Source organism: Paenibacillus sp. J22P51 (assembly GCF_059692215.1).
This window is the reverse complement of record NZ_JCAUAZ010000001.1, coordinates 115,343-173,013: the sequence shown is the minus strand read 5'-3', so window position 1 is coordinate 173,013 and position 57,671 is coordinate 115,343. Positions and strand designations below refer to the sequence as shown.

Sequence of the window (57,671 nt, the reverse complement as noted above, 5' to 3'; positions counted from 1 at the left end):
CGAGCGTTTGCACGAGGATCTATCGTTGCATATATTGTCTGAGCTAGTTTCTTTGTCACCTTCCTATATTTCCACGATATTTGCAGATGTATTAAACATTCCTTTTACTGAATATGTGACGAAGGCTCGTCTTGAGAAGGCTGCAGAACTTCTGAAATCAGAACGCTCGTTGTCAGTTGCTGATATAGCCACAATGGTAGGTTATCGTAAATCTCAGTATTTTGCTACGAAGTTTAAGACGAAATTCGGTGTTACACCGATGCAATATCGGAACTCTTGGTGGACATAGAAGTTAATTAGCGCCTTCCCATGAGGGGAGGGCTTTTTCAGTTGTATACCCTAGCGATAAAAGGGGTAAATTTAATGGCATTCACTTGAAATAATATGAATATCAAATAAAAGTAGACAAAATCCAATGAAATTGGCATAGAATATGCGCTTTTAATACCGTAGCATAAGAATATAAATTTAATCATCACGTGGAGGAAAAGGATATGAATTATCACATAGACAAAGGTGTCATACATTCCGAAGAAGGATTGCCGCACGCGCCTCGCTGGTTTTCCGATGGAAGGTTGGCTGTACAATATGATGAGGAAGGTATTTCACAGATTGATTTTTTTAATCCCAAGGCTACGAACAATGCTCGAACAGTTTACATAAAAAAGGTGTTTGACGGGATTCGCTTTTTGGCGAATACAGGCTGTTCCATATTGAAACCGAAGTATCAGAATGTTTCCCTGTATCCGTTCGGCTATGAGGCAGAGTGGCAGGAATCTAGTGTCCATATTGAGCATGCCTTATACACGGCCCAGGAAGCCATTATCATGCGATTTAAGGTACGTGCCAGCCAAGAGCCAACAGTTCGGATACGGTTGACTACTTATGAAGTGAATGGCTTGATGGGCTGTGACCCTGTAGATTGGCGGTATTTGAACCGGAAATATGAGCGTACATGGAGCCCGTGGACGTTACAATCGGATGTTAACATGCTTCAAGGGAAGTTGGTTGATCGTCCAACGAACACTTTTGCGGAGCATTATACGAATAACGAGTCAATTGCCCAGGAAATATCTGAGGAAGAGATACCGTTATATTTCCACATCGGCTCGAACGTGGACATCCACCAGCCAAGGAAGCACATCTTGGAAACGGGTGATTTGAAAGTAGGAGACGAAGTTGTTTTCGTAATGACATTCAATCCAGACATGGTGAAAGGTCAGCAAGATTGCCGGCACTTATGTAACCATGCCGAAGAATCGATTAGTCAGCAGCTTCAACGTTATAACGAAGTGGCTTCCCGTATGCCTGTTCTCAAAAGTCCGTATCCGCAGCTCAATGATTTCTTTGCGCTTGCTCCCATGTATCATGAATCACTCAAGGCACCTGCTCACCCTGGAGCCATAAGGGCAAAGAGTACTTATTATTGGGTCTGGGGATGGGATGGGATGACGTCCAACCAGGCTACCAATTACTGGGGAGATTCAGCTTTCTTGAGGGATATGCTTGCCTTCTATGAGGATACTGCACACCCCGAGAAGGGGATTGGGCTGTTCTTTAATTATGATATGACGCTAGCAAGCATTAGCTCTCCGCCTTCTCAAGGGATGTACATTTGCTTATTGCAGTATTATTTTACAGATTCCGGTGATGAAGAGACGGTAAGAAAGCATTATGAATTTGCTAAGAAAATATTCAAATTGATCACTAATCTCGAATCAGGGGAAACAGGGTTTGGCAAGGGCACTTCCATGTTCCCTGATTATCCGAATTATATGAAGCAGACAGGTAATGACCTGAGCAGCTTCAATAACACCATCTTTTATTGTGCAGTACGATCGATGGAATACCTTGCTGATCTCATGGGGGATATGGAAACGCGAGAGCTTGCTGAGTCCATGTTTCGGAAAATGGAGCAGCACTTTCTTCCCTTATTCTATGATGAGGAGAAAGGGTTCGTTGTCTCATCGGTTGATGCATCCTCGCATGAGAAGCGCAATTGCTTTAATTCGAATTCGATTAAATGGGAGAATGCGTACTGCCGCGATTTGATCGAACCCATGTTAGAGGCGAATCTTTTGTTTTTCGAAAAGAATATTGTCAGCAAAGCTGGATTAAGAGAAATCCCGGTGTGGGACGATGCCTATGATCGCGACGGCAATCAACTACATTGCTGGTGGCCGGTTACCGGCGAATATTATATGCAGCTGATCAACCACCATAATCGCACGGATCTGATGGAACAATGGGTCGGATGGGTGAGTTATTGGACAGGTAAGCTGTTATGTCCAGAAGGAATCTCCTGTTATATTGACACGGATGAACCCGAACTGGATCGATGGAATTGTCTCTCGGGCACTTGGCAGGGCTACTCCATGAGAGGTTGGTACCAAGCAGCCGTACACGGAATAGTGGGCATTGAATCTGAGGCTGGTGGACTTTGTTTGAAGCCTCGTTCAGGCGAGGAATTGGCCTTACAAGGATTGCATTATCGTGGTCAACTGTATGATGTTGAGCTTATTGGCGAAGGATCGTTTATTGAAACGGTTGAAGTGCATGGCGTGCTCTACAAAGGAACGTGTAAGCTCCCTACAGAGGTATTTCAGCAAGGTGGTGCTATTAGAGTTCACCGTACGAATGTTAGGAGTACCCTACTTCAACTACAATCAGCAAATGGACTAGAATTGTCCGAGTATGTATATAGAGCTGACCATATCAGTGCCAAAATCAAAGGATACGGTACATGCCGAATTCGAATCGATGCGGATGTTGAACCTGTGTGCATGATTGATGGACAGCAATTGAAGGTTCAATATCATTCAGGGCGAAAAGCAGCGATTGTTGATGTCAAGCTGCCGGATCATGGCTATCATGAATTAAAAATAAGTCTTGAGAAGTAAAAAAGATGGTGTTTGAGGCTTGCTCTTGTACCTTGGTACAGGAGCAGCCTATCACATATGGCTTGACTAATGACTGAGAGGAGGAAATTAGGAACAACAAGACCAGTAAGACGGAAAGTTACAACAAGTAACTAAACACATCTTAGGAGGACAAAAAATGAGAGCGTTTACAAAAAGAGCGATTTCTTTACTTCTCTCGAGTGCAATGATTGTGACCCTATTTGTTGGAATCGTGCCAGTTCAAACCGTGAGTGCAGCGGTACAAAGCTCTTTCTATGTATCGACCACCGGCAGTGACACAACAGGTGACGGTTCACTCGGATCGCCTTGGGCAACGATTGGGAAAGCCCGTGATTATATTCGAACCAACGGATTAAATACGAATATGACGGGGGACATCGATGTAATTGTAGCAGCAGGGGATTATTATGTAGATAATACGATAACCTTTAATGAAAATGATTCCGGTAGCAATGGATATACTATTAATTACAAAAATAAAGATGCACTTGGCAGCGCACACCTTATAGGCGGACAGCCGATAACGGGCTGGACAGAGCATTCAGGCAATATTTACAAAGCATATGTCGGAACGGGAACGAATTTCGAAACGCTGTATGAGAATGGAAAGAGGGCTTGGAAAGCACGCTACCCGAATAAGAATCCTGGAAGCATTTACTCGACTTCACAAGCAAACTATCTGAGTAGTGAGGGAGTTAATAATTCAAGAACAGTTCTTCAATACAAAACCGGAGATTTAAATCCAACTCCTTGGAATTTAGCTGAGGCGCAAGTCTTTATTTGGTCAGGTGACTATTGGGATTGGTTTGCGGATACTGTGCCTATCTCCAGCATTAATACGACTACACGTCAAATCACACTTCAGCAGTCGACCAGATACCCTATATACCAGAGCGCCTTTCATCTAGACGGTTCTCGCTATTACATTCAAGGGGTACTAGATTTATTGGATCAACCAGGTGAGTTCTATCTGGATTCTTCATCGGGTTATATTTATTACTACGCCATGGATGGGGCTATTGGCAGCCAGACGATAATTGCTCCGAAAGTCCAAAGAGTGATTTCACTGATCGGTTCATCAGAAACGGCCAGAGTCCACCATATTCATTTTGATGGATTAAGTATAGAAGGTTCTGATTTTACAGATTGGTATCGCCATGCTTGGGTGAATGCCGGGGATTCGGGGGAATCACATACTTACCCTGGTTATGACCGCCAAATGACAATGCCGCAGCATCGAACTGGGATGTTGTATTTGGAAAATACCGATCATATTTCGATTTTGAATAATCATTTTAAGAACAGTGGTTATTCAGCGATCTACATGCTGTTCTATAACCAAAATAACTTGGTTTATGGAAACTTGATTGAACATACCGGACATTCAGGTATCTATCTTGAAGGCAGATATCCCGGTGAAGGGGATGTACTTAAAAATAATGTGTTATCGAATAACCTTATTCATGACATCGGAGAATTAGTGGGGCATCCATCAGGCGTCTATATCATGAACAGTGGTAATAATGAGGTCTCTTATAGTGAGATCTATAATAGTCCTAGATATGCAGTTGCAATCGATGCTTATGTGAGCATACCTAATGCTGATATTTACACGCGAAATAACGTAGTGAAGAACCTTAAGATCTATAATACGACACAGGATAGCGGTGACACGGGAGCTATCTATATGTTCTCCACATCACCCGTAAATTCGGCCCCATATAATACCAACTATATGGATCAAATTACGATAGATAACACGCGTGCGCATTCCTCTATGACGAATTACGCGCCAGACGGTGTATTCATGGATGGTGGTACGTACGGTCAATCCTTCTCTAATATGAAAGTTACTAACTCCCAGGGAATGGCATTCCACAACAGTTCTGGTTCTCATACCTTCTCCAACGTGAGTTGGAATGCGGGATTTAATGATTCTCTAATGGATTATGCGAACATCGGAATTAAGAGCGACTTTCCGTATGCCGTAGCTCCTACAGGATTGTCGGCATCCTCAGTATCAGGATCGCAAATTAATTTGTCTTGGCAAGGCGTGAAGAATGCTGTCAGCTATGATGTAAAGCGTTCAACCGTTCAGAGCGGTCCTTATACAACAACAGTATGTAGTTCAGTAACAACAACTTCTTGCATTGATACGGCAGTAACACAAGGAACAACGTATTATTATGTAGCTGTAGCTCGGACATCCGTTGGCTTAGTAAGTGACTTTTCTAAGGAATCCGCAATATTATTCGGTGACTTGGTTTCCGAAAGTTTTGAGAACGGAATGGCTATTTGGAACTCGGTGAAAGGATCCGCATCAACAAGTACTGCGCAGGCACACGCCGGCAGTAATAGTTACGTTGTAAATGAGGATACGGATCTCATAACGTATTCGTTCAGCTCGAATCTGAATAAAATCGTGAAGCTTTGGTATTATGACGATGCAGCCAATACGAACATGGCTGCGTTCAGTAAGGTCGATAACTCTATATGGAGTGACGGCACAGCGTGGAGAGGAATTGGGGTAGCAACCGGTACATCTACAAGCAAATATGTCGTTCGCGTTAACAGCACAGTTACAGCTACTGCAGTAAACCGTACAACAGGTTGGCATGAGTTCAAGTATGATTACTCATCTGGAACGAAAGTGGATATGTATATCGATGGGATGCTCGTTTCCTCCCCAACTGGCGTAACCAGTTTTAATCAGATCTCCATGGGAGATTGGTGGACAGGGAATAGTGTGAGTAATGGTTATTTCGACGATATAAGTGTGACTGACCCGCCTCCGCCTCCATCATATTTTGAAGATACGTTCGAAAGTGGGTTGGGTAACTGGTCATCGTCCAAAGGAACGGCTTCACTCAGCACTACGCAAGCTCATTCCAGTAGTAATAGCTATGTTCTGAATGAGGATTCGGATGTCATTACGCATTCGTTCGGCACGAATCAGAATAAAGTGGTGACACTTTGGTATTATGACAATGCAGCCAATACGAATATGCAAGTGTTCACCAAGGTGGATAATGCGGCATGGGACAACAGTTCGCTATGGAGAGGAATAGGGGTAGCAACCGCTACATCAACAAGCAAATATGCCATTCGCGTGAACAGCACGATTACAGCGACCACGGTAAACCGTACAACGGGTTGGCATGAGTTTAAGTTTGATTACACTTCAGGAACCAAGGTGGATATGTATATCGATGGGACACTCGTGTCTTCCCCAACTGGAATAACTAGCTTTAACCAGGTTTCCATGGGAGATTGGTGGGTTAACAGTCTGACTGCTAATGTGTATTTTGATGATGTGAAGGTGCAATAATCCATTAGATTGTTTAATAGAAGGAGTCACTGCTAACGTTGAGTTAGCAATGGCTCCTTCTTATTTTCATTGAATCGTTTCTTGTCCTGCCGTTCGCTTGATGTCGAATTTTCGAATATAATATATTGATATAGAAGGAGTATGGAAATTTCGAAGCCTTATCTTCGTTTAATATATAGTGCTGAAAATGGAGGATGTATGAAATGCAGAACATTCAACGTCATGTAGCGGTTCTTCTCACCATAATAGTGTTAGGTGGGGGGGGGGCAGGCTGTTCCAGTAACAAATTCGATAACTCAGCAACACCTGTACCTAGTGCCGTGGCTGCAAGTGATCCTCCTATAGAAATCACTTGGACTGGCCGTTATCCTCCGAATTCCGATGAAAATCTTGTTCAGCAATACTTGGAAAAGAAGTTTAATGTTAAGATCAAGAACATGAATCTGAATCCTGCAACTTGGAATGATCAGCTTAATGTGAAAATTGCTGCTGGTGAAATTCCTGATGTCATTACGGGTGATGCATCCATGGATATGATGAAGAAATGGGCCGATCAAGGGGTAATTGCCAGCCTTTCCGTGGATGAAATCAAAAAATATATGCCTAAATATTCAGCTGAAATGGAAAAGCTCGATCCAAATATTTTTGGTTATGGCTTGTACAAAGGGAAAAACTGGGGTATTCCAAAGGTGTATCTGGAGGGCAATAGTCCGTTTGTTCCGGCTTATAACAGCGCATGGCTCCAAGCAGTAGGTGTAACGAAAACGCCTGAAACCATTCAGGAGCTGGAGGATTTACTGACTAAATTTCGCAATAATGATCCGGACGGCAATGGGAAGAAGGATACATATGGCCTCTCTGCTCGTGGTAAGGATGTACCAGGACAGATGTTCAGTTCAATCTTTGCCGCTTACGGCATTCAGAGACGCGGATGGAACCTGGCTAAAGATGGTAAGGTTGTTTATGGTATGGTGACAGATGAGGCTAGGCAAGCTTTCAAGACATTGAGCAAATGGTACAAAGCTGATCTTATTGATCCTGAGTTTGTGACGGATGATTGGACGCGACTGCGTGCGAATTTCTTAAATGGTCGTACAGGTGCAATGGACTCCGCCCTTTGGTACCACATTCACGAAACAGGTGCAGTTGGTGCTGAGTGGAAAGCCAATGGCAAACAAATCACCTTCGGCAAAGGGTTTAAGGGGCTAAATGGTAAAGCATATCTCATGGCGGCAAATACCATTCCACAGGCTCCGAAAATGCTTAGTGCAGCTGTCGCTATGGACGAAAAGAAACGTATAAAAATTATGCGAATATTTGAAGATCTCTCGACTAATGATGTTTCCTATCTTTTAGCATCTTACGGTGAAAAAGGCGTTCATTATGATATGATCGGAGAAGCAGCGATTCCAAATCGAGAATTTACGGAAGTGGAAAAAAGAGGAGCACAGATTGGTGCAGGACTCTGGTTTGGTCCTCTATCGACAACAATGATGGAAAAGTACGATCGTCCACAAGATCAGCTAGATTTTAAAGATAAGGTCAATGGTGGAATTGAAACGATTAGAGACCCTATCATGCCGACTATACTTCCCTCTGCGTCTAAGGTTTCGGCGACGTTGGATAAGATCGTAGACGAATATATGATTAAATTTATTATAGGTACAATAGATACCGACAAGGGCTTTGATGAGTTTGTTTCGCAATGGATGAAAGCTGGTGGGCAACAGTTAACGGAAGAGGCAAACCAAGTGTATAAGGAGCGTAAGAAGAAGTAATGCGAATAGTAAAATCCTGAATAGAATTTGATATCCGGATTTGGAGTCTATACTCCCTTTCCGGATTTTTTCTATATCGTTCATTTGTGCAAAATATCAACAAAAAAGTGATAAGTAACGAAACTTTCCAGTCAAGTTATGAAGTACGATAAGGGTATAATTACGATCATAGGCATCTATGACTGGGGGATATTGAAATGAAAGAATATCAAATCGAAGAGCGGCCACATGCTGGCAAACTTGCCAATTGGCTTCTTTCTTGGGTACAACCAAGTGGAGAAATTCACGGGTTTCATAATCACTCTGTATGGGGATCAAATCCATACCGTTGGTCGGATTTCACGAGCGGTCACAGCACATGGGGCAGCCCATTATTGCCAACGCTAGCGCTACTTCTTAAGGATAGACGGGATACTAAACTCGAAAATCAACTTCTTCAAATGATTCGGTTTCAAACGACTTCTTTTCAAGAAGATGGCCAATACGACCATATCGGCTTTCAAATTGGAGATACGGCCAAATTTGGCTTAATACATAACGGGATTACGAATGTTTCACTTGGTCTAACCTTGCAATATGGGGAAGACTATTTATCTGAAGAGGTGAAAGGTCAAATTCTTGCTGCCATGGAACGCAACTTTGAAGCGATAGATAGAATCTATTCCTTTGGCATTAAGAATGCCAAAGGCAGAGCAATTAGCAACCAAGAATATTCACGAATTTGGGGTAAACTGCTACATCTTCGGGCTTTCGACTCAGATGGGGAGCGGCGAGATGAACTGCGACAGCAACTGGACTTCATGATTGAACAGTTCCACTTCAGGGGACTGCCGGATATGGATTGCGAAGCCTCTTACCGATACGGTGCAGATAAGACTAGTACCGAGCCAGGCGAATATTACGGCTTGTTAATCGGACCTCTCGTACTGGCTTATGAGCTTTTCGGAGACGAGCGGTATTTGAATCATGCAGGGGCACTTTGCCGCCACGTAGCAAGGAGCGTATGGTACGACAGCCGTGACAAGGTCAGGATGCACCGTGTCTGGTACCATTCGGGCAGCCAGTGGGTGAAGCTCGATGAACCGATGTTGATTGCAGGCATGGGGTGGACCTTATATGCAGTGGAGCAATACTTGAGGCATGTTCCTGACGCTGAGCTCAGCGTATATTTGGAAGGTAGCGACCGCACTTACGCTGCCTATCAGAACCCGCGGGGCTACTTTGCTTCCGCAACAGGTTGGAACAATGAGGCAGATGTCGCCCCATCGTCCGCATGGCATTCGTCTGATCTTCTTTATCTTGTTGCTCGCCACGGAGCTGATGAAACATTTTGGAATGAGATGCAAGATAAAGAGGCTGGTAAAAGGACATCCATCCTGCTCGGGAACGGCTGCATGTGGGTGGAACGGGATCAGCATTGGACGATCACGGATTACTTCGCACGCGATCAGTACCAACTGATTGGCCGCAAAGACGAAGGTCACTTCGGACGCGACATGAGTTGGGTAGGTGGGGATCGTACCTTGCCGGAGCATTTTGCATTTGGACCGAAGCCCATATTCATGAAGACGGGAGAAGGCATCTACTTGATGCCCGGTGAGTGGGAGGAATCCGAGCTGCAGATATCCAGTGTAGCGGATGTTCCTTACCTTGGAATTTGGCGATAATGCAAAGATACCCTTAACTCGTTCGATAGGAAAATCGAATGGAGGAAAGGGTGTTTTTTATGGAAGCTCAAAAAATGTGCTTTTACGTACATCTGAAGCTTTTTTTCCTGTAAATTGCTTGAACTGTCTACTAAAAAAATAAATATTTCGGTAACCTAATGCTTCCGCTACTTCAGTCACTTTCATGCCACTAAAACGCAGAAGATGTTCGGCACGTTCTATTTTCATTTGAATGAGAAAGATTTCTAATGTGACCTTCATGACCTCTTTGAATTTGATGGAGAAATATCGGGGAGATAGTTGAGCTCGTTCCGCGAGGTTCTCCATGCTATGTGACATACTGGGGTTTTGGCGAATAAAACTAGCAACCTCACGAATGGCTTGTTCAAGATGATGGCTCGCAGAAGATTCAATAGAATGGCCATCTTGATCGTCGCGGTGTAAATAAATGATCAGCAGATTTAACATTAACTTGGCTTCTTCTGTGCTCCCAAGCCTTGGATTGAGTAGTGTTTCTACATACCGATTCAAAATGGTTTCGAACATAAAAGAGTCTGAAACGATTCTGTATGCATTCGGCAACGCGACTTCTGAGGATGGAGTCGGAAAATGAATATAGGTGATGGTTAGCGGTTTGCGCGGATTATGCTTGGCTATTGTAAGATCGCCTGGTCGGAACAAAAAGCAACTGCCACGGGAAAGTGTATACGTCTGGCCGTTTAGAAGCATTTCGCCTTCACCGCTCCATACATACCACAAATCGCAATCTTCGAAAGGGCGATCGAGCCTATCCCATTTCCACGAGTCTTCGCAAGTGATTTTGCCATAGGATACACCAAGTTCAAAAGATGATGGTATTATTGACACTTACGTCCACTCCCATTTGTTTTATGTAGTATAGTATAAACGTTTTAAAGGTATAGTGCATTTATTTTATCATATTTATTAGCTAAACTGTATTTATATAAAAAGTAAAATAATATAAATTAGTTGGAGGCTATTAGATATGTTGAAACCGTTTATGGAGATCGAAGATTGGGATAGAATAGGACTATCTGTAGCAGAATCAGCGAAAAGATTGCAAAGAATTGCTTATATTGATCGGCAATTAATGAAAATTGAAGCGGGTCATATGATTGCGCGGCCTGAATATGAAATCAAAGGCGCTTTAGGAAGAATGGTCTGGGAGGACGCCAGCCATTATGATCAATCCCGCAATCGATGCAAGCAGATGCGTATGAGTACGGTAGCTTTTGATAAATGTCCGGATCCTGATTTAGAGCGTTTGATGAGCAAATTACTGGACTCTGGAAACACCTTGTCCTTGCTTACAGCGATGTTTGAGGTCATTAAACCGGCGCAAATCGATGCCATTCAAGATTATCTCTGTCTTGCTCAGCCAATTGCCGATTATCCAACCATTCATATGCTGAGACATCAACTGAGGGATCGAGAAAATCAAGTCCAGTGGGGGTTGGAGGCCATTACTGCGATCTCCGAACAGGCCACTGAAGAAGAACGCTTGCAGGCTGAGAACTGGAAAGCTTGCTTGAAGGATCACCTGCTAGCTGCCGGTGGCGTAAATGGGATGGGAGATCGCAAAGAACTGGACCCAGCTCATGAAGTAGCTTCCACCCCGTTTCAATTACCAGAGGAGAGTACGCGTGACCGTCGATTCAAAAAAACCGTCGCCAAATTTACGGACGTTACCTTTGAAGATAGCGATGCAGGGCGATTTAAAAGAATGATGTTCACTCGCTTTAATGAAATGACGCCGGCGGAAGCTGTTGCTTGTGTTCACTTTGCTTCCGAAGGGAAACCATGGTTATTTTATTATGATACCGCTCGTCATTTATGGGATGAAATAAGGCACTCGTGGTTTGGAGAAGCGGCTTTGCGTCTTCACGGTTATAATATTTATGAGTCAGCTAATTGGACAGGTTGGTATGATATGACCAAGAATCTATTTAGTATAGAGGAAGCCTACACCCATTTAACAATTGCTATTGAAAAATCAGCCATGAAATATCCTCCGGGGAAACGAGAGGAATGGGAGTTCTGCCGCGACGTTGTGAAGAACCCTATTATGACCACCTTTCAGGATTTTGACTGGGCAGATGAAGTTGTTCACGCTGGCTTTGGGCAGAAATGGGTCATTGACCATCAATACAATGGGGATAGCACGTTAGCCCAACAGGCAGCCGACCTAACAATGGAAAAGAGAAGTGAATTTATGGCTCGCTATGCGAACGATGGCAAGGAAATAAAGAGCTCTTTTGCTGGTGATTATTGAGATAGGTTGAATGACAGACATACTTTCGGAGGTACTGCATGTTTACAGCAAACGAAATGGATTATTTGGAAAGTTTATCTGGGCCTAGCCCGATTCAGAAACACATCGACACATTTAAACTGGAAAGTCAGATCGATAATCTCGAAGAAACCGGTTTATCTCGTGATAGTTATTTGGACTTTGCTGAAGCGCGAGTTCGCCAGTTCGCTCCCTCTATTAGTGAATACGGAGGGGTATTGGATCCCGGTGACGGGAAAGAACATGAATTTGCTACCGCAAGTTTTGCCAAAGCTGGAGCGATTCTCCTAGCAAACAACCGCTGTGAGGATCTAAAAGAACAGATTTTACTGGCAATGGATTGGGGCAGCACTTGTTTGGGTGAGAATAAAGTTCCCGACGATCATGCGGATTTCACCACGTATATGCTGGTTAGGGCGTATCAGCTGTTGGCGCCGATGGTAGGTACAGAGCGAAGTAATGCTTGGAAAAAGAATTTATCCAACGTTGAGCCAGAGTTAACGTATTGCCAAACGGTTCGAAATTTTCCTGACATCCGTACCATCCGCAACTGGGCTACTTATGCCATGCATGGCGAAATGATGAGGGTAAGCGAAGGTTTCACGGACTCTATGGCCTTTATTGATAAGTATTTGAAACCGCAAATGACACGGTTTACACGTGAAGGGTTGTATCGCGATCCTAATATCCCAGCCGCCTATGATTTGGCTGCTCGCCAACAACTTACCGGGTTAATAGATGCTGGTTATAACGGCGAATGGAAAGGATTTCTGGAATCTCAGCTTCGCAAAGGTGCCCAAACGATGCTGTTTATGCAGTCGACCACTGGAGGAACCAGCTGCGGCGGTAGGAGTAACCAGATTATTTGGAATGATCTCACCTTTGCCAATCTCTGTGAGAGGGAAGCCACGCTCTATGCTAAAGAAGGAGATCTAGCATGGGCAGGTATCTTCAAACGGGCTGCCCGAAAAGCGCTAGGATCCATTCTACGCTGGATGGAGGATCCGGTTGAATTTCGATTGTTGAAAAATCGCTTCAACAGCGAGCTCCGCAACGGTTGGGAGTTCTATGCCTATTATTCGACGTATGGCTTGTATGCCGCTCAAATTGCCGCTTCGTGCTTTGAAAGCGCTGATGAAAGTATACGCGAGAAGGCAACGCCTGCAGATTTGGGCGGATATGTGGTGCCCATTGCGTCTTTCAACCGGATCTATGCAACGGCGAGACCTCAGCAAGGTGCTTATCATCTCGTGATGGATACTGCCGCGCAAATGGGGCAAGATGCAACCGGATGGGTGCGGCTCCACAAGGCGGGCTTTCTGGAGGAGTCGGCACTCTCGATGGGAGTACCTGGGCTGAGCGGCAATGTTCACTTGAATTACTTTGTGGCCAAACAATCCATTCCGCGCCCTCATACACCAGCAGCTATCGGTCTGACTTGGAGGGATGGTCACGGTACGTGGCATAGGTTAGCTGGCTTTGGCAGAAGAAAGCACGAAACGTTCGCTTCTTTGAATGAGGACGGGGTACCAACCAATCCTGAAAAGCTGCACTGGCAAGCATTGTTAGAAAACGGAGTTGAAGATGTCGATGCGTTATCCTTCAAACTACGTTACGAGTCAACGGGGCTTCAGCTTCTAAACGATATGGATTTGCGTACACCCGATGCTGATCTGCACCCAGCTTATTTGCGAGCCGTCGCTGATATGCTGCCAAGACCTGGCATCGAAGGTGTAGCGTCGGTCACGGAAACCTATCGGATTGCTCAAGATGGCGTGTCAACGGCATGGTCGGTGGAGGCTGCAGAGGAGTCGGAATTATCCGCCATGGGTGTTACGGTTCCGGTGCTCGTGTCTAATGGAACCGATGAGACGGTTATCCGTGTGGAAGGGAATAGGCTTTTCGTCCATTATTCAAATGCCGTCTATGCGATTCAACCTGATGGTGCATCTGACGATGTGGAACTAGAGCTTCTTCCTGGGCTGATGCCGAATCGGAATGGCAACTATCGTCTTGCGCAATGGACTAGTAAGGATGCGAAGAAAGAGATCGCGCTTCATTTCTCCTTAGAACAGGCATAAGTCACGACCTCGAGCTCCACTAAGAGCCGCTTTATGGCGGCTCTTTTTCTCGTTGTATAGAAAAATAATGATTTTCTAAGGTGGATAAGTGCTCTGCGGTTAGCTGCGGCATGGAATTAAGCGAAAAAATCGATTAACTCGTTAGAAACGAGGCTTGTGGCATGGAATTACGCGAAAAAATCGATTAACTCGTGAGAAACGAGGCTTGCGGGATGGAATTGCGCGAAAAAATCGACTAACTCGTGAGAATCGAGGCTTGAGCATTTTTGGGAGTTCGGTGATCAGCTGTCAGCAATTTCGATAGGGTCGATGAACGTATGCATGTCGACTTCGGTAAAACATGGGGTCCCGAGCTTTACAAGCAAATCGATAACATTGTCACAGCCGCGGAAATGTCCGAGCGAGCACAGCTTCGTCGCATAGATGTGGTGGGTGCAGCCGTTCCCCCAGAGAAAAGCAAAGGAAATAGCCAAGAACTTCCCTGGTTTCTGTGGTATTTCCACGATTGAGCTGAACAATAAAAGTTATTAGACATTTTGGAAAAGTGTGGGATAGAATGGGGGAGATGATAGCGGATCTACGTCGGTTTGCTACGCTCACCCTCAACAAAAATTAGGAGGAAACCAGATGAAAATTGGGAATGGTACGCACGAATACGAAATCATAGAACAATGGGCTCAAATACCATCGCACGTGACCGTTGGTTATACGCACGGCATTGAAGTGGATTCACAAAATAATGTTTATGTATTTCATACTGGAAAACCATCCATGATCAAATTCAACAAAAATGGTGAGTTTATTTCGTCCTGGGGAGAAGAATTCGAGGGTGGAGCGCACGGTTTTTATTTGCACCAAGAAGCCGATGGAGAGTATTTCTACGTGACAGATACCAAAAAAGGACTCGTGGTAAAATTGACTTTAGAGGGAGAAACGGTGTTAACCATTGGAACACCTGAGCTTCCAAACGTTTACGATAGCGAGCGCAAATTTGTTCCAACTGACGTTTGCGTCGCACCAAATGGCGATATCTATGTCAGCGACGGCTATGGCCAACACTGGATCCATCAGTATGATGCCAAAGGTGAGCCAATCCGCTCTTGGGGCGGAAGAGGGTCAGAACCCGGACAAATGATTTGTCCACATGGTATTTCCATCAATCTGAGAGGTCCGGAACCGGAAATCTACGTGGCTGACCGCGGCAATAACCGCATTCAGGTGTTTACGCTGGATGGTGTACATAAGCGATTTATAACCGAGGATATGGATATGCCTTGTAATTTCTATTTCGATGGCGACGAAATGTTCTTTCCAGACTTACATAGCAGGGTAACCGTGTTTGACCGCAAAGATCACTTGATTACGCATCTCGGCGAAGATCAGCAAGCCTACAAGCAGCAGGGATGGCCAAATCTACCGCTTGATTATTTCCAATCCGATAAGTTCAGCTCACCACATGGCATTTGCGTCGATTCACAGCACAATGTCTATGTGGCGGAGTGGACGCAATTCGGCCGTATTACCAAGTTGGCTCGCAAGTAACGGCGTTATCTACATTATTCATTGAACTCTCCAAACGATCATTTATGTATCGGATGGAGAGTTTTTATCTTGTTTAGCACTGCACGCCAACATAATAACTGGATTACATACAGCTAATTTCGCCCGATTCTACACTTTATTTCAAATAACTGTAAAAAGTACAGTTATTTTCTCGATGTTGAGTCGGAAACGGAAAAATGCGGAGAATTAGCTGTATGTTTTCCATCTATTTTCAAAGTTTGGGTGGAATAAGCGAAAGTAGATGGAGTTTTTCCAGTTACTAATTTAGCATTGCGCATCCGTCATCTCATTGGTGAAGGCACGTTTATATTCCTGCGCCGACATCTTTACTGCTGATTCCGGAGCATAATGAAATTGCAGGGCACGGCGGCCCTTTGCGGACTGATTGGCAGGCGTGCCATGATGAATCAGACCATGGAAAAACATCGCCCCACCAGGTGATAAAGGCACAGCTACATCCTTATCTACCTGCACACTACGATCGCAGATCTGCCAGTCCCTCTCAGCATAATGAGGAATGAATCCATCCTTTTGAGAACCTGGAATAACATGCATACATCCGTTGTCAACCGTTGCTTCATCTACCGCGATCCACACACCTACTACAGACTTGTTAAACGCAAGAGGTCCATAGGCCATATCCTGATGCCATGGCTTTTCACCACCTCCATGGGGAGGTTTCATTAAGGCCATGTTCTGAACAAGAGCTGGCTTTTCTCCTAGTATTTTCTCCAAGATTCCCAATAAGGTAGGGTGATAGGCAATAGCTTGCATAGCTTCTTCAACTTCGACGAGATCATAAATCTTTCGAATAGCTAGCTCCCTATCTAAGTCCGTATGCAGTTGATCTTGCGGCTTAACAAATTGTAATTTAGCACCCTTTGAATCTTTCAACAATAAGTTCTTAAGTGCTTCACCAGCAGCAGTAACTTCCGTTGAGCTAAATAGAGGATCAATAGCGAAAAAACCAGTGTCTTTGTACTCAACTACCTGTTTATTCGAAAATTCTTGGATAGATTGAAGTGATGTGTATGTGTGATCGTACTTGTACATAAACTTAGAAATCTCTTCCTCTGTTGTCCATTTCATAGCTAATATCGACTCCTTTTATGAACTGTTTATAATCCAAATATACCATGTAAGGTTCCGGAACCAAATATACTTAGTCATAAAGGATTTGTATCTAAATACATAGCAATAGAAATTTAAATATATTATGATGAAGAAAATTAATTTGAAATGGGGCGTGAAAGTTGAATATACAACCGCCGATCGATTTTCTCCACCACGCGATGATCAAGTGCAGTTATAACTCAGGTAAAGTCAAATGCGAGCCGGGCTGGTCTTGGCATCCTCGTCTCCTCCCACAGGATTGGGATCTATGGTACGTCATTTCAGGCACAGGTACAATCAACATTAATGATGAATGCTTTTCAATAAACAAAGGCGCTTGTTTCCTAACCCGTCCGGGTGATCGTATTCAAGCGACACAAAATCCCGAAGATCGGCTCACCGTTATCTATCATCATTTTAGCGTAGCTCATTCACTCACCAATCAAGCTTTCCGTTCGGAGGAGTTACCTCCGAGATTGACGCAGGTACAGGATTCCTTTGGATTCGAGCAGCACTTGAATCAACTATTGGACGTACTAGATCGGAAGGACATTTGGATCGAGGAGGAGTTCCATTCGTTAATGAAGCACGTCCTTCTGCTTTTATATAAAGCTCATGCTTCTGAACAGGAGTGGAGCGAAGCCAAGCTTCGTCATCAGAAAATTATTCAGCGGGTAACGAACTATGTGAGAGACCGAATCGACCAACGGATCGATTATAACGAGCTAGCAGAAGCATTTGCCTTGAACTCTCGTTATATCAGTCATATTTTCAAATTGAATACTGGCTATTCCTTAAAAGAAAACATAACCCGCCTGCGGCTTGAAAGAGCTGTGACGTTGTTGACGGAAACCCCGCTGTCGATATCAGAGATCGCAGATATGTTGGGGTTCACGGACATCTATCATTTCAGCAAGCTCTTTAAAGCCCACTATGATGTACCACCTTCAGCTTATCGCCATCACTTGAAGCCGAGTATGCCTCATACTTGAAGCAGTTTAGCGAAGGGCATTTAGCCCTTAGGAACGTTCCGATAGGCGGTAGGGGCTGAACCTGTCATTTTCTTAAATAATCTGGAAAAATAATAAGGATCCGTTATACCAATGTTCGCGGCTACTTCCTTGATGGACAGACCTGTTAAACTGAGCATTTGGGCAGCCTTTTGAATTTTCATACGCAAAAAGTATTCGATCGGCGGGAATCCCGTTTCTTCATTAAATAACAAAATTAAATGCTGTTTAGACAAGCCTGTGTGCTTGGCCAATTCAGGGAGCTTAATCGAATCCTCCAATCGATCATTCATGTATCGGATGGCGAGTTCTAGATATTGCTCTCTCTTTTTGTCCTTTGCAGAACCTCCAGCGCTGATACCGATACCGCTGATCAGCTGGCGTATAGACTGAGATACGTGCGTGTGGATGGGGAGTGAATAGGTTTTGTCGGAGAGCAGGACATAACACTTGTCAAATACATCTTTGAACTCAGACATCGCGCCAATCGGCAAGTGAACGGGACCAGCATCCATCTCGTACATACGTAAGAATGCAGCTGCATGGTCGCCATGAAGATGAAACCAGTAAATACTCCATGGTGCCTGAGCGGATGCTCCGTATCGATGCGGTGTTTTGGCGGGGATAACGACAAGGTGATTTTGGGGGACAGGGATCGCATTTTGTTGACCCAGTTCTATCCAACCTTCGCCATCGGAGCAAAAGATGAAAATGTGGGAAGGGCTCCCTTCAGGGCGTTCCCGATAATGATGACGGGCATGCGGGAAGAATCCTATATCACTTACGAATAAATCACGCGTCAGTTCTGAGCGGGATAGTTCCGTCTGCATATAATCCGGTAGAACAAACAATTTCTCTTCTTCAAAGCCTTCCGGTTTTCTAGTATTATCCAAGTTAAAACCTCCCAACTAAATAAGAATATAATCCATCACATTAAGCATTTTGTCAATTGGCGATTGCCATCCGCCGAGGTAAAGTAGAGACAATAAGATAAGGGAGTGATAATAGTGAGTCAGAAAGTTCGCATTTGGGAAGAAGAGACTTCGATTCCGACTTATGCCATCGGGGAGCCCGATCGCAATCCTATGTTCCTAGAGAAACGTGTCTATCAAGGAAGCTCCGGTAAGGTATATCCGCATCCGGTTATCGATAAAATTGAAGATGAGAAGAAACCGCAGTCATATCGTTTCGTGATTCTAGAAAACGAATATGTTCGCATCGAGATCATGCCTGAGCTTGGCGGACGCATTTATCGTGCACTAGACAAGACGAATGACTATGACTTCGTTTATTATAATCGTGTTATTAAACCAGCACTTGTTGGTCTAGCTGGTCCTTGGATTTCCGGCGGTATTGAGTTCAACTGGCCGCAGCATCACCGTCCGAATACGTATGGTCCGGTTGAGTATAAGCTCACCGAAAATGAAGACGGAAGCGCTACCGTATGGGTGAGTGAAATCGATCGCATGTACGGTACGAAAGTTACTGCTGGCTTCACCCTGTATCCAGGTAAAGCTTATCTGGAAATCTCAGCACAGCTTTATAATCGGACACCAGAACCACAAACATTCCTGTGGTGGGCGAACCCCGCGGTTGCGGTTAACGAAAATACACAATCCGTATTTCCTCCAGACGTAACGGCTGTCTTCGACCATGGTAAACGTGATGTTTCTAGGTTTCCTATTGCGACAGGAACTTACTACAAAATGGATTACTCGGCAGGCGTTGATATTTCACGTTACAAAAACATTCCAGTGCCAACATCGTATATGGCTTATAAATCCGACTATAACTTCGTCGGTGGGTATGACCATGGTGTTCAAGCAGGTTTGCTTCACGTCGCGAACCATCATGTTTCGCCAGGTAAGAAACAGTGGACTTGGGGGAACGGCGAATTCGGGCAAGCATGGGATCGCAATTTGACCGATGAGGATGGTCCTTATATCGAGTTGATGACTGGGGTCTACACAGACAATCAACCCGATTTCACATGGCTGCAGCCGTATGAAGAAAAGTCCTTCAAACAATATTTCATGCCTTACAAAAATATCGGCGTTGTCAAAAATGCCTCCATCGATGCAGCCGTCAACTTAGAAGTTGACGAGAAGTCTCGTGAAGCTGTCGTGCTTGCGTATGCGACATCTGTGTTCGAAGGCGCTGTCGTGGAGCTAAAAGGCCGCAGCCGTACGTATTTGAAGGAAGTCGTCGAACTTTCTCCGACGCAAACGTTCAAGTCTGTGATTACGCTTGACGAGAACGATCAAGCTCATGACTTGAAGCTGACTGTACGTGATGCAAACGGCACTTTACTTATTGGCTATCAGCCTGCGAAGCCGTCCATCGAGCAGGTACCGGATGCTGCTAAGCCGCTCCAGGCACCAGAAGAGTTGAAAACGAATGAGCAGCTGTACTTAGCTGGTTTGCATCTAGAGCAATATCGTCATGCAACGTTCGAACCGGAAGATTACTATCTGGAAGGTTTAAAGCGCGACTCAAGCGATAGCCGCATTAACGTGGCTTACGGTACACTTCTGCTGCGCCGCGGGTTGTATGTCGAGGCAGAAAGTCATTTCCGGACGGCCATAAAGTCTCTTACTTGGCGGAATCCGAATCCTTATGACAGTGAAGCTCTTTATCAATTGGGCGTTGCGCTTAAAGGGCAAGGACGTTTGGAAGAAGCTTTCGCGGCGCTCTACAAATCGACGTGGTCCGCGGCTTGGCAGGATGCTGGCTTCTTCACACTGGCACAAATTGCTTGTGAGAAGGGTGTTTACGGAGAAGCGTTGGAACTGGTAGAACGCTCCCTTGTTCGCAATTCCCGTAATTACAAAGCGCGTCACCTGAAAGCTGCGCTTCTACGCAAGCTGGGACAAACACAGGAAGCCTTAGTCTACTCGCAGGAGACACTTGCGTTAGATATCGCTGATTTCGGTTCAGCTAACGAACGATACCTTACGCTTTCAAGCCAAGGTGAGCACGAACTTGCTAATGAAGTGAAAGCTGAACTTATGCGACTCATGCGTGGAGATGCACATAATTATTTGAATCTCGCATCCGATTATGCGAATTGCGGCCTGTTTGAGGAAGCGATTGAAGTACTTGATCGCATCGTTCAAGGTCACGATTCATCAGAAGTGTACCCGATGATTCATTACACACTTAGTTATCTGTATGAGAAAACAGGGAATTCGGAGCTGGCTGAGCTTTATAGGAAAGCTGGAAATTCCGCAACATCAGACTACTGTTTCCCGAATAGTTTATACGATCTGCAAGTGCTGACGAGTGTCATTACGGCCGATTCGAAGGATGACAAAGCACATTATTACCTGGGAAATTGGTTTTACGATAAGAGAAGACACGAAGATGCGATTACACATTGGGAAGCGTCTCGTTCCATTCGGGAAGATTTCGCGACCGTACATCGGAATCTATCTCTTGCTTATTTCAACAAACGCGCGGACGCAGCGTCAGCTCTTATTGCTATGGAGAAAGCTTTTGCATGCAGAAAAGATGACGCACGTGTTTTCTATGAACTAGATCAATTGTACAAAAAACTTGGTTATTCAGCAGAAGCTCGTTGTGACAAGCTAGAGGAACACCAAGCTTTGGTTCAGAAACGAGACGATCTGTACGTGGAGTACATTACCTTATTGAATGCACAAGGTTATCACGAGAAAGCGGTTCAAGCCCTACAAGCGCGCAATTTCCATCCTTGGGAAGGCGGCGAGGGCAAGGTGACGGGGCAGCATGTTTTTGCCCATATCGAACTGGCGAAGCAAGCTTTGGCCGAGAAACGGTTCAAAGAGGCAGTTACTTTATTGCAGCATGCACTTGTCTACCCGGATAATCTTGGAGAAGGTAAGTTGTCGGGTGCCCAAGAGAACAATGTCTATTACTATCTCGGACTTGCTCATGAAGGCTTGAGTGAGGCTGAGCTTGCACTAGAATGTTTCACGATTGCTTCCCAAGGTTTAGAGGAACCGGCCAGCGCGATGTATTACAACGACCAACCGCCTGATATGATTTTCTATCAAGGAATGGCATGGCTTGCACTTGGTAATGAGAAGGAAGCTAAGCGTCGCTTCAATAAACTGATTGATTACGCGGAGAAGCACCTGTTCGATGAAGTGAAGTTTGACTACTTCGCGGTTTCTTTGCCGGACTTCCTTGTGTTCGAAGATAATTTGAACGTTCGGAATGAAGTTCACTGCCATTACATGATGGGACTTGGGCATCTCGGTCTGGGGAATTTGGAACTGGCAAGAGAGCAGTTTGAGAAAGCTCTTAATCAGGAAACTAATCATACAGGCGCGCGAATTCATCGGGGCATGTGTGTCTAATGAAAGAGCACAAGGTTAGAATCGAAACTGGAAGCTACAAAGGCATCAAGTCCATAACGATTGAAAGTGAACAAATCCGTATTGAAATGGTACCGCAACTCGGAGGTAAATTGGTTTCCATTGTTTATAAGCCTACAGGGAAGGAATGGATGCTAGACTCAGGCGATCGTTCTTTACGACAGCCGAAATACGGCTCCACCTTTACCGATTGGGATATGAGCGGTTGGGATGAATGTTTTCCAACGATTAATGCATGTGGGGCGGAAATGGATAAGTATGTTAATCTGCCGGATCATGGTGAACTTTGGGCGCTTCCATGGGAGTACATGATCGTAGGTAATGAGGTCATTTGTTCGGTACGGAGTCCGAAGTTACCCTATCGGTTCATGAGACGAATCTCATTCCCTTCAGCAGATCGAGTACGGTTTGATTACCATGCTTACAATTATAGTGATCAACCCATCCCCTTTTTGTGGGTGCCGCATCCACAATTCGCTGTCACGGAATCAACTCGTATTCTTCTTCCTGAATCCATGAAGGAAATGCTGTGTGTGTACGAGGGTCACACCCTCAAGAGTGGAGCATCCTATGCCTGGGATGACGTATCGCGGCTCTCCCCGGTGGTTACCGGGGATGCGCGAAAGTTTTATTACGAAGGCAAAGTGCCAGCGGGTTGGTCAGGGTTATATGGGGAAGATAGCGGTAACTACTTGATCATGTCCGTCCCACAGGATAAGGTTCCCTTTATTGGTGTTTGGATGGACGAAGGTATGTTCAACGATCGGGTTACTTGTGCCTTGGAACCTAGCATTGGCTACTATGATTCCCTTGAAATGGCAGTCAGTAACGGGACTGCGCAACTGATACCTGCTAAAGCATCTTTTGAATGGCATTTAGAACTTTCCATTGGTCAAGGAGATTGGCGTGATGCTACGCTAGCCTTCTAAGAACTTCAACTGATAGCCCCTGTACTTGTTATGTGCACTTGAACATTAGTCTTTAACTTCACATCCTTGTATTTGTTCTTCCAGTCGATGTTTTTCCAAAGCTCAGGGTACTTTACTCTGAGCTTTCTTCCTATTCCAAGCGCATCGCAATTCGCTTCTAGCAATTGCTTTGCGACGCCCGCTGCTTGTTTATTTAGTACTGCAGACAATTCTTGATTTAGCCGCTCTCTATCGATTTTTTGGCCCAAACTGCTTGGGGAGCTACTAAGCGCACCATAGAGGTCAATCTTAACAGTGCTTTCGATTTCTTGCGTATTTGGATCAACAGAAACTTCGAAGGCTCTCTTTAATTTCCTTACTTCAAAAACAATCAAAGTAGTCTCTGACTTGCTAGACTTGTTCGGTGCAGAACTCTGCCCAATTGGAATATCCAAGAAGGCATGTTTGTATAGCTTGTCTTTTAGAAGCAATAGGATGATACTTTCCTCGCGGGACAAAGTCACACCAGTGAATTTGTCACCATCAAATAATCCGCTACTGTCAACGACTAAAGCTTTATTATTAATACTACGAATCATGGGAACAACCGTATCTTCACCTGGATCCGTGATTTGACCCCATATCGAATAGATCGTTTGCTCAGGAACAACCATCGTACGCACTGCGCCATCAATCAATTGTTTAATGCCAAAAGCAACAGGACCCTTTTCTATTTGTTTAAATGAGAGTATGTCAGAGGCTCTTCCCTTACTTATGATAATATACGATTTCAGATACCCTTTAGGATTCCGATAAAAAAATTCTAAAGTTGACATTAACCCTTCTTTCGCCAGATCTTCACCGATGATAACCACATGGTTCTTGCTTGCTTCAATGGTACCTGGAAGCATACTATCTAATGTGTGACCAAGATTGGAAACGGAATCCCCCGTTGCTTGCATGAGTTCATCCTTCACATCGAATTGTCCGCCACCTTTACTCTCCAAAATAACGGCTCTTATCGTTCCGAAGATTTGATTATCTTTCGCTTTATCAAGGCTTACGCCATTTACCATCTTTTTACTCGTTATATATTGAATGTCCCAACAGCTTGTGAGGAGCATAGAGAGAAATGCTAAGTAAACCGTAAGAAGAAAAAATTTTCTCATGTTGACCCGACCTTTTTATTTTTTTTCCGCAAGAAGGACATCATCCATAACAGCATTGGGATCACGACAATCATAATCAGGTAGCCATATTCTAACCACTTACTAAAGGTATCAGAATTTTCCATTGTGGATAGAAAGGACGCTAATAGAAAGATAAGCCCTCCACTGAACACTACCATCCATCGATAAGCGTTATGAGTTGTGGTTAGACTTTTTCCAGCAATGCTTAAATAGGAAACAATGGTGGCAGTCATTGGAATAATCCAAATCGTCAAAAAGATCAGATCCAAGCGGTCAAACAATTGATAAGTTAACCCCTTGAAAATAAACAAAACAGGTTCATTTACTTGTGCTAACGCGATAGGACTAAATCCGATCAAGCAAAGGAATACAAAGTACGTATAGAATAACGTAACAAAGACATTTGCTAAGGAGATTACACGGAGCAACCCTTTGGGGCTATTTTGGACTTGGGCAGAGAAATAGAGGATCACCTCAAAACCAAGCATAGAAAAAAAGGTGTGTTCACTTCCCTTGAAGATTTGCTTAACACCGGATTGCCCTACCGGCAAAATGTTCGTAAATTGCATGTCGTTCGAAAAATTTAAAAAACTGATCAAGAGCAGCAGGGCAAATAGGACGGAACATAATAAGAAAAATCTACCAATGACGCGCAAATTTTCAATGGCTAGATAGACACTGGTCCCTATGATAAGCAAAAGGAGTACCCAACTAGGCGTAAGCGAGAGCATCCACGTATTCACTAACTTCACATAAAGTGTACACGCATAACCCGCTATAACGATGAAAAAAGCATAATAGATCAGGTTTAGAGCTTTACCAAAATAGGCACCAAACATGTGAACGGTCATTTCACTTAAGTTCTGATTTGGAAATTTTTTGATTAGCTGCCAATATACAGAAAGTAATACTTGTATGACAACCCCAGCCACAAGTATGGAGATCCAAGCATCCCCTTTAGAGGAACCCTGAATTTTCGATGGCAAAGATAACAGGCCTATGCCAATTTGCGTCTTTATGATCAAAAAAAACAAGTGAGTTCTACTTATCGTAGATTTCAAAAGCGTTTCCACCTCACGAAGAAGGAGTGTTTGGAGTTGCCAGGTTGTTTGTTGTTCCTCCATGTAGGTAGTCTTAGAAAAATATCTTTTAGGCTCTGTTTACCCGTAAATGGACCAAATGGTTCGAAATAAGCGACCCCTAATGTCTCTAACTTGCACAGATGTATAAAGATGATCATCATCATGATGGCAATCCCGAAAAAGCCAAATAAAGATGCGGCAAGCATGGTCGGGAACCCTAAAATCCTCAAACTGGTTCCAAGCTCGTTGATCGGAGTTGCAAAAGAGGCAATTGCCGTCAATCCGATGACAACAATCATGGTATGTGAGACCAAATGGGCTTCCACAACGGCTGTGCCTATGACTAATCCCCCGACAATACCAATCGTTTGAGCGATGGGTGAGGGCAATCGGATTGAAGCCTCTTTCAGCAATTCAAGAATGATTTGCATAGTGATCGCTTCCAAGATTGGCGGTAAAGGCACGTAAGTTAATGAAACTTTTACGGAATATAAGATCCCGATCGGAAGCACTTCGGAATTGTACGACACGGTAGCAATATAGATAGCGGGTAATGAAATGGCTAAAATAAAACTAATTAATCGAATCCAACGAAAAAACGTCCCCGTAATCCATCGGTTGTTGTAATCATCAGGGGATTGATAAAATGAAAAAAAAGTGATGGGAAGAACCAAAACGCTGGGATTGCCGTCAACAACAATCGTAATTTTCCCCTCCATCAAATAAGAAACCGCTCGATCCGGCCTTTCGGTCTGAAGGGATTGAGGAAAAGGTGAAAAGGGGTGTTCTTCGATCATCTCGTCAATATTTCCTGCGGAATATAAATAATCCAGATCAATAGACCTTATCCTTTTCTCGCATTCTTCAATAATGGTTGGATCGGTTATGTTATCCATATAGATCATAGCTACTTTCGTATTCGTGACACGGCCTATGGTAAAGTACTTCACTTTTAATTTAGGACTTTTGATTCGATTGCGGAGCATATAAATATTCGTGCTTAAGCTTTCAATAAAGCCTTCATGTGATCCCTGAATCACTTGTTCAGCTTTGGGTTCTTGGATATTTCGGCCTTGTGATTGAGCGACAAGCATCATGAAAGCGACGGGATCATTCTCCTGTACCATAATGCAAGAGCCATTTAGTAAATACTTCCCGATTTGAAGAACATCATTTGAATGCTTGACTTCAATTGAAGTCACGATTTGTTCAACAACGCCTGCATTTGTTACCAGCAGAGGCTGAATGACGCTGGATTGAAGTAACTCGGTCTGTACAAGGGATTCTATATAGAGCAAAGCGCAGGCTTGATTGTTAAATTCGAGGTTATGAATCATTAGATCCTCTGTGTAGGATAAATGTTCTTGTACCTGAGCAATTAGAAATTCGAGATCTCCAGGCTCCAACTCAAGCGTAGAGGGATCTGACTTCATGAGTGTTTGGTTACTACTTGTTTTGAATTTCATGTCATCATCACCTCTCCGGTAAATATCCTTACCTATTATTAACAAATAACCATGTAATTATTTTTCGGAATTAAGGGGAGGCCATTGAGATCGCAGTTACTTGAAAAAACAACCCCAACAGGATGCTGTTGGGGTTGTTTCGAAGATGGGTTAGTGCTTACCGCGGCATTGCTCCTCGTTAAATGGGGTGCTACCTAGTTTAGCCGGTTGTTCACCGCAGTTGCCTATCAAACTACCTAAGGTTTATAAAATCTCTTTCTCACTGTTAACCTTCACATTTTGTAATCTGTATTCGGTGAGCGAGACGCCAAAGTATTTTTTAAAGCTGGTATAAAAGTAGTTCGATTTTTCGATTCCACATTTTTCTAAAATATCATTGATCGGCATTTGTGTTTGTCCCAGTAAGTCCTTAATATTCTCCATGCGAACTGTAGTAATGAACTCGGCTACTGATTTGCCGGTTGCATTCTTAAACAGCTTGCCAAGGTATACGGAAGAAATGGACATCGCTTCAGCGCAGCTTGTTAACGTAAGGTTTTTATCCGAATAGTTCGCATGGATCATGTCGATAACGGTATCAACGATCATGTTCTTTTTCTTATCTTTTGTACCATCCTTTAAATGAATAATATCATCGAATAACGTGAAAAATGTTCTTTCGATTTCTGCTAAGGTCTCAAACCCTGCTACTTTGTTGAAAAAATCGATCGAAATCGCATTGAATGTAGATTGTGAGCCTTCGACGATCCGATTTAGCGAATTATAAATGGAGAAAAATAAATAGATAACAGATGTTAAGATCGTGTCGTAAGATGAATGCTCCATGGCTTTAATAATGTCATTGTAGGCCTCCTTCGCAGCTTCGCGGTTCCCTAACTTCAGGGAGTCAATGAGCTGTTTTTCTTTAGAGGCGGGAAATTGGAAAGAGCCGTCTTCCAAGTCATTTAACATCTCAGAGGTAATAATGCTGTAATGGCCTAATTTAATACGATACATGGACAAGTTAAGTGTTTTTTCATATGCGTATTTGATTTGATCCGGCGAATCGATCACATATCCAAGCGTTCCAGTTAATGAAATGTTCAAATACTTTTCAACACAGAATTGGATTCTAGTCACGATGTTATGAAAGATGTCTATGTATGAATCCGATTCCTTAGTAAGTTCGCCAATGCCAACCAATACGGTAAATTGATCGAATCCAGTCTCGATAACTTCATTTCTGTAATACTCGTTTGTGATTTCCTGGGCAATATTTGAAAGCCCTATTTTATATAAGGAACGGTCTTTTTCATTATGCTGGTCGAGGAAATCTTTATAAAAGTCTATTTTTAACATAAACAAGAACAGATTGTTTGTAAGGTTTAGATTGACTTGAAGTTCTTTTCCTTTGGCCAATATTTTTTCAAGAGGTAGATACGATTGGCCAATGATTAAATTTTTTAGAAAATCATTTTTTAGAAGGGGAGCTGTATTTCGTTTCATATTTTCCAACAGAATTGTTTTGTCGATCATGCCATTGAATGCAGTTGAGAGAAAGCTAACCTCATCGATGTTTTTCTCTGGTTTGCTATCTTGGCCCAGCTTTTGTTTGATCCCTTTCGTGAGCGTTCCAATCGGATGATAAAGCTTCTTTGAAGCAAGGAAAGCGAATAATAGTCCCATTAGTAGGACAATAAGACAAAAGGCAAGGGTAATCATGCCGTTCTTTTTGACACTAGAAAAAAATGTATCATAAGGCGTTAAGCTTATAAATTTCCATTTCAATTCATTGGAAGATACATAGGAAATCACATATTTTTTATTATGCAGCTCTTGGAAGAAGGTTCCTGATGGCGCTGCTGTTTGAAGAACAGTGCGGATATAACTCTGATCTGAAATATTTTGCTTGAACATATCGGGCGAGTAGTGGCTTACAATTTCGCCTTTATCATCCAAGACGAAAATTTCATTCCCATCTTTGCCCATTTTGTTATCCAAGGATGAGATAGTCAGTCTTAGCCAGTCCGCATCCACATTCAATACGATAGCACTATCGAAATCGCCTTTGTTATTATTTGTATCGAACAATAGATAGGTGTATACATTGATATCGCTTACTTTGGAACCATCTGTTACTGGGATTTTTCTTGGGATTGGATATAAACTTGGCGATTTGGCTGCTTGAGGACTTTTTAACATGGCAACGATTTCTTTATCAAAAAAATCATGGCTTTCATAGAACGTGTTCGTAGTGAGAAAGGTATCGATTTTTTTATTGTATATATAGGTGGAGTATATATAGCTGTTGGGGATCGTTAAATTATTCAATGTTTTCATAGCACCGCTGATATTTAGAATATCCTGTTCCTTGCTGTATGCGAAAGACATAATGGAATTGTTAAGCATTAAGGATTGGCAAAACTTTTTTGCAATATTATCCATGTATACAGAACTGTAGCTGATATTAGATAAAATATTTCCTTTCATTTCTTTTACGGTCTCAATAGAAGAAGAAGTGTAGTTGTAGTACAACAGCGAGGAAAGGATTATAATCAAGGCAGTGATACTCGCAACGAAAGTTATTAGTAATTTTTTGTACATGCTGCCACCTCTATCGAAGGAAGTACGATGCAAATCAATTTTATTATATCCCCCATAGAAACTCAATTTAAAAAGTGTTATTTTCCCATCTTAGTTCATTATTTGGAGATTTGATCAATTATTGTAGACCTATTTTTATTGAATCTTCGGCTTATTACCTACCCATGGAGGTCAAACATTGAACAAATCAAAGGAAATGAAACGTTTGCTTGTTTTGCTGAGTATTGGTATCTCTGTTGCACTCGCTGGATGCAGCTCTCAAAAGACTGAACCAATTAGTTCTACCCATGCGGTAAGTACGGCGGCAACTCAGTCAGCTCAACTTAAAGCAAACCCATTAGCGCCAGTTGAACTTACGTATTATTTCCCGAACGGGCCTCAGAAGGATTTGCAGTCTGTAGAAGATGCTGTTAATAAGCTCATCAAGCCAAAAATCAACGCAACGGTTCACCTGAAACTGATTGATTGGGGCGCTTACGAAGAAAAAATGAAAGTCATCATGGCCTCTGGTGAACCCTATGATCTCGTATGGACAGGGGCTGGCTTTAACAATTACTTTAAAAATGTGGCGAATGGCGCTTATGCGCCGTTGGATGATTTGATTGCCAAATATCCTGACATGAAGAAAGGTATTCCGGATATGATCTGGAATGCTGTAAAAGTAAAAGGGCATATCTATGCTGTGCCTGTTTTCCAACAGTCAACCGCAGGGTACGGCTATGTCATACAGAAAGCAGTAGCTGATAAGTACAAACTGGATTGGAAGTCTGTCACCAAGTTATCAGATCTGACGCCATTCCTGGAAACAGTTAAGAAGAACGAGCCCAATCTTATAGCTTGGGAGTTTATCGATGCTTTCACGGTTGCCCCTCCAATGTTTGGCCTTGAAAGTTTAGGCGATGCGAAGACGCCAGGAGATCTATATTTAAAAGATGGCAGCAAGGTGGTTAATCAATATGAAACACCGGAATTCAAAGACTATATCACGATGATGAGAGACTGGTACACCAAAGGATATTTGCGTAAAGACGCAGCGATTTTTAAAGATACCTTGGCAGATCGTAAGGCTGGAAAGAACGCCCTTCAATTGGGCCAGATCGATATAGACTCCGTGGTCTTAGCATCAGCGGGCATGGATGCTACAGGTAGAATGTCTGGCTTCAATCCGGATACACAGTCTTACGACTTCCAGTTTGTGAAGCCACTTCTTACAACCGATAAAGCTGCGGCAACAATGACGGCTATCGCTGCGAATTCACCCAACAAAGAAAGAGCCATGATGTTCCTCAATTTGCTTAACACCGACAAAGAAATTTATAACACGCTTGTCTGGGGCGTTGAAGGTAAGCACTATAAGAAGGTTGCGGAAAATCGGATTGAGACCATCAAAGACGGAGGCTTCCAAATCTTTGCTCCGTGGGAGTTCGGCAATATGGCGCTCTCCTATTTGTCAGAGGGTGATCCAAAAGGAAATGATCAGAAGTTTACACAAATGTGGGTAGATCTCAATAAGAACGCAACACCTTCCAAAGCGTTAGGTTTCGTATTTGACTTTACACCGGTTAAAGCAGAGAAGGCTAATGTTGACGCTGCCATCGATGAACTTTATTATGCGATCGCGAGTGGTTCTGTAGACCCTGAGAAGTACTTGCCACAATTCCTGGATAAGTTGAAAAAGGCAGGCTCCGATAAAATTATTGCTGAGAAACAAAAGCAATTGGATGCTTGGAAAGCGACAACTAAATAGGCTGTTTAAAATAAACTAGCTAAGAGCATTCGCCATGTATTTCGGTGAATGCTCTTTTTGCATGAACTTTTTCAATTTTGGTTCATTTTTCAGAGATTTGATTAGTTTTTGTAGTCCTATTTCATTTAAAAATCGGTGATAATCTGTTTTTTTTCAGTATTCAGATCGTTTATTTTCGATTTATGATGGGGACATCCAATTCATCGCCACCACGCAAAGGAGAATGCTTGTGGAATCGAAAACAACCATAAATAAGCGTGCACCCGTCATACCCGTGATAAGTGAACTCATTAAAAACAAAATCTTTTATCTCATGATGCTTCCCGGACTAGTGTACATAATTGTGATGTTTTATCTACCGATGTTAGGGGTTGTTATTGCGTTTGAAGAATATAACCCCATTAAAGGGATCTTTAAGAGTAAATGGATAGGCTTCGCGAATTTTAAGTTTCTATTTCAATCCGATGCACTTTTTCAAATCACCTTCAATACGATCGCCTACAACCTTATCTTCATCATACTCGGTATTGGTTTATCGCTCGTGATTGCGATTCTCATCAATGAAATTGGCAATCGTTATCTTGCGAGTGCTTACAAAAGCATTTTACTGCTTCCTTTTCTATTATCTTGGGTGGTAGCTGAATACTTACTTTTCACTTTCCTAAGTATGGACAAAGGCATTATCAATACGTTACTGGCACAATTCAATGTCGAACCTGTCCAGTGGTATTCCGAACCGTTCTACTGGTGGTTTATTTTACCAGCGAGCTATGTCTGGAAGAACGTTGGTTACTTCTCGGTTATTTTTGCAGCAGGAATTGCTGGGATTTCCTCCGAGTATTACGAGGCTGCAAAAATGGATGGTGCAAACAAATTTCAACAAGCCATCAAAATTACGATTCCGATGCTGGCCCCGATCACGATTACTTTACTGCTGCTGCAGGCAGGGAAAATTTTTTACGCCGCCTTTGGCGATTGGGGATTGTTTTATAACCTGCCGAAGGAGTCTGGTGTCTTGTTCAGTGCCACGAACGTCATCGATACCTACGTTTACAGATCTCTGAAAAGCATGAGCGATTTCGGAATGTCTTCCGCCGTTGGACTGTATCAAGCATGTGTTGGATTCATCCTAGTTCTTGTATCGAACTTTTTGATTAGACTATACGATCGTGACAGTGCATTGTTCTAGGAGGATGACAAAATGATCAAACGACTTACGTTTCCTAACTTTATGCTAAACGCTATTTTTATGGTGTATTGCGCAATATGCCTGATTCCTTTGCTCATTGTACTTTCCGTGTCTCTGTCCGATGAGCAGACTATATTTCAGTCTGGCTATAATTTGATTCCGTTGAAATTTAGTTTGAATGCCTATGCCTATATTCTTAACGGGAATTCACCTATTTTGAGAGCTTACCTCGTTACGATCATCGTAACCCTCGTCGGCACTCTGCTGCACCTGATCATCTCGTCCTTGTTTGCATATAGTCTTTCAAGGAAAGAAGTGAAATACAGAAGCATCGTATCCTTCTTAGTCGTATTCTGCTTATTGTTCAATGGAGGGTTAGTGCCGTGGTATATTCTGCTCTCGAAATACCTTCATCTGAAAGATACGATATTTGTGCTTTTCGTTCCTTATTTGGTTTCTTCTGTCAATGTGCTGATAATGAGAAATTTTTTTACATTTACAATTCCGGAATCCATTATAGAATCCGCAAGAATTGATGGTTCAGGCGAGTTTCATACATTTATGAAGCTGGTTCTTCCCTTATCGACGCCAGTACTCGCAACCATAGGTCTTTTCACAGCAGTCTTTTTTTGGAACGACTGGTTTACTGCTGCTTTATTCGTTGAGAATGGCAAGCTGTATACGCTGCAATTTCTTCTTCAGTCCATCATGAATAATATTGCCTATCTCCAAGCTAATTCGTTGACTGCAAAAGCGGTAGCTCTACAACCGGACGAGACGGCTAGAATGGCAACCTGCGTGTTATCCGTGGGGCCCATTATTCTCGCTTACCCTTATTTGCAGAAATATTTCGTTAAAGGCCTTACATTAGGCGCAGTGAAATCCTAATTCACCGGCTTCACCGGGCATCGGCCCGTTAAGCATATAAAAACAAATATGGAGGTCAAACAATGAACAAATCAATTAAAATGAAACGTTCGCTTGCTATGTTGAGTATTGGTTTCTCTGTCGCACTAGCTGGGTGTAGTACTCCAAAGGCTGAGCCAACGCCTTCTGCAACTCCCGCCCCAAGTACGGCGGCAGCTCAAACTGCTCAACCAACAGCAACTCCATTAGCACCAGTTGAACTTACGTATTACTTCCCGAATGGACCTCAGAAGGATCTACAGTCCGTAGAAGATGCCGTGAATAAGCTCATCAAGCCGAAAATCAATGCCACAGTTAAACTAAAACTTATTGATTGGGGCGCTTATGAAGAAAAAATGAAAGTCACCATGGCTTCTGGCGAACCCTACGATCTCGTATGGACAGCCGCAGGCTTTAACAATTACTTTCAAAATGTGGCGAATGGCGCTTATGCACCGTTGGATGATTTGATTGCCAAATATCCTGACATGAAGAAAGGTATTCCGGATATGTTCTGGAATGCTGTTAAGGTGAAAGGGAAAATTTATGGCGTGCCTGTCTTTCAACAGTCAACCGCAGGATACGGCTACATCATACAGAAAGCAGTAGCGGATAAGTACAATCTTAATTGGAAGTCTGTGACCAAGTTATCGGACCTGACGCCTTTCCTGGAAACAGTCAAGAAGAACGAGCCTAATCTGATACCTTGGGAGTTTACCGATGCTTTCACGACTGCCCCTCCGATGTTTGGCCTTGAAAGTTTAGGGGATTCGAAGACGCCAGGAGATCTTTACTTAAAAGACGGAAGCAAGGTTGTCAATCAGTATGAAACTCCAGAATTCAAAGACTATCTTACGATGATGAGAGACTGGTACTCCAAAGGATATTTGAGGAAAGACGCAGCGACCCTGAAAGATACTGCTGCAGATCGTAAAGCTGGAAAGAACGCCCTTCAATTGGGCCAGATCGATATTGACTCCGTGGCCTTTGCAGCAGCAGGTATGAATGCTACAGGCAGAATGTCTGGCTTCAATCCGGATACACAGTCTTACGACTTCCAGTTCGTGAAGCCGCTGCTTACTACCGACAAAGCTGCAGCGACAATGACAGCTATTTCTGCCAATTCGCCAAACAAAGAAAGAGCGATGATGTTCCTCAATCTGTTGAACACTGACAAAGAAATTTACAACACACTTGTTTGGGGCGTTGAGGGTAAACATTACAAGAAAGTTTCTGAAAATCGCATAGAAACAATCAAAGACGGAGGCTTCCAAATTTTTGCGCCATGGGAATTCGGTAATATGACACTCTCCTATTTGTCGGAAGGCGATCCTAAAGGTAACGATCAGAAGTTTACGCAAATGTGGGTTGATCTAAATAAAAACGCAACACCTTCCAATGCACTGGGCTTTGTCTTTGACTTTACGCCAGTCAAGGCTGAGAAGGCGAACACCGATGCAGTCATTGCGGAACTTTATAACGCGTTAGCTTCCGGCTCGGTAGATCCTAGCAAGTATTTGCCAACATTCCTTGACAAGCTCAAGAGTGCAGGCGCAGATAAAATTATTGCTGAGAAGCAAAAGCAATTGGATGCTTGGAAATCTACTAGTAAGTAATTGATGCTTAAGTACTAATGTACGTTTTGTATTGGGGACTTTGCATGTAATCCTACTCGTAGTGAATACATGAGAAAGTTCCCCTTTTTTATTTAAAAAATATTTTTTTGGAGCATATTTTTGCTAGATATCGAAGAAATTTCATTTTTTCATTGTTTTCAAATGTGAAGCAAGCATGTATGATCAGGTCAATAAAGTTGACTTATCTTTAAAAGGAGAGAATATCAAAATGACAACGATGACTGCGGTATTAATAGGAGCGGGACAGAGAGGCGCCGATGCTTACGCTTCTTACGCACTGGACTATCCGGAAGAAGTGAAATTTGTAGCGATTGCTGAGATAGACCCCGTTAGAAGAAAACGTTTCCAGGAGGCGCACGCAATCGAAGATTCTCATGTTTTCGAAAGCTGGGAGCAACTGCTTGAAGGGCCCAAGCTCGCTGATGCGATCTTGATTTGTACGCAGGATCAAATGCATTTTGAGCCGTCTATACGGGCTTTGGAGAAAGGGTATCATGTTCTCCTTGAAAAACCGATGTCTCCAAGCCCAACTGAATGTGTCCTGATGGGGGAATACGCCGAAAAATATAAACGAGTGTTTTCCATCTGCCATGTGCTTAGGTATACCGAGTTCTATAAAAAGCTTAAGCAAGTGCTCGTAGATGGAGCGATAGGCAGACTCATTTCCATCCAGCATACGGAAAATGTTGAGCACAGACATCAAGCGCACAGTTTTGTGAGAGGAAATTGGCGCAATTCCGAAACTTCAAGCCCCATGATTTTAGCGAAGAGCTGTCATGACATGGATATTTTACTGTGGCTAGCGGATGCTGACTGCACGAAGGTGTCATCATTCGGCTCGCTAACGCATTTTCGCTCTGAAAATGCGCCGGAAGGAGCGCCATTGCATTGCTTGGATGGCTGCCCGGTACAGGATGAGTGCCCATATTATGCGCCTAAAATGTATTTGGAGAGAGAGGACTGGGTCGGGTCTGTGCTGCGGAACATCGTCAGCAACGATCCAAGCGATGAAGGTGTTCGCCAAGCTTTGAAAAAAGGGCCATACGGGAGATGCGTATATCGTTGCGATAACAATGTGGTAGATCATCAGGTCGTTAATCTGGAGTTCGCGAACGAGGTAACCGTCGCCTTTACGATGTGTGCCTTCACGAAAGAAGGCGGCAGATCGATGAAGCTGATGGGAACACGCGGTCAGATCAGAGCAGATATGGAGAAGAACGTCATCGAAGTAAGCAGCTTTATAACAGGTGAGACGACAACGATCGATATTGATGCTCCATTGGAAGGCCATGGCGGCGGTGATCACGGCATCATGCGGGATTTCGTTCGGTTGGTGAGCCGAAATGGGGATGAAGTTGGACTTACTGGCGCACGGAATTCCGTACAAAGCCATCTGATGGCGTTCGCTGCCGAAAAGTCACGTTTGGAAAGCCGGGTTATTGGGATAGAGGAATATAGGAATGAATTGAAAACAAATTTGAGCAAAAGGGTGTGAGGGTGATAGAAGATTTACGTGGCAAAATTGCCCTTATTACAGGCTCAACAAGCGGCATCGGAAGAGCGGCTGCGATTAAGCTTGCGCGATATGGCGTGAAAGTGACTGTACATGGGATGAATGAAGAACGCGGTCACCGGGTTGTAGAGGAGATCTGTGGGGCAGGTGGAGAAGCCATCTTCGTGAGTCAGAATTTATCTCTTCAGGAATCTCCGAAGTTACTTATTGAACAAACAACAGGCTATTGGGGAGGGCTTGACATACTTGTCAATAATGCGGCACTTGCTTGCAATAAGCCGATTGAAGATATCCGGCATGAAGATTGGGATGCTTTGTTCGCTGTGAATGTGAAGGCTCCATTTTTCATGACACAAGAAGCGCTGCCATGGTTGAAAAGAAGCGGTGAAGGCGTTGTGATCAATGTAAGCTCCATTAACCGGTTAATGAATTGCCCGAATAATATCGTATATGATGCGATGAAAGCGGCACTAAATCATATGAGCCGTGGGTTGTCGCTAGATCTCCGCGAGGCGAATATCAGGGTGAACGCGCTAATGCCTGGAGGAACGGCAACACCTTTACTAAACGAATGGTTCAAAATGACCAATCATTCGCCCGAAGAAATTGAAAAAATCTACAGAGAATCCAAAAAAATTGCTACTCCCGAACAAATTGCCGATGCGATTGTCTTTTTTGCGAGCAAGGGCTCATCCTGGATCAATGGTGCAGAAGTTCCGGTTGATGGCGGATATTTTATTGGATCATAAATAATAAGAAAATATAAGGGACAGAGGCAAACTATGAGCAACTACGCGATTGGGGTCGACATCGGTGGAACCAATTTGAAAATGGGTCTTGTTAATCAAGAAGGTCTAATTCTGGATGAGATCTCGACCTCGTTACTTCGTAACGATGCTAATACTGCGGATATTACGTTCATTGGCCAGCAAATTGCTCTCTTTATTGAAAAGAATAAGGAGGCAGCAGGGCTGCTGACTGGCATTGGAATAGCATGTCCAGGGATATTGGACACGCATAGAGGTATAGTCAAATACGCTGTAAATTTGGGATGGCATGAGGTTCCATTGGTAGATCTCATGCAAGAGCAACTTGAGCTGCCAGTCCGTTTATTAAGCGATGCAGCTGCTGGAGCCATAGGCGAAAGTAAATATGGAGCAGGATTAGGCTTATCGAGCTTTCTGTATGTTTGTTTAGGTACAGGAGTTGGTGCGGGTCTATTTATACATGGGAAAATCTATGAGGGGGAGTGGGGACCGATTATCAACATTGGGCATACAAGTGTGATTTCAGACGGAGAGCCCTGTAAGTGTGGTAATCGAGGTTGCTTAGAAAATTATGTTTCGGCAACTGCTCTAAGGGATCGTACAGGAGCAGAAGCCTATCAGGTTTATGAAGCAGCTAACAATGGCGACCTCTATGCTAGAAGCTTGTTTCAGGAAGCAGGTGAGTTATTAGGGGTTAGCTTGGTCAATTGTATTCAGCTTTTCGGTGTTGGAAATGTAATTATTGGCGGCGGCATGAGTAAAGCTGGTAACGTGCTACTGGATCCTGTACGAGCAACCGTATTGAAAAGGTTTCCTCCATCTAGCTCGATGAGTGTACAGATCAAACCAGCGGCTTTTGCATCGACTGCGGGAATTTTAGGAGCGGCTGCTCTGAATTTGTAAACAAAAGGGAGAAGAGAATAACATGCTCTTAGATGCATATATCAAAACTTTACAAGCTCAGTTGACCCAAATTCAAGAAACACAGCAAGATAAGATTAATGAAATAGCTGTCAAAATTGCAGATTCTATTGAAACTGGCGGGATAATGCACGTTTTTGGAAGCGGACACTCCCACATGATTGCGGAAGATGTGTTTCATCGTGCGGGTGGTCTCGCTTGTGTGAATGCTATGCTAGAGCCGTCACTGATGGAGTTAAATGTAGGCAGGGCAACATTGCTTGAGAGACTAACGGGATATGCAGATGTACTGCTGACTGGCTACAATCTACTCCCTGGCGAAGTTATTGTGGTGGTATCGAATTCTGGTATTAATGCTGTTCCGATCGAAGTTGCTATGGCATGCAAAGAGCTCGGCTTGTATGTTGTTGCGTTGACGAATATGGATCATTCTTTAAAGACAGCCTCACGGCATGAGAGCGGGAAAAAATTATACGAGGTTGCGGATATCGTGCTAGATAATTGCGGCGTCTACGGTGATGCTGCATTATCGTTCGATGAAACCGGAAATAAAACGGGAGCAACATCGACGATTGGCGGCATTGCTATCATTCAAGCTTTAACGGTTGCTATCGTCGATGAATTGTCTAAGAGAGGCGTTGATCCTCCGATTTTAATCAGCGCCAATCGTGATGGTGGCGATGGTCACAACCGAGAGTTGATCGACCGACATCGCAATCGGATTAGATACCTTAGTTAAAATAAAAATGGAGTCAACCTTATGGGTTGGCTCCATTTCTATTTCTTTAGAAAGTACTGACTTTACTCGTATCTGGACACCAGCGGGATGAGCGGTAATACCGGATCAAGATATCAACAGCTTCCGCTGTCCGTAGATGGGTAAGTGCTTCAGCCGCATAAGCTCTAACGTATCGATCCTTGCTATAAAGCCCTTGCTCCAAGGAACCGAGAACTTCTTGTACATCGCCAGATTTACCGATGCGAAGCAGGGAGAGTGCTGCCGTATAGCCGATCTTATTGGTAATGTAGGACTGATGGCGTACATCCGACTTTTTCGCTTCAGATGCATCACTAGTTTCACACAGCAGAGAATCCTTTAATACATTCGCTATCGCTGAAACAGCCTGTTCACCACCATGCTTAATCAAACCTAATGATTCAACCGCATTTCGACGAACCCATTCGCTCTCATCCTGCAAGCTTGAGATAAGTGAAGAAACCACTTCTTCCTCATAAGATCCGATCATCCCGAGTACGAAAATCGCCAACGCCCTGCGTTTCTCATCCGCATGCTTCATAACGCGAAGAAGCTCAGGAATTGCCTCCGTGCCAGCTCCTTGTAACCCGTATGCGGCTCGTTCCGCGGTCAGGTTCGACCCCTCTGTTATTTGCCCGATCAGCATTTCGATCCCTTGTGTGCCAAGTTGACCAAGCGCATATGCTGCATTCAATGCGGTTATTTCCTCATCCGACGCTAGCTCTTGCCGTAAAGCCAACAAACGCTCCTCCGTCGGTGGGGTGCCACCTCGCTTAACGGATTGTTCTCCGCGGAGCCAATCCCATACATCTTGCCACAAATCCATATGGATTGCGGGCGTTCCTTCCGGTACAATCAGTTCCTTACTTTGATGATTCCAGCTCGGAAACTCCGGAGCGCTTAATCTCAGGAATTGAAACTTAAGCATATAACGATCCAGATTTGATACATTAAGCGAAGCTCTATGCCACAAGTCGAAATGTACGAGCACCATTGTGCCTGCCTTGCCTGTGGGCAGCAGCGTCTCGCCGCGGTCACCGAGGAATTTCTCATAGTATTGGCTGCCTGGCATGATCGCAGTTGGCCCTAAATCTTCGGTAATATCGTGCGTATAATAGAAAATCATGGCCCACCACGGTCGATGGCTTCGCATGGAAGACCAATAGCCGTCTTTGTGCCATTTTCCGCCGCCCGGCGTCTCATTTCCCGGTTGGTTATAATGACAGTGGCGATGTGGATGCATGTAATAATCCGACCCAAGAACACTACTTAAGGCTCCCTTGACGGTAGGCGTATCAAATAATTGCTGGATGTCCGGAACACGAGGCAGAATGTTGTTTCCTGGATTTCCTTCATTATGCATAACGTGATTGACCTGCTTCATAATGCTTTGATGAAGCTGATGAGGTAGGTCGTTCCGAAGTACAAGATAGCCTTTGGTAATAAACTGTATCATTTGTTCATCAGTCAACAAGTGTTTGCTCTCTATCATGTTAGTTCCTCCTTAGAAATCATCGTCCTTACTTATAAATATTACAGTACTCGGCATATTTTGTATTTGCAAAATCGTCAATAATTTGTACAATCGTCATATCAATTATTTTTAAATATGACGAATAAGGTGGTGTTCGTGGGATGGACTTCGCAGACTTACATCCTTACGTGTATTATGCAACCCGGTACCCATTCTCCAAAGGACAGTCTGCCAACAATCGGATCTGTTATGCTTCCTCACTCTATTTGATTAGCGAGGGAAGAGGTGTCGTTCACACAAATGGTCGCACTTATGATACATCTGCCGGCTCTCTCGTGTACATACCAGCAGGGCAGCTCCACCATTGGATTGCCGACAAAGACGATCCAATGGTCCACGTCTGCTGTTATTTCGACTGGTCTTACATCGATCGTCGGGCCGAGTTCATCCATCCGAGCCAAATCTGTTATGATCCAGCTACTCTCGTCCCTACACTGATTGGACCTGTTTTTCCTTTTTCTTTACCCGAGCATATGAAGGTTGAGAAGCTGCGCTTGTGGAACGATTATTTTGAGAAGTTTTATACCGAAAATAGCTATACAAACGAGCGGACGTTCGTTCGTAACTTAAAAATCCAGAGCACATTCCAGCAGTTTATCGAGTTTTTCCTGATTTTTGCCCTGAAAGAGGAGCATATCCCCAATCTACGTATGTCCAAGTTGCTCGAACGATTGGATCAGGATCTAGTGCAGGGTAATCTGCAGCCTCTGGAGATCTATTTCAAAGAGCTGCACATTAGTCGTGGTTACTTTTTTGATTTGTTCAAACAGGCAACTGGATTACCGCCTACACAGTACGTCATCCAATTTAAGATCAATCGGGCGAAAGATGACCTCCTGTTTACGAATCTAACCATCACAGAGATTTCAGAGAAGCACGGTTTTTCGTCTTTACATTATTTTTCGAAGCTATTTCGCAAGATATATGGCCTTTCCCCAAGGGAGTACCGAGAAGAGAACGGTAATGTTCTATGATTAAATAAAAAGCGGCAAGATACGTAATTGTATCTTGCCGCTTTTAAAAATATAGAATTTATATGTTGCACATGATAAGTCGGCTATATTTCTAGATAAACGCACCATAGATGTAAAAGTACATGTTTTTTCAGGAAAAGCGGTTAAATTAGATGAATTAGTGTAAAAGTACATCTTTTGTGAGCGAAAAGGTATCAAAACGCTGAGGAACGGCAAAATTGATGCACTTTTGCAAGCTTTTCAATTACTAGCTGTTAATTTGATATAAAAAGATGCACTTTTGCAGGCTTGTAACAGGAAGTTGGCTAGCAAGACGGCAAGAAGGTGAGCAAGCATGGTTTTGGTCAAACATATTTATCGGCAAATTTTCCAGGAGAAACGCCCATAACTTCTGAGAAGACAGTTGTGAAGTAATGGACGTTTTCAAATCCGGTTTCCTCCGAGATTTGTTTAATTGTTTTATTTGTAGTTGATAACATAATAGTAGCCTGACGAATTCGTTCTTTGCGTAGGTATTCTCGGAACGTTTGCCCAAGCTTACTTTTGAATATGCGTGACAAATGTCGTCCAGACATATTGAGATAATTAGCTACATTAGCTTGCGTTAGAAATGATGAAGCAAGATTGTCGCTGATATATAACTTCGCATGATGGATGCTTGCCTCGGAAGAAATGTTCACATTCTGTTTCTTTATGAGCCTCAATTCTTCTGCTTCCTCGATAAAAACATGGGAGAAGGATGTAAATAGTGCGATGGCAAGGGCTGCAATACTATCTTGGAAAAGTTGCTGCTGATGCTGAGCTTGCAATAGAAGAGCCTCCCAGATGCGAATGGTAGAAGTGTCTGAGGCATCTTTAAGAACTATATTTTTCGTTACTTCTAATTGACGAAATAATTCAATAGCAGCTTGTGAAGACTCTTCTTCAACAAGTTCGAATGAAACGAAAATTAGGAAGAGTGATTGATCGTTTATGATTTGATGCTTGATGTGGGGGCGCGATAGGAACAACGTGTTTTTAAGCAATGGATACTCGATACCTAATTCCGAATAGGTTCCATGCCCATAAATGACATAACAGATTTCAAATATCGAGTGCTGATGCAAGGGAGTGTCACAATGATCCTGAACTCCACCCCAATAGTGAACACGGAAGGTCGCATCTCTTCCTTTTAATATAGGATTATTTAGATTTAATCGACGAGTTCCATCTATATAAACGAATGATGATGTGGACAAAGCAGCATCTCCTTAAAGTACCTATAGGATGTCCGTTAATTATAAAGACGATGTCGAGTTATTGCAAATACATTGGCAAAGTAATGCGCTTACAATTGTAGTACAAACTTATTGAAAAGAGGATGATGAATTTGTCTAAAATTAAAGAAGTTTTCATTTTACATCATAGTCACTTAGATATCGGATATACCCATGCGCAACCCATCTTATTGGAGAAACAAAAAGAATATATCGACCAAGCGTTACAATTGTGTGAGGCGACCGAAAGTTGGTCTGAACGGGATAAATTCCGCTGGACCTGCGAAGCCACATATCCTGTATTACTATGGCTAGAAAATGCAACCGAGGAGCAGATCGCTCAATTTACTCGATATCTAGCTAATGGACAAATGAGTATAGTCGCTACATACTTGCATACGACTCCACTCTGTACAGCAGAGCAGATGGCTAAAATGCTGTATCCTGTTAGAAAGTTACGTGACCTGTTCAATTGCGAGATCAAGTGCGCCATTAATCATGATATCAACGGTCAGCCGTGGCCATACAGTCAATTATTGCTGGATTCTGGCGTGGAGTTTTATATCACAGGCATTAATATCCACATGGGAGGTATTCCATTAACACGCCCAGATGCCTTCCATTGGCAAGCACCAGATGACAGAAAGCTGCTCACATTTAATGGCGAGCATTATTCGTTGTTTGGTCAAATCTGTAATCTTCATACGAACAGCACCGATGATATTGCAAATGGCTTAGCTAAGTATTTAGAGAAAATCGATGCAAATCCGGATTATCCGTTTGATTTTATTTATTTAACGTCGACGAATGTCCCTGCTTATGATAACAATTCACCAGATCGAGAGTTGGCAGAATTACTAAAAACTTGGAATGAGGAACAGCGGGAACTAACGATTTCCTTTGTTACGCCGGAACAATTATATGCCAAAGTGAAGAAGCATGAAGATAGGCTGCACACTCATGCGGGCGATTGGACGGATTATTGGAACTTTGGTTCAGCCAGTTCAGCCAAGGAAACGAAACTGAATCGTAAAACTAAGCAAGGCATGAAGGCAGTAGAGCTTCTGGAGGCATTTGGCAGTAAGGGTAATCCATCTTATAGGAAAGCTAAGAAACAAGCTTGGGAGCAAATAAATTTATATGATGAGCATACATGGGGAGTATGGACTTCCATTGCTGATCCAGATGATCTGAATACGGATATTCAATGGGCTCATAAAGCACATTATGCGTATTTGGGCAATAGTTTGACAGGCTATTTATTAGGGACACAAATGGAGAAATTAGCAGATAATCCTCTACAATCCCGCGAGCCAGAAGGCATCTTACTTCTGAATCCTTCTTCCGCTAAGATCATACATGATATTCAGATTCCTGCCAGCTACTTGGAGAAAGGGAGGCATCTATCCGATATAAGAACGCGTGAAGTGCTAATGAACAACGAAAAAAATCACTCGGCCGTAAGCTATGGCACAGTGGAATTGCCTCCTTTCAGTTGGCGGAAGTTACCTATTCGATCCTTGCAGCAAGCGGAGCATTCGAATGATATTGTAGCAAGTTTAGGCGAAATCAAGGATTTTGTGGAACCTTTTAGTGCGAAGAAAGCAGTTAATGGTTTGGTCATGATCGAGGAGGGACGGATCGAAACGCCTTTCCATAGATGTACGTTCGATGCGTCATCAGGTCGAATCCTAAGTTTATATGATAAACGACAGGACTGGGAGGTTCTTGATCTTAATAGTCCATATAGTTTGTTTCAATATGTGCAGGAAACGATTGATCCACTCTATCATCCGAACCATCGCCGAACCTTATTTCCAAGGGACATTGAAAAATGCAACAACAGCATCAGCTGCTGGAATCATGATTGGAAGGCTAAACGTCAAACCTATAGCCAGTTGAAGTCATGTAAAGTAGAGCGTAGTGCGAATAGTGCGACCTTGATTTTACTTTGGGATGCGCCGGGTGTAGACAATTTAGAACAGAGATTTACTTTCTTCAGTTACCGTGCGGATATTGAAATGAAGGCTTCTTTCTATAAACAAGATATAACGACACCGGAAGGCACTTACTTTGCTATACCTTTGAACGTGCAAGAATGGCGTTGTCACTATGATACAGCGGGACAATTGGTTGAGTTGGATGCAGAGCAGTTGCCAGGTGTTTGTAGAGATTATGTAACGGTTGATAAAAGTGTTTCCGTATACGATGGTCAGCATGGAGCTACGTTGATTTGTGCCGATGCGCCGCTTGTGCAGGTGGGGGACTTTAACTATGGCAAAGAGCAAAAAAGCATTGATAAACGAGCGAATCCACTCTTGTTAGCTTGGCCAATGAATAATTATTGGGAAACCAATTTTAGAGCACGTCAACCAGGATATAACTCTTTTACTTATTACCTTTCTACCTTTACATCCTTCGACCCAGCAGATGTCATGGAAACGGCCACTCAAGCGGTATCACCTATTCTTTCAACTCCTGTTATTCATTGTAAAGAAGAGGAAGAAGGACAATTCATTCAAGTGATGGGTGATGGCGTTCAGGTCTTTGATGTACAGCCTGTCGAGGAAGGACCGGGAATTATTGTTCGCCTAAGCAATTGTACGGATCGACAAGTGGATACTAGGCTGCATTTTCCGAACAATAAGATAATCGCTGCCTATCAAACAAATGCTTTAGAAGAAATACAAATGGAACTAAACAGCATGCGAGATGGCACACTTGAAATAAGCCTTGAAGCGAAGCAGATGCTGCATGTTAAGGTGATTTTAGAAGGTTAATAAACAAACCACTTCACGATTGCATGCTATATGTAATCCTGAAGTGGTTTTTCAACTAGAGATACGATAAATAACTAAATGCTATGTTGATTTTGTTTAGTGAAAAGAGTATCATATAATTGAAATCTGAAATTTCAGTTTGTGCTTACAAATTAGCGAAAGGGGGGGAGAAGGTGTATGAACTAGAGCACACAGAACTTTCAGAGAAAGTGTATCATTTGCTTAAAAAAATGATTTTAACCCGCGAATTTGTTGGCGGGCAAAGGCTGGATCTGAACGACTTATCGAAAAAAATGAACATAAGCCGAACACCGCTTAAGGATGCCGTTAATCGTTTAGTTCTAGAGGGTTTAATGGAAGTAAAGCCTAGGTCGGGGACATTTGTCACGAGCTTAAAAATATCGGACATCGAGGAAGTTTCTGAAATTCGTTTAATGATTGAACAGTGGTGTGTGTCTCATCTTACTGAGTTGAAAGCACAGAAACTAGTTAACACGCTCGAAGAAATCCTGGAAAACTTTAAAGAGACATTGACCGCAAAGCCGTTTTCATTTGAACATTTTCTTGAGCTTGATGTTAGATTCCATAATGAAATTGTTCAAGCAGGGGATAATCAGCGTATGCTGGAGCAATATAGGTCGATAAACAGTTTTCTACATGCTGCAAGGATCTACTTCTTCCAAAGCTATGAACGCTCTTTTTCCGGTCATGACGAACACATTGCGTTTGTTCAGGCTTTAAAGCGCTACGATTTGAAAGAAGCTTGTTCCAAACTTGAAGAACACATTATGAATAGTAAGTTGAATATGATTGACCACTTGAGTGAAAATGGAGGGGGATTGTAATGAGATCTCTTTCTATTTTTTGGTTAAACTGAAATTTCACATTTTAAATTTTAAATAATTTAGAATATAAATTAGATAGAGGAGATCAAAACATGAACAATACAAGAGCAACCACCATTGCAGGATACGATTTCAATTTCTTGGAGCAAAAATTATATTCAGCGGTTATTGGCGATATTTTGGATGATCTTGGATATCGCAATCAAACCTTTGGTGCTGGCCTACGTTTAATTGATCCTAATTTAAAAATAAGCGGGCGATCATTCACTGCACAAGCAACAAAAGTATTTTCGATTCCTGCAGAACCTTACAAGTTGCAAATGGAAGCCATTGACGCCGTTTCGCATGGCGAAGTGTTTGTCGTTTCTACAGGGGCACCTGATGAGGCTGCTTTCTGGGGCGAGCTGATCTCAACGGCATGCCGTGCACGAGGAGGCAGAGGTGCAATCGTTGACGGTTTAAACCGCGATACGGCCAAAATCCTTGAAATGAAATTTCCTCTGGCCGCTAGAGGTCAGGTACCGACAGATTCGAAGGGGCGAGTTGATCTGATCAATTACCAACAGCCGATTGAAATAGACGGCGTACGAATTCACCCTGGCGATTACGTGTTTGCGGATATCGACGGCATTGTGTTCGTTCCACAAGATATTGAAGATGAAGTGATCAAGAAGTCGTTGGAAAAAGTGGAAGGCGAGAATCTGGTGAGGAAGGCCTTACAGGATGGCATGCTATGTACGGAAGCTTTCAAAACCTTTGGGATTCTATAAAAGGAAATCGCACTTATTTTTTTCATTTTACATAGAGGGGCTGTTGTCATGAAGCTAGGACTTGGATTATACCGTGATCGATTGACGAAAGACAATTTCAGGTTTGCCAAACAAGCTGGATGTACGCATATCGTTGCTCATTTGGTGGACTACTACAATGGTGTCGAAGGATTACCATCTACGGACAAAGACCGTAACATGGGAATAGCAAGACAAAACGAAGATGTATGGTCCTATGAAAGCCTTCTCGCATTAAAGAAATCCATGAATGAAGAAGGATTAGAATTCGAAGCGATCGAAAACTTCAGTCCTGCCGATTGGTACGACATTCTGATGGATGGCCCTAAGAAAAAGGAACAGCTCGAGCACATAAAGCAGATCATTCGCAACGTAGGTAAAGCTGGAATTCCCATCATTGGGTATAATTTCAGCATTGCGGGAGTTTGGGGTCATGTGAACAGGCCTCTTGCCCGTGGGGAAGCTGTCACTGCAACGTTCAACCTTCAAGAAGGACCAGAGGAAACGCCTATTCCGAACGGACAAATCTGGAACATGACCTATGATTTTAACGCGCCGAAAGGTTTCATTCCCCCTATCTCTTCGGCTGAGCTTTGGGAAAGACTTGCGTATTTCCTTAAGGAGCTCATTCCAGTAGCTGAAGAAGCAGGAGTAAGATTAGCGGCACACCCAGATGATCCTCCAATGCCTACGATTCGAGGATACGGTCGTTTGGTGAACCAGCCTCATTTGTACCAGAAGCTCCTAGATATCGTCCCAAGCCATAACAATGCATTGGAGTTCTGCATGGGGACTTTGCAGGAAATGACCGAGGGAAACATTTATGAATCCATCGACAAGTATAGTAAGCAAAATGCTATAGGCTACGTACACTTTCGGAATGTGATCGGCAAGGTACCGAATTATCAAGAAGTGTTTGTTGACGAGGGCGACATCGATATGATTAAAGCACTTCGCATTTTTAAGAAAAATAATTTTGATGGTGTTTTCATTCCGGATCATACACCACAGATGACTTGCAAAGCGCCTTGGCATGCGGGAATGGCCTATGCATTAGGGTATATGAAAGCCGCACTGTCCATTGTGAATCATGAGTAACGGGATGGAGGGGATAGCATGTTTACGGATTTAACAGGGAAAGTAGCGGTTATAACCGGTGCTTCGAAAGGAATCGGACGAGGGATTGCGGTTCGATTCGGTCAGGAGAAGATGAAGGTCGTCGTTAACTATCATCATGATGCTGAGCAGGCGACTATTGTGGTCGAAGAGGTGAAAAATGCTGGGGGAGAGGCAATTGCTGTTCGTGCTGATGTTAGCAAAGAGGATGAAATTAAGCGACTCATCGACACAGCAATTGAGACATTCGGAGGCCTTGACGTTCTGGTCAATAACGCAGGTATTCAAACAACTTGTCCCTCCCACGAATTAAGTCTGGAAGATTGGCATAAAGTTATGGATACCAACCTAACTGGGGCTTTCGTTGGGTGTCGTGAGGCCATAAAGTATATGCTGGCACATAACATTCAAGGGAATATCATCAACGTATCGAGTGTTCATCAAAAAATCCCAAAGCCGCACCATGTTCATTATGCTGCCAGCAAAGGCGGATTAAGGCTGTTGACAGAAACGCTGGCGCTCGAATATGCGCCTCACGGCATCCGCGTTAATAGCATCGCGCCCGGGGCAATTGCTACGCCTATGAATGAACATATTCTGTCCGACCCAGAGCAAAATGATGTTGTACTTTCGCTCATTCCTATGAACCGAGTAGGTGAACCAAAGCAGATTGCATCTGCTGCAGCATGGTTAGCATCAGAGGAAGCAAGTTATGTCACTGGTGTCACACTCTTCGTCGACGGCGGTATGACGCTGTACCCATTCTACTTGAAAGGATAAGATCGATTTGGACTATTATCGCAAACAAAGAAATTATGGCTGCCGCGTTCATGATCAGTATACCTATATGGGTATGAAGACGATTGTATTGGAAAATGAAAAAATACGGCTCTCTATCCTGCTTGATAAAGGTTCAGAAATCTTCGAGTTCTTATTAAAAAGCCGTGATTTGGATTTTATGTGGCTGACGGAAAATGGCATCGATAACCCTAATCGGTATTTGCCGACATCCCCTGATTCCCAGTCTACTTTTATTGACTATTACATAGGCGGATGGCAGGAAATATTTCCAAACGGCGGTGTCAGCAGTTCTTATCTTGGTGCTCAATTTGGTCAACACGGCGAAGTGGCTCAAATGCCATGGTCCTACACGATCGAGGTGGATACGCCGGAATTGGTTAGCGTGACATTTTCTGTCAAAACGAAGAAACTTCCATTTAAATTGAGCAAGACCATTACAATTTACGCAAACTCCCCCAAAGTAGACATAAAGGAAGAGATAAAAAATTTAAGCGAAGTTCCTTTGAGATATATGTGGGGGCAGCATTTGGCCTTCGGAAAGCCATTTCTAGAACCTGGATGTACGATCCGATTACCGGAGAACATAAAAGTAATTGCTGACGAGCTGGATGTCGGCGACGATCAGTCAGCACGAGTTAAACGTGGAATTACGCATGAATGGCCGTGGGTTGAGGAGATATCAGGAAATATGAAGGATATATCTGATCTTCCGCCTAAAGGGGCTCCCTCGGAAATTGTTTATCTTAGCGGTTTTGAAGAAATTGGATGGTACCAAGTAGAAAACGCAAGGCTTAGCGCCGCAATTCGCGTAGAGTGGGATGCCAATTCGATGCCGTACTTGTGGTACTGGCAAGAATTTGGAAGCACGACCGACTACCCGTGGTTTGGCAGACATTATAATATCGGTTTAGAACCGTTTTCGAGCTATCCGACCCAGGGGTTATCAGAGGCTGTACGAAATGGAACTGCGGGCTACATTCAAGGGGGAGAGACACGGACGTTTTCGATGTCTGCGACTTTATCGGAATTGTAAAATGACCTATATATAAAGAATGAGGGTGTCCAAAAAGCCATGTATGTGGCGGGGGATCCTCTTTTTCATTCTCTATGGCCCTCCCCAGGTACTTCCACGCCTGACTCCAACCACTCCGCACGTTTAACTGTAAAAACTACAGCTAATTCAACAACTTTTCTCGCATCGGATAAAACTAACTGGATTTCCTGTAGTTAATTTCATCGGATTTCGCTGGAATGGCCGATTTCGATTATTTTAACTGTAGGTTTTCCAGCTAATCAGTTATTACGGGCCTTTTCGGCGAAAATAGATGGAGGTTTTCCAGTTAAGCTGCTCAGTCGGGTTCTATTTACCTTCCAGACAAATTACAAAAGCTATTCAGCCCCGCTGAAGCCACAATGTACAAGAATCAGCTTGTTCACCAGCATACTTGATCATACCTAGTTTTAAGGCCCAATTGTGCAAATCAGCAACAAAATGTTGTAAAGAAGCGAAACTTTACAACCAAAGAGTGAAGTACAATTAGGGTATAGCAAAAAACTTTCAAACACACTATGATGGGTGTATCTTTATGTGTCATACATTCGGAGGACTCCTATGCGACTTATACATACCGTGCTGAGCTTTTTTGACTACAGGAATCAAATCAGAAAGAAATTAATCTACTCGTATATTCTCATCCTGATTCCAGCGCTGCTGATTCCGGGGTTTTTGTATTACAATAAATCCGTCGAAACCGTGCAAACTGTCCTATCACAGGACAAGTTTGAGAATACGGCAATTGTAAATTCCAACATTGAAAACTACATGAATGAGATAGAGAAGATTACGAAAGCTCCCGACTTTTCCACGGAGATTCAACAAACCTTGCAGAGTTTGAAATATAAGGTTGGGATTCAAAGAAAGGAAGCGGAGGAAAAGCTTTTTAATACGGTGGATGTCCTAATCGGCCTAAGGAGCGATATTGTCGGCATTTATATCTTTGATGATACGAATAATAAGTATTACAAGACGTCCAGAAGCGATATAACGCCGTTTTATTCTTTTGTCGATCAGCCATCTTTTAGAAAGATGAAAGAGTTGAAAGGGGAGCGTGTGATTATCCCCACCCATAAAGCTGACTATTACGTGACGCAAACACCACGTTATATCTTCTCCATTGGTAGGAGTATCTTAAGCAAAGAGAATAAAGAAGAAATCGGTATTATCTACGTTGACCTTGACTTGGATGCCATTCGCAAGATTGTATCTCCACTTCAAAACAACAATAACCAATTTTATATTTTGGACGGAGACAGAAATTTAGTTTACAGCAATGACCAAGAAGGTTTAGGAGAGCGCTTTCAATCCTCGTGGCTGCCCGACGAACTAACGAAGGATAAGACCAATCAAGTCCTGCACATCAACGGTCATCGTAAATTGGTAACTTACTTCTATTCTCAAGCCGTTGGCTGGTGGTATATCACGGAGACTGATTTAGATCCTTTGTTAAAGCCCAGTAGTGATGCTATCAAAAATACAATCATCTATATTTCGTTAATTTCACTATGCGTACTTCTCTTAATCTCATTTGCATTATCGTCTTCCATAACATCGCCAATCAAACAGTTATTTAAAGCCATGAAAAACATGGGCAACGAGAATTTCAAAATGGTTGAAGGCATTAAAACAAAGGACGAAGTGGGTTCCTTGGTACATGCTTATAATGACATGATCGTTAAAATATCAGAGCTGATCAATACGGTCTATAAAGTGTCGATTAAAGAAAAGGAAGCTCAGTTAACCGCACTGCAGTCCCAAATCAACCCTCATTTCTTGTATAATACATTGAATTCGATTAGTTGTATGGCCGAAATCAAAGGTGTTCAGGAGATCAGTGTCATCTGCACGGCTGTAAGCGATTTATTTCGCTATAGCGTGAAATCTGGATCTGAATTGGTGCCTTTATCAGAAGAAATTGAAAATATAAAGAATTACATGACGATTCAAAGCATTCGGTATGAAAATCGCATCGAGGCGATCTACCAATTAGAAGATGGTGTTTTACACTATCAAGTCATGAAATTTACCCTACAGCCGATCGTTGAAAATGCGATTTACCATGGCTTAGAGCCGAAGATAGGCAAAGGGAAACTGATCGTTAGCGTACAAAAAGAAGGGGATCATCTGCTTATTAACGTATTTGATAACGGAGTCGGTATACCAGAGAATAAAGTCCAGGAAATCTTGCTCGCTTTAGATGGAAAAGTGGAGATCTCCGGAAGTGGAGTGAACACGGGAATCGGCATTACCAATGTGAATGACCGAATACGTCTCCGTTATGGAGCTCCCTATGGCGTAAAGCTGCAAAGCAAGGCAGGTTCCGGCACTTCCGTACAGATCAGACAGCCTATTACTACGACAACGAGAGGTGAATCAACATGACCCGAGTATTAATCATTGATGATGAAGTTTGGATGAGACGAGGTATCATATCCATGCTAGAATCTTCAACCTACGGCATCGAAGATCTTCAAGAGGCTGGAGACGCGGAGTCGGCTCTCAAAAAAATCGAAAAAACGGATTTTTATGTTTTATTTGTTGATATTCGTATGCCAGGTCTAGACGGCCTCTCCTTTATAGATAAAGCGAAGGAAAAATTACCTTTCGCAGGTTTTATAATCGTTAGCGGTTATAACGACTTTGAATATGCGAAGCGGGCCATCAACCTACAGGTCGTTGATTACTTGTTAAAGCCCGTTGTCAAGAAGGATTTGCTTGAAGCCTTTAATAAAGCGGTACGAACTAGAAAACATGACGTATCGCAATCGATGGATACCGATCAAACCATGCTGGTGAACTCGATGAAAGAGAAGCTGGTCGTAGATCTTATTGAAGGCCGCTATGACGTGACAAGAAATCTATCTCGATCTTTACAAGTGGACATAGACAAGTGCAATTTTGCCTGTGTATCATTTAGGATCCTGAATACGGAAACCATCATCAAAGAGAAAGGTCTTACGGAAGTTACTTTGATATACTACATCATGAGTAATTTCATGGCGGACTTATTTGGGGAAGACCTGCAAGGCATCGTTTTTCAACATCAAGGAAGTGTACATGTCATTCTATACAACGATTATCTTCACAACGATGCCATGGAGTTACGTGTACGACAATATGTGGAACAGGTGTTTGAGTGGGTAAAACGATTGAAATTTTTCTCCGTAAGGTGCGGCATCTCTTCCCAACATGAGCATGCAAAGGGTATAACGGCGTGTTATCAGGAATCTTCAAATGCCTTAATTTATTCGATATTCACACCAGATACGATGCAAACGTTATATGAGTCGTTCATGGATCAAGAAGGCCATGTCGGCTATTCGTTGGAAGTGGAAAAGAATTTATATAACCAAGTTATTCTTGGCAGTTTGTCTGGCATTACCGAAACCATCACCCACTTCATTGATAGGGCTTTCGCTTCTTTAAAAACAATAAAGGCGCTGCGACAGCTATTGGACATGTGCTGGTTGTTAGGGGAACGATGGCTGATTGAGAATGCAGGTCATACACCTCTGCCGATTTCCTATGGCGGATTTGAAACGAACCCGATGAAATATGACAGCTTGGAACATGTGAAGCGGGAGCTGGTGGCCCATTTTTATACGGTGAGCCTTGCCATTAACAAGAAAACGAATACGGACGGCAGGAAAGCGGTCGCGGAGATGTTGGAGTATGTGCAAAACCATTACAATGAGGACATTTCATTGACGCAATTAGCCGGACAGTTATTTATGAATGCTACCTATTTGAGTGATCTTTTCAAGGAGATTACGGGTATGAGTTTTATAGCTTGCCTTACTTCGATACGAATGAATAAAGCCTGCGAATATTTGAAGCACCGTGAAATTAAAATTAATCAGATTGCTGCGTTGGTGGGGTTTGAGGATGAGCGTTATTTTAGTACGGTGTTCAAGAAAACATTTGGGATGACGCCGAGAGAATTCCGTAATCGAGATTAGCAATCCAAAAAAAATCAACATTTTAACCAAAATTTCATGCCTATGTTAAGAGGGTTGACCTTTATATAATGAGACTGTAAGAGAGCAACATACATACTAGGGAGGTCAATAAATATGAACAAACAGAAGTCATCGTCAGTAGTGGTAGGTTCTTTATTAGTCATGTCCATGGCTCTTAGCGCTTGCGGAACAAAGCAGGAAGCAGCTTCAACTACTTCTGTTGCACCAGCAGCCACGGCCGCAGCTACAGCGGCAGCGACACAGAAGCCTGTCGAAAAGGTAACGTTGCGTATCTCTGCCGTGTATACACCGGAACATCCATTTGGACCGGCCGTTGCGCAGACGATAGACGAATTCACTAAAAAACATCCGGAAGTTACCGTTGAAAGAGAGTTTGCTGCGGATCCTTCTCAAAAACTGAAAGTTGACCTAGCATCAGACAATTTACCTGATATATTCACCATTTATGGGTTAGCCGCCGATAACGATTATGTGAAAAATAAAAAAATCTTAGATTTGACTACCGCCATAAACGGGGATGCCAAGTGGAAAGATGGATTTATCGCAGGGGCTTTGGATAACTATAAATTAGGTACAGAAAGCTACTATGCGGCTCCAATCGGTGCATTTGCTACTGGATTCTATTACAATAAAGAATTATTTCAAAAAGCTGCTGTACAACCGCCAAAGACATGGAATGAACTTATGGCAGTTATAAACAAACTCAATGGAGCGGGTATTACGCCGTGGACACTTGGTGCAGAAACTTGGAGAACCGAGCATTTATTCACTGCCATCTCCTATAAACTGAATGGTGTTCAATTGTCAAAGGATTTGGCTGATCGCAAACTGCCTTATAATTCTCCACAAGTTGTTGATGTGTTCAGCAAAATGAAAGACCTTGTTGATGCAAATGCTTTCGGTAAAAATTACATCGGTGGCAAGTATGCGGGTGAAATTGCGGATTTCAATAACGGTAAAGCAGCAATGAGATATTCCGGTTCTTGGACGATAGGTGAATCGACAGGAAAAGACGCGCCGGCAGGGTTTAAAGATAAAGTTGGATTCTTCCCGTTCCCTTATTTCGAAGGCAAGGAAGCCAACAAAGATACTTGGATGGGTGGTACATCTGACGCGTTCGCAATCTCGAGTAAAGTAACTGGATACAAAAAAGATATGGCGATTGAATTGGTAAAAGCATTAACGAGCTCAGCTTCCTCCAAATTAATTCAAGAAACGGCTCATGACTTGACTGCGGTTAAGGCAGATGTAGATCCAGCAAAAGCAGGTGCTCTGATCGCAGAGGTTTCGAAGGCTATGTCTACAGGCAAAGCTTTTGCCGGTGATGCAATCGGACCAGAACCAGTTAAAGCCGTTAATGCCAAGTTTTACGATATTACACTAGCAGTGTTTGGTAAAAATACGACACCACAAGATGCTGCTAAACAAATGGATGACGCTATTGCAAAGAATAAATAATGAATAGGCGAATAGGCGTAGAAGTGAATTGACTTTTACGCCTGTTCTCTATAGAGAGAGGGAGATGAAATCAGCATGGAAAGACTTCAGAAGCAATATATAAGGATTGCCTTATTTCTACTGCCAGCCCTATTTTTTTATACAGCATTGTTAGTCTACCCCATCTGCAAATCTTTTTATTTATCCTTCCACAGCTGGGATGGAGTCGGCGGAGTCGATATGACCTTCGTAGGTTTTAAAAATTATAAACAAGTCCTTTCCGATGCAGAGTTTTGGAAACCATTTCGTAATTCGATGTACTTCATGGTTTTGAATATTGCGATACAAATTCCTGTGGGTTTCCTGTTGGCTTTGTTATTAAACATGAAGATTAAGGGGATTCGCATACTGAAAGCAGCATTTTTTATGCCGGTCATTATGTCCGCGACATCTGTTTCACTTCTGTGGCAATTCATTTTGTACCCTCAAAGCGGATTAGTTGATTCGCTTCTAATCAAATTGGGAAAAGGTGACCTTATCCATGCTTGGCTGGCAGATCCGACCACGGTATTAAATGTGATCATACTTGTAAGCTGTTGGCAAGGTGTAGGCATTGTCATGATTATCTTTTTATCAGGACTAGTATCAATTCCGGATTCTATTATTGAGGCTTCTAAAATCGATGGCGCAAATGGATTACAAAGATTATGGCACGTTGTGATACCTCTCATTTGGGAAGTTCTGAAAATAAATGTTGTATTGTTGCTCATTGGATCCTTGAAGGCATTTGATATTATTTATGTACTTACGAATGGCAAGCCAGGTATCGATCACGCTGGCGATGTGTTGACGACAAATATGTTTACCGAAGCATTTACCAATGGTCGTTTTGGACCAGCGAGTACGATATCCACGATAATCTTCTTATTAGGATTCACCATAACAATCATTGCAAATCGTGTCATGAAGCGTGATACCTTAGAATACTAGGAGTTGGAACTTAATGGAGACTATACATGTCAGGAACATAGATGTTGGAAAGAAGACAATAAGTGTAAGAAAGATAGATGTTGGAAAGATCATACTTTATGCCGCGCTGATAATAGCTGCTCTGATCTTTATTTATCCCTTAATCTATACACTCATTACTTCTTTGAAATCGAATAAGGAAATATTTACGAATTACTTTGGTTTACCTGATGTATTCCAATGGGAGAATTATAAGAATGCATGGGTAAAAGGTAAAATCGGGAAATACTTTTTTAATAGCTTATTTTTAGTTGGGACCTATGTTGTTATTGGGTTGATATTCTCTACGATGGCGGCTTTCGTGTTAGGTAGATTGAAAGGCCGCTGGCTTGCGTTCATCTTCTTTTTCTTTGTTGCAGGAATGATGATCCCGATCCACGCTGTATTGATCCCGCTTGCTCAAATCTATGTCTCTTTAAAAGTGGACAGCTACTTATTTCTAATCTCCATATACATCGCAGGCGGCGTTCCCTATATGATATTTGTTATCACCGGATTCATGAAATCACTGCCTGCTGAATTAGAGGAAGCTGCCATTATGGATGGAGCAGGTCTAGGTACAATTTACGCCAAAGTCATTCTACCGCTAGCGAAACCAGCAATTTCCACGATGGCAATCTTAGCTTTCTTGTCATCATGGAATGATTTAATACTAGCTATGCTCTTTATCAAAAAAGAAGCTTTGCGTACGTTATCTTTAGGTTTAATGAACTTTTCAGGTTTTTTTACTACAGATTATGCCGGTCTTTGTGCAGCGATCATTATCGTGAATATTCCAACGATCCTTATCTATGTTTTATTACAAGAGTATGTGGAGAAAGGTCTAACTTCCGGTGCGGTTAAAGGATAGGGAGTTGGTGGAGACGATGATATTCAATAAAACAAGTTTAATGAAAATGGATACAGAAATTAAGCTTTCTGAAAGCCAATGCCACCATCGTGATGAGCTCACGCTCTCTAAAGAATGGCAAGGGGATCTATGTGCCAGTACGATTTATAACAATGGCACCAGTAGCGTTCGACTTAAAGAAGTCGCTTTGTTCTCAGGTTCACATGGGTTTGATGTTGATACTCCCGTGTACGGTGAAGGATATAGTAAATTATCGCAATATGGTGGGACGATAGGTGAACCCAAGTTTATTGGAAGCTTTAATGATCAAACGCATTATAAAATGCCGACTGTAGAAGGTTATTCTACAACGTATAACATGTTGCTCTTGACGCCGGTATTGTCTGATCCTATTTTGTTAGCTTTTGTTTCCTCGAACAGATTCAGAG

General features: G+C 43.0%; 42 protein-coding genes (2 of these 42 running past the window's edge). 33 read left to right on the top strand and 9 right to left on the bottom strand.

Annotated features, from left to right (window positions below):
* The 5 genes from AC58QC_RS00570 to AC58QC_RS00550 all read left to right on the top strand — a co-directional run.
* On the top strand, positions 1-289 hold the end of the coding sequence (locus tag AC58QC_RS00570; RefSeq protein ID WP_497413266.1) for a helix-turn-helix domain-containing protein. 1,913 nt of this gene lie to the left of the window's left edge; 289 of the gene's 2,202 nt are visible here — the last part of the coding sequence; its start codon lies beyond the left edge, outside the window; its stop codon occupies positions 287-289.
* Positions 290-494: 205 nt separating this feature from the next.
* Positions 495-2,900: a glucosidase family protein gene (locus tag AC58QC_RS00565; RefSeq protein WP_497413265.1), complete on the top strand. Its 2,406-nt coding sequence runs from the start codon at positions 495-497 to the stop codon at positions 2,898-2,900.
* Between the two features lie 157 nt (positions 2,901-3,057).
* The gene (locus AC58QC_RS00560) at positions 3,058-6,249 is read left to right on the top strand and encodes a right-handed parallel beta-helix repeat-containing protein (protein WP_497413264.1); all 3,192 of its coding nucleotides are present in this window, start codon (positions 3,058-3,060) and stop codon (positions 6,247-6,249) included.
* 203 nt (positions 6,250-6,452) lie between these two features.
* Positions 6,453-8,027, top strand: a complete 1,575-nt coding sequence (locus tag AC58QC_RS00555; protein ID WP_497413263.1) for an extracellular solute-binding protein — start codon at positions 6,453-6,455, stop codon at positions 8,025-8,027.
* A gap of 197 nt (positions 8,028-8,224) precedes the next feature.
* Positions 8,225-9,694, top strand: a complete 1,470-nt coding sequence (locus tag AC58QC_RS00550) for a hypothetical protein (protein WP_497413262.1) — start codon at positions 8,225-8,227, stop codon at positions 9,692-9,694.
* A gap of 57 nt (positions 9,695-9,751) precedes the next feature.
* Here AC58QC_RS00550 and AC58QC_RS00545 read toward each other — a convergent pair whose 3' ends face one another.
* On the bottom strand, positions 9,752-10,561 hold the full coding sequence (locus tag AC58QC_RS00545; protein WP_497413261.1) for a helix-turn-helix domain-containing protein: 810 nt from the start codon (positions 10,559-10,561) through the stop codon (positions 9,752-9,754).
* A gap of 139 nt (positions 10,562-10,700) precedes the next feature.
* Here AC58QC_RS00545 and AC58QC_RS00540 point away from each other — a divergent pair, with 139 nt between their 5' ends.
* From AC58QC_RS00540 to AC58QC_RS00525, 4 genes are all read left to right on the top strand, one after another.
* Positions 10,701-11,987 (top strand): hypothetical protein, encoded by a 1,287-nt coding sequence (locus tag AC58QC_RS00540; protein ID WP_497413260.1) that lies wholly within the window; start codon positions 10,701-10,703, stop codon positions 11,985-11,987.
* A gap of 38 nt (positions 11,988-12,025) precedes the next feature.
* Complete coding sequence (locus tag AC58QC_RS00535; protein WP_497413259.1) at positions 12,026-14,086, top strand: hypothetical protein; 2,061 nt, start codon at positions 12,026-12,028, stop codon at positions 14,084-14,086.
* Between the two features lie 317 nt (positions 14,087-14,403).
* Positions 14,404-14,595 (top strand): hypothetical protein, encoded by a 192-nt coding sequence (locus AC58QC_RS00530; RefSeq protein WP_497413258.1) that lies wholly within the window; start codon positions 14,404-14,406, stop codon positions 14,593-14,595.
* Between the two features lie 118 nt (positions 14,596-14,713).
* On the top strand, positions 14,714-15,628 hold the full coding sequence (locus AC58QC_RS00525) for an NHL repeat-containing protein (protein ID WP_497413257.1): 915 nt from the start codon (positions 14,714-14,716) through the stop codon (positions 15,626-15,628).
* Positions 15,629-15,913: 285 nt separating this feature from the next.
* Here the strand turns inward: AC58QC_RS00525 and AC58QC_RS00520 are convergent, their stop codons facing one another.
* Positions 15,914-16,738, bottom strand: coding sequence for a phytanoyl-CoA dioxygenase family protein (locus tag AC58QC_RS00520; RefSeq protein WP_497413256.1), 825 nt, complete (start codon positions 16,736-16,738; stop codon positions 15,914-15,916).
* A 164-nt stretch (positions 16,739-16,902) separates the two neighbouring features.
* Between AC58QC_RS00520 and AC58QC_RS00515 the strand changes: the two genes are divergently transcribed.
* Positions 16,903-17,754 (top strand): AraC family transcriptional regulator, encoded by an 852-nt coding sequence (locus AC58QC_RS00515; protein ID WP_497413255.1) that lies wholly within the window; start codon positions 16,903-16,905, stop codon positions 17,752-17,754.
* Between the two features lie 20 nt (positions 17,755-17,774).
* Here the strand turns inward: AC58QC_RS00515 and AC58QC_RS00510 are convergent, their stop codons facing one another.
* Complete coding sequence (locus tag AC58QC_RS00510; RefSeq protein ID WP_497413254.1) at positions 17,775-18,665, bottom strand: helix-turn-helix domain-containing protein; 891 nt, start codon at positions 18,663-18,665, stop codon at positions 17,775-17,777.
* 105 nt (positions 18,666-18,770) lie between these two features.
* Between AC58QC_RS00510 and AC58QC_RS00505 the strand changes: the two genes are divergently transcribed.
* Complete coding sequence (locus AC58QC_RS00505; protein ID WP_497413253.1) at positions 18,771-22,112, top strand: DUF5107 domain-containing protein; 3,342 nt, start codon at positions 18,771-18,773, stop codon at positions 22,110-22,112.
* Positions 22,112-23,059: an aldose epimerase family protein gene (locus AC58QC_RS00500; RefSeq protein WP_497413252.1), complete on the top strand. Its 948-nt coding sequence runs from the start codon at positions 22,112-22,114 to the stop codon at positions 23,057-23,059. The genes AC58QC_RS00505 and AC58QC_RS00500 overlap by 1 nt, the downstream gene beginning before the upstream one ends.
* A gap of 5 nt (positions 23,060-23,064) precedes the next feature.
* Here the strand turns inward: AC58QC_RS00500 and AC58QC_RS00495 are convergent, their stop codons facing one another.
* The 4 genes from AC58QC_RS00495 to AC58QC_RS00480 form a co-directional block, all read right to left on the bottom strand.
* Positions 23,065-24,207, bottom strand: a complete 1,143-nt coding sequence (locus AC58QC_RS00495; protein WP_497413251.1) for a Ger(x)C family spore germination protein — start codon at positions 24,205-24,207, stop codon at positions 23,065-23,067.
* Positions 24,204-25,289 carry a GerAB/ArcD/ProY family transporter gene (locus AC58QC_RS00490; protein WP_497413250.1) on the bottom strand — a complete coding sequence of 362 codons (1,086 nt, stop codon included), beginning with the start codon at positions 25,287-25,289 and terminating at the stop codon, positions 24,204-24,206. The genes AC58QC_RS00495 and AC58QC_RS00490 overlap by 4 nt, the downstream gene beginning before the upstream one ends.
* On the bottom strand, positions 25,286-26,776 hold the full coding sequence (locus AC58QC_RS00485) for a spore germination protein (RefSeq protein WP_497413249.1): 1,491 nt from the start codon (positions 26,774-26,776) through the stop codon (positions 25,286-25,288). The genes AC58QC_RS00490 and AC58QC_RS00485 overlap by 4 nt, the downstream gene beginning before the upstream one ends.
* 243 nt (positions 26,777-27,019) lie before the next feature.
* Positions 27,020-29,359: a helix-turn-helix domain-containing protein gene (locus AC58QC_RS00480; RefSeq protein ID WP_497413248.1), complete on the bottom strand. Its 2,340-nt coding sequence runs from the start codon at positions 29,357-29,359 to the stop codon at positions 27,020-27,022.
* A gap of 178 nt (positions 29,360-29,537) precedes the next feature.
* Here AC58QC_RS00480 and AC58QC_RS00475 point away from each other — a divergent pair, with 178 nt between their 5' ends.
* From AC58QC_RS00475 to AC58QC_RS00440, 8 genes are all read left to right on the top strand, one after another.
* Complete coding sequence (locus AC58QC_RS00475) at positions 29,538-31,106, top strand: ABC transporter substrate-binding protein (RefSeq protein ID WP_497413247.1); 1,569 nt, start codon at positions 29,538-29,540, stop codon at positions 31,104-31,106.
* Between the two features lie 313 nt (positions 31,107-31,419).
* On the top strand, positions 31,420-32,295 hold the full coding sequence (locus AC58QC_RS00470; protein WP_497414044.1) for an ABC transporter permease: 876 nt from the start codon (positions 31,420-31,422) through the stop codon (positions 32,293-32,295).
* Between the two features lie 12 nt (positions 32,296-32,307).
* Positions 32,308-33,183 carry a carbohydrate ABC transporter permease gene (locus AC58QC_RS00465; protein ID WP_497413246.1) on the top strand — a complete coding sequence of 292 codons (876 nt, stop codon included), beginning with the start codon at positions 32,308-32,310 and terminating at the stop codon, positions 33,181-33,183.
* Between the two features lie 62 nt (positions 33,184-33,245).
* Complete coding sequence (locus tag AC58QC_RS00460) at positions 33,246-34,817, top strand: ABC transporter substrate-binding protein (RefSeq protein WP_497413245.1); 1,572 nt, start codon at positions 33,246-33,248, stop codon at positions 34,815-34,817.
* A gap of 229 nt (positions 34,818-35,046) precedes the next feature.
* A complete protein-coding gene (locus AC58QC_RS00455; RefSeq protein ID WP_497413244.1) occupies positions 35,047-36,333 on the top strand; it encodes a Gfo/Idh/MocA family protein in 1,287 nt (428 codons plus the stop codon).
* A gap of 2 nt (positions 36,334-36,335) precedes the next feature.
* Positions 36,336-37,100 carry an SDR family NAD(P)-dependent oxidoreductase gene (locus tag AC58QC_RS00450; protein ID WP_497413243.1) on the top strand — a complete coding sequence of 255 codons (765 nt, stop codon included), beginning with the start codon at positions 36,336-36,338 and terminating at the stop codon, positions 37,098-37,100.
* Between the two features lie 33 nt (positions 37,101-37,133).
* Entirely contained in the window at positions 37,134-38,021 is an 888-nt protein-coding gene (locus tag AC58QC_RS00445) for an ROK family protein (RefSeq protein WP_497413242.1), read from the top strand.
* A gap of 22 nt (positions 38,022-38,043) precedes the next feature.
* Complete coding sequence (locus tag AC58QC_RS00440) at positions 38,044-38,778, top strand: sugar isomerase domain-containing protein (RefSeq protein WP_497413241.1); 735 nt, start codon at positions 38,044-38,046, stop codon at positions 38,776-38,778.
* A gap of 46 nt (positions 38,779-38,824) precedes the next feature.
* Here the strand turns inward: AC58QC_RS00440 and AC58QC_RS00435 are convergent, their stop codons facing one another.
* Positions 38,825-40,288: a HEAT repeat domain-containing protein gene (locus tag AC58QC_RS00435; RefSeq protein ID WP_497413240.1), complete on the bottom strand. Its 1,464-nt coding sequence runs from the start codon at positions 40,286-40,288 to the stop codon at positions 38,825-38,827.
* 143 nt (positions 40,289-40,431) lie between these two features.
* Here AC58QC_RS00435 and AC58QC_RS00430 point away from each other — a divergent pair, with 143 nt between their 5' ends.
* Entirely contained in the window at positions 40,432-41,304 is an 873-nt protein-coding gene (locus tag AC58QC_RS00430; RefSeq protein WP_497413239.1) for an AraC family transcriptional regulator, read from the top strand.
* A 344-nt stretch (positions 41,305-41,648) separates the two neighbouring features.
* On the opposite strand, the gene AC58QC_RS00425 is transcribed toward AC58QC_RS00430, so the two are convergent.
* Positions 41,649-42,542 (bottom strand): helix-turn-helix transcriptional regulator, encoded by an 894-nt coding sequence (locus AC58QC_RS00425; protein ID WP_497413238.1) that lies wholly within the window; start codon positions 42,540-42,542, stop codon positions 41,649-41,651.
* Between the two features lie 131 nt (positions 42,543-42,673).
* On the opposite strand from AC58QC_RS00425, the gene AC58QC_RS00420 reads away from it, so the two are divergent.
* The 12 genes from AC58QC_RS00420 to AC58QC_RS00365 form a co-directional block, all read left to right on the top strand.
* The gene (locus tag AC58QC_RS00420; RefSeq protein WP_497413237.1) at positions 42,674-45,340 is read left to right on the top strand and encodes a glycoside hydrolase family 38 N-terminal domain-containing protein; all 2,667 of its coding nucleotides are present in this window, start codon (positions 42,674-42,676) and stop codon (positions 45,338-45,340) included.
* Positions 45,341-45,513: 173 nt separating this feature from the next.
* Complete coding sequence (locus AC58QC_RS00415; protein ID WP_497413236.1) at positions 45,514-46,185, top strand: GntR family transcriptional regulator; 672 nt, start codon at positions 45,514-45,516, stop codon at positions 46,183-46,185.
* A gap of 92 nt (positions 46,186-46,277) precedes the next feature.
* On the top strand, positions 46,278-46,955 hold the full coding sequence (locus AC58QC_RS00410; RefSeq protein ID WP_497413235.1) for an RraA family protein: 678 nt from the start codon (positions 46,278-46,280) through the stop codon (positions 46,953-46,955).
* Positions 46,956-47,003: 48 nt separating this feature from the next.
* Positions 47,004-48,071 (top strand): mannonate dehydratase, encoded by a 1,068-nt coding sequence (locus tag AC58QC_RS00405; RefSeq protein WP_497413234.1) that lies wholly within the window; start codon positions 47,004-47,006, stop codon positions 48,069-48,071.
* 18 nt (positions 48,072-48,089) lie between these two features.
* Positions 48,090-48,869, top strand: a complete 780-nt coding sequence (locus tag AC58QC_RS00400; protein WP_497413233.1) for a glucose 1-dehydrogenase — start codon at positions 48,090-48,092, stop codon at positions 48,867-48,869.
* 7 nt (positions 48,870-48,876) lie between these two features.
* Positions 48,877-49,923: an aldose 1-epimerase gene (locus tag AC58QC_RS00395; RefSeq protein ID WP_497413232.1), complete on the top strand. Its 1,047-nt coding sequence runs from the start codon at positions 48,877-48,879 to the stop codon at positions 49,921-49,923.
* Positions 49,924-50,502: 579 nt separating this feature from the next.
* On the top strand, positions 50,503-52,329 hold the full coding sequence (locus tag AC58QC_RS00390) for a sensor histidine kinase (RefSeq protein WP_497413231.1): 1,827 nt from the start codon (positions 50,503-50,505) through the stop codon (positions 52,327-52,329).
* Positions 52,326-53,906: a response regulator transcription factor gene (locus tag AC58QC_RS00385; protein WP_497413230.1), complete on the top strand. Its 1,581-nt coding sequence runs from the start codon at positions 52,326-52,328 to the stop codon at positions 53,904-53,906. The genes AC58QC_RS00390 and AC58QC_RS00385 overlap by 4 nt, the downstream gene beginning before the upstream one ends.
* A 114-nt stretch (positions 53,907-54,020) precedes the next feature.
* Positions 54,021-55,385 carry an ABC transporter substrate-binding protein gene (locus tag AC58QC_RS00380; RefSeq protein WP_497413229.1) on the top strand — a complete coding sequence of 455 codons (1,365 nt, stop codon included), beginning with the start codon at positions 54,021-54,023 and terminating at the stop codon, positions 55,383-55,385.
* Positions 55,386-55,460: 75 nt separating this feature from the next.
* Positions 55,461-56,354, top strand: a complete 894-nt coding sequence (locus tag AC58QC_RS00375; RefSeq protein ID WP_497413228.1) for a carbohydrate ABC transporter permease — start codon at positions 55,461-55,463, stop codon at positions 56,352-56,354.
* A gap of 13 nt (positions 56,355-56,367) precedes the next feature.
* Positions 56,368-57,243: a carbohydrate ABC transporter permease gene (locus AC58QC_RS00370; RefSeq protein ID WP_497413227.1), complete on the top strand. Its 876-nt coding sequence runs from the start codon at positions 56,368-56,370 to the stop codon at positions 57,241-57,243.
* A 16-nt stretch (positions 57,244-57,259) separates the two neighbouring features.
* On the top strand, positions 57,260-57,671 hold the beginning of the coding sequence (locus AC58QC_RS00365; protein WP_497413226.1) for a glycoside hydrolase family 36 protein. 1,370 nt of this gene lie beyond the right edge of the window; only the first 412 of its 1,782 coding nucleotides appear in the window; the start codon lies at positions 57,260-57,262; the stop codon falls past the right edge of the window.

What these genes read in the sequence shown, in the direction of transcription:
- AC58QC_RS00370 (WP_497413227.1), top strand. Translation starts at nt 56,368, where the DNA reads ATGGAGACTATACATGTCAGGAACATAGATGTTGGAAAGAAGACAATA.
- AC58QC_RS00440 (WP_497413241.1), top strand. Translation starts at nt 38,044, where the DNA reads ATGCTCTTAGATGCATATATCAAAACTTTACAAGCTCAGTTGACCCAA.
- AC58QC_RS00500 (WP_497413252.1), top strand. Translation starts at nt 22,112, where the DNA reads ATGAAAGAGCACAAGGTTAGAATCGAAACTGGAAGCTACAAAGGCATC.
- AC58QC_RS00455 (WP_497413244.1), top strand. Translation starts at nt 35,047, where the DNA reads ATGACAACGATGACTGCGGTATTAATAGGAGCGGGACAGAGAGGCGCC.
- AC58QC_RS00390 (WP_497413231.1), top strand. Translation starts at nt 50,503, where the DNA reads ATGCGACTTATACATACCGTGCTGAGCTTTTTTGACTACAGGAATCAA.
- AC58QC_RS00535 (WP_497413259.1), top strand. Translation starts at nt 12,026, where the DNA reads ATGTTTACAGCAAACGAAATGGATTATTTGGAAAGTTTATCTGGGCCT.
- AC58QC_RS00525 (WP_497413257.1), top strand. Translation starts at nt 14,714, where the DNA reads ATGAAAATTGGGAATGGTACGCACGAATACGAAATCATAGAACAATGG.
- AC58QC_RS00550 (WP_497413262.1), top strand. Translation starts at nt 8,225, where the DNA reads ATGAAAGAATATCAAATCGAAGAGCGGCCACATGCTGGCAAACTTGCC.
- AC58QC_RS00470 (WP_497414044.1), top strand. Translation starts at nt 31,420, where the DNA reads ATGATGCTTCCCGGACTAGTGTACATAATTGTGATGTTTTATCTACCG.
- AC58QC_RS00435 (WP_497413240.1), bottom strand. Translation starts at nt 40,288, where the DNA reads ATGATAGAGAGCAAACACTTGTTGACTGATGAACAAATGATACAGTTT.
- AC58QC_RS00380 (WP_497413229.1), top strand. Translation starts at nt 54,021, where the DNA reads ATGAACAAACAGAAGTCATCGTCAGTAGTGGTAGGTTCTTTATTAGTC.
- AC58QC_RS00520 (WP_497413256.1), bottom strand. Translation starts at nt 16,738, where the DNA reads ATGAAATGGACAACAGAGGAAGAGATTTCTAAGTTTATGTACAAGTAC.
- AC58QC_RS00555 (WP_497413263.1), top strand. Translation starts at nt 6,453, where the DNA reads ATGCAGAACATTCAACGTCATGTAGCGGTTCTTCTCACCATAATAGTG.
- AC58QC_RS00560 (WP_497413264.1), top strand. Translation starts at nt 3,058, where the DNA reads ATGAGAGCGTTTACAAAAAGAGCGATTTCTTTACTTCTCTCGAGTGCA.
- AC58QC_RS00410 (WP_497413235.1), top strand. Translation starts at nt 46,278, where the DNA reads ATGAACAATACAAGAGCAACCACCATTGCAGGATACGATTTCAATTTC.
- AC58QC_RS00460 (WP_497413245.1), top strand. Translation starts at nt 33,246, where the DNA reads ATGAACAAATCAATTAAAATGAAACGTTCGCTTGCTATGTTGAGTATT.
- AC58QC_RS00465 (WP_497413246.1), top strand. Translation starts at nt 32,308, where the DNA reads ATGATCAAACGACTTACGTTTCCTAACTTTATGCTAAACGCTATTTTT.
- AC58QC_RS00495 (WP_497413251.1), bottom strand. Translation starts at nt 24,207, where the DNA reads ATGAGAAAATTTTTTCTTCTTACGGTTTACTTAGCATTTCTCTCTATG.
- AC58QC_RS00480 (WP_497413248.1), bottom strand. Translation starts at nt 29,359, where the DNA reads ATGTACAAAAAATTACTAATAACTTTCGTTGCGAGTATCACTGCCTTG.
- AC58QC_RS00400 (WP_497413233.1), top strand. Translation starts at nt 48,090, where the DNA reads ATGTTTACGGATTTAACAGGGAAAGTAGCGGTTATAACCGGTGCTTCG.
- AC58QC_RS00375 (WP_497413228.1), top strand. Translation starts at nt 55,461, where the DNA reads ATGGAAAGACTTCAGAAGCAATATATAAGGATTGCCTTATTTCTACTG.
- AC58QC_RS00540 (WP_497413260.1), top strand. Translation starts at nt 10,701, where the DNA reads ATGTTGAAACCGTTTATGGAGATCGAAGATTGGGATAGAATAGGACTA.
- AC58QC_RS00565 (WP_497413265.1), top strand. Translation starts at nt 495, where the DNA reads ATGAATTATCACATAGACAAAGGTGTCATACATTCCGAAGAAGGATTG.
- AC58QC_RS00405 (WP_497413234.1), top strand. Translation starts at nt 47,004, where the DNA reads ATGAAGCTAGGACTTGGATTATACCGTGATCGATTGACGAAAGACAAT.
- AC58QC_RS00485 (WP_497413249.1), bottom strand. Translation starts at nt 26,776, where the DNA reads ATGAAATTCAAAACAAGTAGTAACCAAACACTCATGAAGTCAGATCCC.
- AC58QC_RS00530 (WP_497413258.1), top strand. Translation starts at nt 14,404, where the DNA reads ATGCATGTCGACTTCGGTAAAACATGGGGTCCCGAGCTTTACAAGCAA.
- AC58QC_RS00385 (WP_497413230.1), top strand. Translation starts at nt 52,326, where the DNA reads ATGACCCGAGTATTAATCATTGATGATGAAGTTTGGATGAGACGAGGT.
- AC58QC_RS00445 (WP_497413242.1), top strand. Translation starts at nt 37,134, where the DNA reads ATGAGCAACTACGCGATTGGGGTCGACATCGGTGGAACCAATTTGAAA.
- AC58QC_RS00430 (WP_497413239.1), top strand. Translation starts at nt 40,432, where the DNA reads ATGGACTTCGCAGACTTACATCCTTACGTGTATTATGCAACCCGGTAC.